General features: G+C 72.4%; 58 protein-coding genes, 1 tRNA gene and 1 riboswitch (1 of these 60 cut by a window edge). Of the genes, 26 read left to right on the top strand and 33 right to left on the bottom strand.

The window, feature by feature from the left end; all coding sequences use genetic code 11:
- On the top strand, positions 1-187 hold the 3' portion of the coding sequence (locus tag ACWDVW_RS18770; RefSeq protein WP_449950349.1) for an IclR family transcriptional regulator. The gene continues 731 nt to the left of window position 1, outside the view; 187 of the gene's 918 nt are visible here — the last part of the coding sequence; its start codon lies beyond the left edge, outside the window; the stop codon is at positions 185-187.
- On the opposite strand, the gene ACWDVW_RS18765 is transcribed toward ACWDVW_RS18770, so the two are convergent.
- Positions 118-738, bottom strand: coding sequence for a cysteine hydrolase family protein (locus ACWDVW_RS18765; protein ID WP_449950346.1), 621 nt, complete (start codon positions 736-738; stop codon positions 118-120). The genes ACWDVW_RS18770 and ACWDVW_RS18765 overlap by 70 nt on opposite strands.
- A 173-nt stretch (positions 739-911) precedes the next feature.
- Here ACWDVW_RS18765 and ACWDVW_RS18760 point away from each other — a divergent pair, with 173 nt between their 5' ends.
- The 11 genes from ACWDVW_RS18760 to ACWDVW_RS18710 all read left to right on the top strand — a co-directional run bounded on the left by ACWDVW_RS18760 (position 912) and on the right by ACWDVW_RS18710 (position 14,148).
- On the top strand, positions 912-1,703 hold the full coding sequence (locus ACWDVW_RS18760) for an ABC transporter ATP-binding protein (protein WP_176094142.1): 792 nt from the start codon (positions 912-914) through the stop codon (positions 1,701-1,703).
- Between the two features lie 22 nt (positions 1,704-1,725).
- Positions 1,726-2,598 (top strand): ABC transporter permease, encoded by an 873-nt coding sequence (locus ACWDVW_RS18755; protein WP_131052286.1) that lies wholly within the window; start codon positions 1,726-1,728, stop codon positions 2,596-2,598.
- Positions 2,599-2,722: 124 nt separating this feature from the next.
- Positions 2,723-3,796 carry an ABC transporter substrate-binding protein gene (locus tag ACWDVW_RS18750; protein ID WP_176094144.1) on the top strand — a complete coding sequence of 358 codons (1,074 nt, stop codon included), beginning with the start codon at positions 2,723-2,725 and terminating at the stop codon, positions 3,794-3,796.
- Entirely contained in the window at positions 3,793-5,523 is a 1,731-nt protein-coding gene (locus ACWDVW_RS18745; RefSeq protein WP_449950340.1) for a thiamine pyrophosphate-dependent enzyme, read from the top strand. Before ACWDVW_RS18750 ends, ACWDVW_RS18745 begins: the two co-directional genes overlap by 4 nt.
- A complete protein-coding gene (locus ACWDVW_RS18740) occupies positions 5,516-6,940 on the top strand; it encodes an aldehyde dehydrogenase family protein (RefSeq protein WP_449950337.1) in 1,425 nt (474 codons plus the stop codon). The genes ACWDVW_RS18745 and ACWDVW_RS18740 overlap by 8 nt, the downstream gene beginning before the upstream one ends.
- Positions 6,927-8,171, top strand: coding sequence for an MFS transporter (locus ACWDVW_RS18735; RefSeq protein ID WP_449950334.1), 1,245 nt, complete (start codon positions 6,927-6,929; stop codon positions 8,169-8,171). Before ACWDVW_RS18740 ends, ACWDVW_RS18735 begins: the two co-directional genes overlap by 14 nt.
- Positions 8,172-8,251: 80 nt before the next feature.
- Entirely contained in the window at positions 8,252-9,463 is a 1,212-nt protein-coding gene (locus ACWDVW_RS18730) for a CaiB/BaiF CoA transferase family protein (protein ID WP_449950332.1), read from the top strand.
- 38 nt (positions 9,464-9,501) lie between these two features.
- Entirely contained in the window at positions 9,502-10,353 is an 852-nt protein-coding gene (locus tag ACWDVW_RS18725; protein ID WP_449950446.1) for a cyclase family protein, read from the top strand.
- Positions 10,346-11,770 (top strand): MmgE/PrpD family protein, encoded by a 1,425-nt coding sequence (locus ACWDVW_RS18720; protein ID WP_449950329.1) that lies wholly within the window; start codon positions 10,346-10,348, stop codon positions 11,768-11,770. The genes ACWDVW_RS18725 and ACWDVW_RS18720 overlap by 8 nt, the downstream gene beginning before the upstream one ends.
- Before the next feature lie 42 nt (positions 11,771-11,812).
- Positions 11,813-13,276: a dihydroorotase gene (locus ACWDVW_RS18715; protein ID WP_449950326.1), complete on the top strand. Its 1,464-nt coding sequence runs from the start codon at positions 11,813-11,815 to the stop codon at positions 13,274-13,276.
- Entirely contained in the window at positions 13,273-14,148 is an 876-nt protein-coding gene (locus ACWDVW_RS18710) for an HpcH/HpaI aldolase/citrate lyase family protein (RefSeq protein WP_449950323.1), read from the top strand. Before ACWDVW_RS18715 ends, ACWDVW_RS18710 begins: the two co-directional genes overlap by 4 nt.
- A gap of 48 nt (positions 14,149-14,196) precedes the next feature.
- On the opposite strand, the gene ACWDVW_RS18705 is transcribed toward ACWDVW_RS18710, so the two are convergent.
- The gene (locus ACWDVW_RS18705) at positions 14,197-15,132 is read right to left on the bottom strand and encodes an ADP-ribosylglycohydrolase family protein (RefSeq protein ID WP_449950320.1); all 936 of its coding nucleotides are present in this window, start codon (positions 15,130-15,132) and stop codon (positions 14,197-14,199) included.
- 38 nt (positions 15,133-15,170) lie between these two features.
- A complete protein-coding gene (locus tag ACWDVW_RS18700; RefSeq protein ID WP_449950443.1) occupies positions 15,171-15,815 on the bottom strand; it encodes a formylglycine-generating enzyme family protein in 645 nt (214 codons plus the stop codon).
- Positions 15,816-16,330: 515 nt separating this feature from the next.
- Between ACWDVW_RS18700 and ACWDVW_RS18695 the strand changes: the two genes are divergently transcribed.
- On the top strand, positions 16,331-17,329 hold the full coding sequence (locus tag ACWDVW_RS18695) for a tyrosine-type recombinase/integrase (RefSeq protein WP_449950317.1): 999 nt from the start codon (positions 16,331-16,333) through the stop codon (positions 17,327-17,329).
- Between the two features lie 9 nt (positions 17,330-17,338).
- Here ACWDVW_RS18695 and ACWDVW_RS18690 read toward each other — a convergent pair whose 3' ends face one another.
- Positions 17,339-17,905, bottom strand: coding sequence for a TetR/AcrR family transcriptional regulator (locus ACWDVW_RS18690; RefSeq protein ID WP_449950315.1), 567 nt, complete (start codon positions 17,903-17,905; stop codon positions 17,339-17,341).
- A 55-nt stretch (positions 17,906-17,960) separates the two neighbouring features.
- Between ACWDVW_RS18690 and ACWDVW_RS18685 the strand changes: the two genes are divergently transcribed.
- From ACWDVW_RS18685 to ACWDVW_RS18675, 3 genes are all read left to right on the top strand, one after another.
- A complete protein-coding gene (locus ACWDVW_RS18685; protein WP_449950312.1) occupies positions 17,961-19,022 on the top strand; it encodes an FAD-dependent monooxygenase in 1,062 nt (353 codons plus the stop codon).
- 682 nt (positions 19,023-19,704) lie between these two features.
- Complete coding sequence (locus tag ACWDVW_RS18680; protein WP_449950310.1) at positions 19,705-20,769, top strand: ComEC/Rec2 family competence protein; 1,065 nt, start codon at positions 19,705-19,707, stop codon at positions 20,767-20,769.
- Between the two features lie 36 nt (positions 20,770-20,805).
- On the top strand, positions 20,806-21,543 hold the full coding sequence (locus ACWDVW_RS18675) for a hypothetical protein (RefSeq protein ID WP_449950307.1): 738 nt from the start codon (positions 20,806-20,808) through the stop codon (positions 21,541-21,543).
- 813 nt (positions 21,544-22,356) lie between these two features.
- On the opposite strand, the gene ACWDVW_RS18670 is transcribed toward ACWDVW_RS18675, so the two are convergent.
- On the bottom strand, positions 22,357-23,136 hold the full coding sequence (locus tag ACWDVW_RS18670; protein ID WP_449950304.1) for an endonuclease/exonuclease/phosphatase family protein: 780 nt from the start codon (positions 23,134-23,136) through the stop codon (positions 22,357-22,359).
- Positions 23,137-23,311: 175 nt separating this feature from the next.
- Between ACWDVW_RS18670 and ACWDVW_RS18665 the strand changes: the two genes are divergently transcribed.
- Genes ACWDVW_RS18665 through ACWDVW_RS18650 form a run of 4 tightly spaced genes read left to right on the top strand, consistent with a single transcriptional unit; the run spans position 23,312 to position 25,511 of the window.
- On the top strand, positions 23,312-24,091 hold the full coding sequence (locus ACWDVW_RS18665; protein ID WP_396746036.1) for a sulfite exporter TauE/SafE family protein: 780 nt from the start codon (positions 23,312-23,314) through the stop codon (positions 24,089-24,091).
- A gap of 33 nt (positions 24,092-24,124) precedes the next feature.
- Positions 24,125-24,781 (top strand): GNAT family N-acetyltransferase, encoded by a 657-nt coding sequence (locus ACWDVW_RS18660; RefSeq protein WP_449950301.1) that lies wholly within the window; start codon positions 24,125-24,127, stop codon positions 24,779-24,781.
- A complete protein-coding gene (locus ACWDVW_RS18655; protein WP_449950299.1) occupies positions 24,778-24,891 on the top strand; it encodes a GNAT family N-acetyltransferase in 114 nt (37 codons plus the stop codon). The genes ACWDVW_RS18660 and ACWDVW_RS18655 overlap by 4 nt, the downstream gene beginning before the upstream one ends.
- A gap of 35 nt (positions 24,892-24,926) precedes the next feature.
- A complete protein-coding gene (locus ACWDVW_RS18650; protein ID WP_449950441.1) occupies positions 24,927-25,511 on the top strand; it encodes a GNAT family N-acetyltransferase in 585 nt (194 codons plus the stop codon).
- On the opposite strand, the gene def is transcribed toward ACWDVW_RS18650, so the two are convergent.
- Together def and ACWDVW_RS18640 are read right to left on the bottom strand one after the other, a co-directional pair.
- Positions 25,494-26,000 (bottom strand): peptide deformylase, encoded by a 507-nt coding sequence (def, locus tag ACWDVW_RS18645; protein ID WP_449950296.1) that lies wholly within the window; start codon positions 25,998-26,000, stop codon positions 25,494-25,496. The genes ACWDVW_RS18650 and def overlap by 18 nt on opposite strands.
- Positions 26,001-26,010: 10 nt before the next feature.
- Entirely contained in the window at positions 26,011-27,279 is a 1,269-nt protein-coding gene (locus tag ACWDVW_RS18640; protein ID WP_449950293.1) for a chorismate-binding protein, read from the bottom strand.
- A 96-nt stretch (positions 27,280-27,375) separates the two neighbouring features.
- Here ACWDVW_RS18640 and ACWDVW_RS18635 point away from each other — a divergent pair, with 96 nt between their 5' ends.
- Entirely contained in the window at positions 27,376-27,576 is a 201-nt protein-coding gene (locus tag ACWDVW_RS18635; protein ID WP_131057861.1) for a DUF5999 family protein, read from the top strand.
- A gap of 121 nt (positions 27,577-27,697) precedes the next feature.
- Here the strand turns inward: ACWDVW_RS18635 and gcvP are convergent, their stop codons facing one another.
- The gene (gene gcvP, locus ACWDVW_RS18630; protein ID WP_449950290.1) at positions 27,698-30,517 is read right to left on the bottom strand and encodes an aminomethyl-transferring glycine dehydrogenase; all 2,820 of its coding nucleotides are present in this window, start codon (positions 30,515-30,517) and stop codon (positions 27,698-27,700) included.
- 77 nt (positions 30,518-30,594) lie between these two features.
- A riboswitch (glycine riboswitch) is annotated at positions 30,595-30,693 on the bottom strand.
- A gap of 62 nt (positions 30,694-30,755) precedes the next feature.
- Positions 30,756-31,622: an NAD-dependent protein deacetylase gene (locus ACWDVW_RS18625; protein ID WP_449950439.1), complete on the bottom strand. Its 867-nt coding sequence runs from the start codon at positions 31,620-31,622 to the stop codon at positions 30,756-30,758.
- Between the two features lie 72 nt (positions 31,623-31,694).
- Here ACWDVW_RS18625 and ACWDVW_RS18620 point away from each other — a divergent pair, with 72 nt between their 5' ends.
- Positions 31,695-32,354, top strand: coding sequence for an SDR family oxidoreductase (locus ACWDVW_RS18620; protein WP_449950287.1), 660 nt, complete (start codon positions 31,695-31,697; stop codon positions 32,352-32,354).
- Positions 32,355-32,403: 49 nt separating this feature from the next.
- Here the strand turns inward: ACWDVW_RS18620 and ACWDVW_RS18615 are convergent, their stop codons facing one another.
- The 15 genes from ACWDVW_RS18615 to ACWDVW_RS18545 all read right to left on the bottom strand — a co-directional run bounded on the left by ACWDVW_RS18615 (position 32,404) and on the right by ACWDVW_RS18545 (position 44,142).
- Complete coding sequence (locus ACWDVW_RS18615; RefSeq protein ID WP_449950284.1) at positions 32,404-33,123, bottom strand: DivIVA domain-containing protein; 720 nt, start codon at positions 33,121-33,123, stop codon at positions 32,404-32,406.
- Positions 33,120-34,298, bottom strand: coding sequence for a globin domain-containing protein (locus ACWDVW_RS18610; protein WP_449950282.1), 1,179 nt, complete (start codon positions 34,296-34,298; stop codon positions 33,120-33,122). Before ACWDVW_RS18610 ends, ACWDVW_RS18615 begins: the two co-directional genes overlap by 4 nt.
- Before the next feature lie 3 nt (positions 34,299-34,301).
- On the bottom strand, positions 34,302-34,700 hold the full coding sequence (locus ACWDVW_RS18605; protein WP_449950279.1) for a group I truncated hemoglobin: 399 nt from the start codon (positions 34,698-34,700) through the stop codon (positions 34,302-34,304).
- Between the two features lie 424 nt (positions 34,701-35,124).
- Positions 35,125-35,721 carry a MerR family transcriptional regulator gene (locus tag ACWDVW_RS18600; RefSeq protein WP_396746066.1) on the bottom strand — a complete coding sequence of 199 codons (597 nt, stop codon included), beginning with the start codon at positions 35,719-35,721 and terminating at the stop codon, positions 35,125-35,127.
- Positions 35,722-35,929: 208 nt separating this feature from the next.
- Entirely contained in the window at positions 35,930-36,394 is a 465-nt protein-coding gene (locus ACWDVW_RS18595) for a bifunctional nuclease family protein (protein ID WP_131299495.1), read from the bottom strand.
- Between the two features lie 172 nt (positions 36,395-36,566).
- Positions 36,567-37,268: a transcriptional regulator FtsR gene (gene ftsR / locus ACWDVW_RS18590; protein ID WP_449950276.1), complete on the bottom strand. Its 702-nt coding sequence runs from the start codon at positions 37,266-37,268 to the stop codon at positions 36,567-36,569.
- Between the two features lie 50 nt (positions 37,269-37,318).
- Positions 37,319-37,771 carry an oxoglutarate dehydrogenase inhibitor Odhl gene (gene odhI, locus ACWDVW_RS18585; RefSeq protein WP_093402417.1) on the bottom strand — a complete coding sequence of 151 codons (453 nt, stop codon included), beginning with the start codon at positions 37,769-37,771 and terminating at the stop codon, positions 37,319-37,321.
- Positions 37,772-37,990: 219 nt separating this feature from the next.
- Positions 37,991-38,371, bottom strand: coding sequence for a glycine cleavage system protein GcvH (gene gcvH, locus ACWDVW_RS18580; protein WP_449950272.1), 381 nt, complete (start codon positions 38,369-38,371; stop codon positions 37,991-37,993).
- Between the two features lie 58 nt (positions 38,372-38,429).
- On the bottom strand, positions 38,430-39,407 hold the full coding sequence (locus ACWDVW_RS18575; RefSeq protein WP_449950269.1) for a DUF881 domain-containing protein: 978 nt from the start codon (positions 39,405-39,407) through the stop codon (positions 38,430-38,432).
- A 9-nt stretch (positions 39,408-39,416) separates the two neighbouring features.
- The gene (locus ACWDVW_RS18570; RefSeq protein WP_396746078.1) at positions 39,417-39,749 is read right to left on the bottom strand and encodes a small basic family protein; all 333 of its coding nucleotides are present in this window, start codon (positions 39,747-39,749) and stop codon (positions 39,417-39,419) included.
- Complete coding sequence (locus tag ACWDVW_RS18565; protein ID WP_396746081.1) at positions 39,746-40,645, bottom strand: DUF881 domain-containing protein; 900 nt, start codon at positions 40,643-40,645, stop codon at positions 39,746-39,748. The genes ACWDVW_RS18570 and ACWDVW_RS18565 overlap by 4 nt, the downstream gene beginning before the upstream one ends.
- 76 nt (positions 40,646-40,721) lie before the next feature.
- Positions 40,722-41,357: a CDP-alcohol phosphatidyltransferase family protein gene (locus ACWDVW_RS18560; RefSeq protein WP_449950264.1), complete on the bottom strand. Its 636-nt coding sequence runs from the start codon at positions 41,355-41,357 to the stop codon at positions 40,722-40,724.
- A 297-nt stretch (positions 41,358-41,654) separates the two neighbouring features.
- Complete coding sequence (locus tag ACWDVW_RS18555) at positions 41,655-42,110, bottom strand: MarR family winged helix-turn-helix transcriptional regulator (RefSeq protein WP_350694383.1); 456 nt, start codon at positions 42,108-42,110, stop codon at positions 41,655-41,657.
- 44 nt (positions 42,111-42,154) lie between these two features.
- Entirely contained in the window at positions 42,155-43,333 is a 1,179-nt protein-coding gene (locus tag ACWDVW_RS18550; RefSeq protein ID WP_449950260.1) for a PP2C family protein-serine/threonine phosphatase, read from the bottom strand.
- A 62-nt stretch (positions 43,334-43,395) separates the two neighbouring features.
- Positions 43,396-44,142 (bottom strand): SAM-dependent methyltransferase, encoded by a 747-nt coding sequence (locus ACWDVW_RS18545; RefSeq protein ID WP_449950257.1) that lies wholly within the window; start codon positions 44,140-44,142, stop codon positions 43,396-43,398.
- A gap of 129 nt (positions 44,143-44,271) precedes the next feature.
- Here ACWDVW_RS18545 and ACWDVW_RS18540 point away from each other — a divergent pair, with 129 nt between their 5' ends.
- From ACWDVW_RS18540 to ACWDVW_RS18530, 3 genes are read left to right on the top strand one after another with little or no spacing between them, the layout of a single operon-like run.
- Entirely contained in the window at positions 44,272-45,174 is a 903-nt protein-coding gene (locus ACWDVW_RS18540; protein ID WP_449950254.1) for a universal stress protein, read from the top strand.
- A gap of 40 nt (positions 45,175-45,214) precedes the next feature.
- Positions 45,215-45,430: a phosphatidylethanolamine-binding protein gene (locus ACWDVW_RS18535; RefSeq protein WP_396746097.1), complete on the top strand. Its 216-nt coding sequence runs from the start codon at positions 45,215-45,217 to the stop codon at positions 45,428-45,430.
- A complete protein-coding gene (locus ACWDVW_RS18530; RefSeq protein WP_449950251.1) occupies positions 45,427-45,897 on the top strand; it encodes a hypothetical protein in 471 nt (156 codons plus the stop codon). The genes ACWDVW_RS18535 and ACWDVW_RS18530 overlap by 4 nt, the downstream gene beginning before the upstream one ends.
- 27 nt (positions 45,898-45,924) lie before the next feature.
- Here ACWDVW_RS18530 and ACWDVW_RS18525 read toward each other — a convergent pair whose 3' ends face one another.
- Positions 45,925-46,128 (bottom strand): hypothetical protein, encoded by a 204-nt coding sequence (locus ACWDVW_RS18525; RefSeq protein ID WP_449950248.1) that lies wholly within the window; start codon positions 46,126-46,128, stop codon positions 45,925-45,927.
- A 106-nt stretch (positions 46,129-46,234) separates the two neighbouring features.
- On the opposite strand from ACWDVW_RS18525, the gene ACWDVW_RS18520 reads away from it, so the two are divergent.
- Positions 46,235-46,882: a hypothetical protein gene (locus ACWDVW_RS18520; RefSeq protein ID WP_350694397.1), complete on the top strand. Its 648-nt coding sequence runs from the start codon at positions 46,235-46,237 to the stop codon at positions 46,880-46,882.
- A 9-nt stretch (positions 46,883-46,891) separates the two neighbouring features.
- On the opposite strand, the gene ACWDVW_RS18515 is transcribed toward ACWDVW_RS18520, so the two are convergent.
- The 8 genes from ACWDVW_RS18515 to fdh all read right to left on the bottom strand — a co-directional run bounded on the left by ACWDVW_RS18515 (position 46,892) and on the right by fdh (position 56,087).
- The gene (locus tag ACWDVW_RS18515; RefSeq protein WP_162854401.1) at positions 46,892-47,068 is read right to left on the bottom strand and encodes a hypothetical protein; all 177 of its coding nucleotides are present in this window, start codon (positions 47,066-47,068) and stop codon (positions 46,892-46,894) included.
- Positions 47,069-47,137: 69 nt separating this feature from the next.
- The gene (locus ACWDVW_RS18510) at positions 47,138-47,335 is read right to left on the bottom strand and encodes a hypothetical protein (RefSeq protein ID WP_013733930.1); all 198 of its coding nucleotides are present in this window, start codon (positions 47,333-47,335) and stop codon (positions 47,138-47,140) included.
- 4 nt (positions 47,336-47,339) lie between these two features.
- Positions 47,340-49,142, bottom strand: a complete 1,803-nt coding sequence (gene selB, locus ACWDVW_RS18505; RefSeq protein ID WP_449950242.1) for a selenocysteine-specific translation elongation factor — start codon at positions 49,140-49,142, stop codon at positions 47,340-47,342.
- Positions 49,143-49,144: 2 nt separating this feature from the next.
- On the bottom strand, positions 49,145-50,449 hold the full coding sequence (gene selA / locus ACWDVW_RS18500; RefSeq protein WP_449950239.1) for an L-seryl-tRNA(Sec) selenium transferase: 1,305 nt from the start codon (positions 50,447-50,449) through the stop codon (positions 49,145-49,147).
- A 20-nt stretch (positions 50,450-50,469) separates the two neighbouring features.
- Positions 50,470-50,565 (bottom strand) — tRNA-Sec (locus ACWDVW_RS18495).
- A 43-nt stretch (positions 50,566-50,608) separates the two neighbouring features.
- Positions 50,609-51,709: an NrfD/PsrC family molybdoenzyme membrane anchor subunit gene (gene nrfD, locus ACWDVW_RS18490; RefSeq protein ID WP_449950237.1), complete on the bottom strand. Its 1,101-nt coding sequence runs from the start codon at positions 51,707-51,709 to the stop codon at positions 50,609-50,611.
- Positions 51,706-52,797: a 4Fe-4S dicluster domain-containing protein gene (locus ACWDVW_RS18485; protein WP_449950234.1), complete on the bottom strand. Its 1,092-nt coding sequence runs from the start codon at positions 52,795-52,797 to the stop codon at positions 51,706-51,708. Before ACWDVW_RS18485 ends, nrfD begins: the two co-directional genes overlap by 4 nt.
- Positions 52,797-56,087, bottom strand: coding sequence for a formate dehydrogenase (gene fdh, locus ACWDVW_RS18480; protein ID WP_449950435.1), 3,291 nt, complete (start codon positions 56,085-56,087; stop codon positions 52,797-52,799). Before fdh ends, ACWDVW_RS18485 begins: the two co-directional genes overlap by 1 nt.
- Between the last annotated feature and the right edge of the window lie 413 nt (positions 56,088-56,500).

The following is a 56,500-nucleotide window of genomic DNA, read 5'->3' as shown; positions in this document are numbered from 1 at the left end:
CGGCGACCTGGTGGCCGACGCGGCCCGCCAGGTCAGCGCCGAGCTGGGCTACCAGCCCGCCCCGGAGCAGGTCGAGGCGGCTGCGGCCGCGCCGGCGAAGCGTCGCAGTCCCCGTCGTCAGGTGGCGCGTGCCTCGGCCGACCAGGTCGACAGCAGCTCGGCCGAGGTCGTGGTCTCGCAGAAATAGAAGCCGAGGTTGCGGATCGCCGGCTCGGCCAGGTCCGGGCGGGTCCAGCCGACCATGTCCGTCGGCAGGGTGACGGCCAGGTCGGCCATGTACGCCTCGCGCACGGTCGAGTCGACGCAGACGTTGGCCGCCGTGCCGACCACCACCACGTGGTCGCGTTCGTGTGCCCGCAGCAGGTTGTGCAGGGGCGTGCCGACGAAGGCGCTGTAGCGCGTCTTCTCCAGGTGGCAGTCGTCGGGCGCGGGGCGTAGCCCGTCGGCGAGTTCGGCGCCCCAGGAGCCGGCCGCGCAGACGCTGAGCGGGCTGCGTCCCATCGCCTCGGCGCGCGCCCGACGGGCCGGCGACACGAGCTGGTCGTGGGCGGCCTGGCGGACCCAGACGACGAGGCAGCCGGCGGCCCGCGCCGGGTCCAGGAATCCCGGCAGTCGGCGGGCCAGGTCGGCGTTGACACCGACGTCGGCGCCGAGCGTCGCCATGGCTCCTGCGGGCGAGCAGAAGTCGTTCTGCATGTCGATGACCAGCACCGCGGTCCGCTGCGGGGGGCACTTCATGAGGTTTTCTCCCAAATCAGGGGATTGATCCGGATCGATGATGCCGAGTCGGGTCCTACAGGCCATTGACCTTGCCGCCGAACATAGCTTACGTTCGCACCAACAGAACGGCGTACTGCACAAGCGAACAATCTCGCGATCAAACGCGGGCCGGTCGGTGACAGGGGTAGCCCATGAGTGCGATCAAAGTGGAGGGCGTCAGCAAGGTCTTCGCCGGCGCCGGCGGGCAGTCGATGCTCGCCCTGAGCGACGTCTCGCTCGACATCGCCGACGGTGAGTTCGTCGTGTTGCTCGGGCCGTCCGGGTGCGGCAAGACCACCCTGCTGCGCATCATCGGTCAGTTGGAGAGCCCGACCGTCGGCCGGGTGAGCCTCGACCACGGCACGCGGTCCGACGGCGACCGCCCCCTGGGCTTCGTCTTCCAGGAGGCCACCCTGATGCCCTGGCGGACCGCCGCCGCCAACGTGGCCCTGCCGCTGGAGATGGCCGGCGTCGGCCGCCGGGAACGCACCGCGCGGGTCCGCGAGATGCTCGAACTCGTCGGCCTACCGGAGGCGGAGGGGAAGCACCCGCACCAGTTGTCGGGCGGCATGCGCCAGCGGGTCTCCATCGCCCGCGCGTTGGCACACGACCCGCAGGTGCTGCTGATGGACGAACCGTTCGGCGCGCTCGACGCCCAGACCCGCGACATGATGAACTCCGAGCTGCAGCGCATCTGGCTGGAGAACCGCAAGACGGTCGTCTTCGTGACGCACTCCGTCTCCGAGGCGGTGTTCCTCGCCGACCGCATCGTGATGCTGGGGACCAAGCCCGGCCACATCCACTCCATCACCGAGGTGACGCTGCCCCGGCCGCGCACCATCGACATGACCGAGACCGCCGAGTTCCGCCATCTCGCCGCCGAGCTGCGTCGACAGATCGGCGCGGTGCAGGACCCCGACAACCGATCCGCCGTCTCGGCCTGACCGCATACCGAGGTGCCGCACAGTGACTGCCACTAAAGAGCGCCAGCCGGCGCCGACACCCTCCGCCGAAGAGTTGCTGAAGCCACCACCGCCGACCTGGAAAGAGCGGCTGCGCAACAACCGGTGGCTGTCCTTCTACACCAGCCCCCTGCTGATCGCGCTGTTCCTCGTGGCGTGGAAGATCTACGTCGAGGTCACCGACCTGTCCCGGTTCGTGCTGCCGCCGCCGGAGGCGGTGTTCAAGGCGTTCAGTGAGCAGATCGTCGACCCGTTCGTCTGGCGGACCCACATCTGGACGACCTTCTACGAGGTCATGATGGGTCTGGCGCTGGCGATCGTGCTGGGCGTCGGGCTCGGCCTGATGATCGGCAAGTCGCCGCTGTTCGACCGGATCGTCCGGCCGTTCATCGTCGCCACCCAGGTCGTGCCGAAGGTCGCGCTGGTGCCGCTGTTCATCCTCTGGCTCGGCTTCGGCCCCTCGTCCAAGGTGGTCATCGCCGCGCTGCTGGCCTTCTTCCCGCTGCTGATCAACACCTCGTTCGGTGTCCGCTCGGTGCCGGGCTCCATGCACGACCTGATGACGACGCTCAAGGCGTCGCGGTGGACACGGTTCTGGAAGGCCGACCTGCCCTACACGATGCCCTTCATCCTGGCCGGCATGGAGCTGGCGGTCGTCCAGGCGACCATCGGCGCGATCGTCGGCGAGTACCTCGGCGGTGACAAGGGCCTCGGCCGGTACGCGGTCAACCTGCAGAACAACCTCCAGGTCGACAAGCTGTTCGGCGCGATCCTGATCATGGCCCTGTTCGGCTTCACCCTCTACAGCATCGTCACCGGCGCCCGCCGGCTGCTGATCCCCTGGCACGAGTCCGTGCAGCCGCGCCGCCGCCCCTGACCGACGGCCCGGCTCTCACCTGACACACCACACGACCCGGTCGGCGCCGCGACGCGGCACTGGCGGACCTCTCCTTGCCCGAATCCGTCACCCATCCGTACCTTCCTCGCCCCGGGAGTCCTCCGTGACACATAACCCCTCCTTCGGCGCGCCGGTCTCCCGGCGCTCGCTCCTGCGGTTCGGCGCCTCCGCCGGGCTGCTGCTGCCCACCGCCGGCGGCATGACCCTGATGCTCAGCGGCTGCGGCGGCGACGACAACCAGGTCAACGCCGACGGCAGCCTGAACGGCTCGTACATGACCGCCTCCGGCCTGACGTTGAGCTTCGTGGAGACGATGGTCGCCAAGGAGCGCGGCTACTTCGCCGAGCACGGCCTCAACCTGGACATCAAGGGCGGGCAGGGCACCGCCACCGCCATCCAGGCCGTCCTCGGCGGCTCGGCCGACATGACCCGCGCCAACGGCATCAACGCGATCATCGCGGTGGCCAACGAGGACGCGCCGTTCGTCAGCATCGCCAGCGTGCGGCAGAAGTCGCAGTTCGAGGTGGTGTCCCTGCCCGACGACCCGATCCGCAGCCCGGCCCAGCTCGCCGGACGCACCTGCGGCATCGTCTCCACCGGCGGCGCCACCGAGAACCTGCTCGACGTCATGCTGATCAACGCGGGCATCGACCCCGGGTCGGTGCAGCGTCCCGTCACCGGCGTCGGCACCGCCGCGTACGAGTTGGCGCGCCGGGGCGAGGTGGACGCCTGGATCTGCGTCAACACCGACCGGGCCACCATCCAGAAGGAGATCGGCGAGGTCGTCTTCTTCAGCACCGACGAGCACGCGCCGATGCCCTCGGACTCGTACAACACCAGCCTCAAGATGGTCGAGTCGGACAGCGACATGCCGGTGCGGTTCCTGGCCGGCGTGCTCAAGGCCATCGACTACGCCAGCAAGGAGGAGAACTGGGAGCAGGTCATCAACGACCTGCGCAAGTACAACCCGGAGGCGGACGCCGCCCAGGCCCGCGCCGAGCTGCCGCTGCTGGTGGAGAGCTGGCAGGCCGCCGGCCCGGAGAACACCCTGCAGATGAACCCGCAGACCTGGCTCACCGGCCAGGAGAGCCTGGTCAAGGCCAAGCTGGTCAACTCCGCCGCGCCGATCGAGAAGCTCATCTACCCGGACTACCTCGCCCGCGCGAGGGAGCTGTGACGGCCGACCCGGCCGCCGTCGGTGGCGCCGCCGCGGTCCTCGCGGCGGCGGCCGCCAGCGGCGTCCGCCGGCTCTGGTTCAACAGCGGCTCCGAGCTGACCTCCTTCCAGGAGGCCGGCGCGCAGGCCCGCCAGAAGGGCGAGCCGAGCCCGGAGATCATCACCTGCCCGCACGAGCACGTCGCGCTGACCGCGGCGATGGGCGAGACCATGGTCTCCCGCGGACCCAGCATGACGGCCGCCCACGCCGACCTCGGTCTGCTGCACCACGGCGGCGCGATCCACAACGCCATGTGGGGCGACCACCCCATCATGATCATGTCGGGGTATCCGCCGACCACCGCGCAGTCGCGCACCTCGCCGGTGTTCTGGAAGCAGCAGCGCTGGGACCAGGGCGCGATCGTGCGCCAGTACGTCAAGTGGGACTACAAGCTCTCCGCCCTCGACGACGCCGCCCTGGTCGTGGCGCGTGGCCTGCAGGTCGCGCTGGCGCCCCGACGCGGACCGGTCTATCTGGCGATGCCGGAGGAGGTGGGACGCCACCCGGTGCCCGTCGGCGACCGGGTGCCCAGCGCCCAGGCGCTCGGCGTGCCGACGCTGGGTCCCGGCGACCCCGGCGTGGTCAGCGAGGTGGCCCGCCGCCTGCGGACCGCCCGCCGGCCGGTGGTGGTCACCGACCGGGTCGGCGAGAACCCCCGCGCGGTGCAGCTGCTCGCCGAGCTGGCCGACACCCTGGGCGTGGAGGTGCGCGCCTCCCGCTACCGGGTCAACCTGCCCGACGACAACCCGTGGCACACCAGCGCGCCGCTGGACCAATTCGACGTCGTCGTCGTGCTGGACCACCCGGTGCCGTGGATGCCCGCGGTGGAACAGCCCGCCCAGGACGCGTGGATCGGCTGGGTGGGACCCGACCCGATCGAGAGCCGGGTCCCGCTGTACGAGTTGCGGGCCGACGCCCGTACCACCGCCGACCCGGCGGCGTTCCTGGCCGCGGTGCTGGGGGAGGTCGCCTCGGGCGAGGTCGACACGGTGCGGCAGCGCCGCGACCGGGCTCCGGGCGTCGGCACGAAGCGGCACACCGCCGGCAGGGGAGCGGCCGGCGGTGTGCCCACCCCCGCGTTGATCGCGGCGGCGTTGGACGCGCACCTGCACCCCGACGACCTGCTCACCTGGGAGGTCTTCGACACCACGGCGGTGCGCCGCACGAAGCCGGGCACCCTGTTCGAGAAGGGCGGCTCCAGCCTCGGCTGGTCGGTGGCCGCGGCGACCGGCGCCAGCATCGCCGCCGGTGGCGCGCACGCCGTCGCGGTCACCGGGGACGGCTCCTACCTGTTCGGCTCGCCGGACTCGTGCCTGTGGTTGCAGCAGCAGCACGACGCCCCGATCGTCACCGTCGTGGTCAACAACGGCGGGTACCGCACCGGCACCACCACGCTGGCCGCGCACTATCCGGACGGTCTGGCCGTCGCCGAGCCCACGGTCCTCGGCGGTCACCTCACCCCGTCGCCGGACTTCGCCGCGCACGCCCGCGCGCAGGGCTGCCACGGCGAGCGGGTGGTGCGCGCGGCCGACCTGGCCGCCGCCCTGGACCGGGCCCGCGCCGCCGTGCAGCGTGACCGGGTGCCGGCGGTGCTGGACGTCTGGGTGCCCGAACACCTCACCGGGTCGATGGACCCGGGTCGCCGGGCGCGTACCCCGGCCGCTGACGAAGGGACCAGTGATGGCTGAGGTCGTCTCCCCGATCGACGCCCGGGTCCTGGCCCGGGTGGCACCCGCCGCACCGGAGGAGGTGCACGCCGCGGTCCGGGCCGCGCGGGCCGCGCAACCGGCCTGGGCCCGCCGCACCGGCAGCGAACGCGGCCGGATCCTGCACGCCGTCGCCGACCTCATCGAGGCCGCCGTCGAGGAACTGGCCGAGATCGAGACCCGCAACACCGGCAAGATCCTCAGCGACACCCGGCGCGAGGTGCGCCGGGCGGCCGGCAGCTTCCGCTACTACGCCGGCTGGGCCGAGCAGGTACGCGGGGAGACCATCCCGGTCGGCGTCGAGTACCACACGTACACGGTGCCGGAGCCGCACGGCGTGGTCGCCGGGGTCATCCCGTGGAACGTGCCGTTCTTCTTCGCTGCCAAGAAGATCGCTCCGGCGTTGGCGTTCGGCAACGCCTGCCTGCTCAAGCCGGCGGAGGAGACCCCGCTGACCGCGCTGCGGCTGGCCGGGTTGCTGGCCGAGGCCGGTGTGCCCGAGGAACTGGTGGCGGTGCTGCCGGGCGGTCGGGAGACCGGCGCGGCGCTGGTGTCGCATCCGGACGTGGACCTGATCGTGTTCACCGGGCACCACGACACCGGCAGGGCGATCGCCCGCGCGGCGGCGGAGCACCTGACCCCGGTCGCCCTGGAACTGGGCGGCAAGTCGCCGCAGGTGGTCTTCGGCGACGCCGACCTGGACCGGGCGGTCGACGCGGTGGTGTTGGGCGTGTTCGCCTCCTGCGGACAGATGTGCATCGCCGGTTCCCGGCTGGTGGTGCACGAGTCCGTCTACGACGAGGTCCTCGACCGGGTCGCGGAGCGGGTACGCGGGCTGCGCGTCGGGGACCCGTTCGACGACGACACCGACCTGGGTCCGCAGATCACCTCGGCGCAGCGGGACAAGACGGCGCAGTTCATCGCCGAGACCCGTGCCGCCGGGCGGCTGGTGGCGCAGGCCGCCCTGCCCGACGACGAGCGGCTGCGCGACGGTTTCTACGTGCCGCCGACGGTCTTCGACCGGTTGGACGCGCAGGCGCGGCTGCTGCGCGAGGAGGTCTTCGGCCCGGTCCTGGCGGTGTCGTCGTTCCGCGACGACGCCGAGGCGCTGCGGCTGGCCGACGACACCGACTTCGGGCTCGCCGCCGGGGTGTGGACCGCCGACATCGCCCGGGCGCACCGGTTCGCCGGGCAGGTCCGCGCCGGCACGGTGTGGATCAACACGTACCGGGTGCTGTCGGACCTGGTGCCCTTCGGCGGGGTGGGCCTGTCCGGGTACGGGCGGGAGAACGGCACCGAGGCGGCGCGGCTGTACCTGCGGCCGAAGTCGGTGTGGACCTCGCTGACGGCCGGCACACCGCAGGGGTACGGCCTGGGTGGCGCGGGTGCCGCAGGCTGACCGCCCGCCCGACGCGTCGGCCGAGGAGGTCGGTCGCGGCGCGCTCGCGTTGCTACGGGACCGCCGCTTCGGCCCGTACTTCTTCGGGTCGCTGGCGTCCAACACCGGCACTTGGTTCCAGAACGTCGCGGCGATCCTGACCATCTTCGCGTTGACCCGCTCCGCCTTCATGGTGGGGCTGGTCACCGCGTTGCAGTTCGCGATGCAGCTGATCCTCGCGCCGGTGATCGGGGCGGTGGCCGACCGGGTCGACCGGCGGCTGCTGATCATCGTCGGGCAGACGTTGGGCGGGACCGCCGCCGCGGTGCTGGCGGTGCTGGCGTTCCTGGACGCCCTCAACGCCCCGCTGCTGCTGACGTTCGTGGGACTGTCCGGGGTGGGGCAGGCGGTGACCGGGCCGGCGGCCCAGGCGCTGGTGCCCAACATCGTCGGACGCGCCGACGTCCCGCAGGCCATCGCGCTGCACTCGCTGACCTTCAACCTGTCCCGGGCGATCGGTCCGGTGGCCGGGGCGGCCACGTACGCGCTGGCCGGGGCCGGTGCCGCGTTCGCCGTCAACGCCGCCAGCTTCCTGGTGTTCGCGCTGGCGCTGACCGGCGTACGGCTGCCCCGGGCGCAACCCGGGACCGGCAAGCGTCGGCTGGGGGTGTTCGACGGCGTCGCCTACGTCCGCCACCGGCCGGAGCTGGTGCGCTGCCTGGTGGCGGTGGCCCTGATCGGGTTGGCGATGGAGCCGATCAACACGCTGTCGCCGCTGTTCGCCGAGGGCTTCGGCGGCGGTGAGCTGATGGTGGGCATCTTCATCACCTGTTTCGGGCTCGGTTCGGCGCTGGTCGCCGGCTGGGTGGGCCGGTTGCGGCGGGTGATGGGCAGTGGCCGTACCGGCGCGGTCGGGGTGGCCGCCCTGGGCGTCGGGATGGCGGTGCTGGCGGTCAGTCCGGGGCCGGTGATGGCCACGGTCGGCATCGCCGTGGGCGGCGCCGGTTACCTGCTGGCGGTCAGCGACGTCAACGCCACCATGCAGCACGGCCTGGCCGACGAGGTACGGGGCCGGGTGATGGCGCTGTGGTCGATGTGTTTCCTGGGCATCCGCCCGGCGGCGGCGATCCTGCACGGCTGGCTCGGCGACGCGTTCTCCGCGCGTACCGGCGCGATCGTGGCGGTGGTGGCCGCCCTCGCCGCCGCGGTGGTCCTGCGCGGTCGACGGGCGCTGCGCGCCGCCAAGGGGTGAGGGCGGTGCGTTGACCCCACACCTGACAACAAACTATTCTGCTGAGCGAAACACCGTTCGCTTGATGCGAACGATATGAAATGGGGGCTCCCGTGCACGACGGACCGCTGACCGGCCTGCGCGTCATCGACGCCTCGACGATCCTGGCCGGACCGCTGTGCTGCCAGATCCTCGGCGACTACGGCGCCGACGTCATCAAGGTCGAACACCCCGTCGCCGGGGACAGCATGCGCGGACACGGCCACGCCAAGGACGGCGTACCGCTGTGGTGGAAGGAGATCTCCCGCAACAAGCGCACGCTCGGCCTCAAGCTGTCCACACCGGAAGGCGCCGACCTGCTGCGCCGCCTCGCCGCCACCGCCGACGTGCTGGTGGAGAACTTCCGACCCGGCACCCTGGAACGGTGGGGGATCGGCCCCGACACCCTCCTGGAGATCAACCCGGCGCTGGTCGTCGTCCGCATCTCCGGCTTCGGCCAACGCGGCCCCTACGCCCACCGGCCCGGCTTCGGCACCCTCGCCGAGGCGATGAGCGGCTTCGCCCACCTCACCGGCGACGAGAACGGCCCGCCCACCCTGCCGGCGTTCGGCCTGGCCGACAGCATCTGCGGCATCGCCGCCTCCTCGGCCACCATGGTCGCGCTCTGGGCCCGCCAGAACAACGGCGGCAAGGGCCAGGTCGTCGACCTCAGCCTGCTCGAACCGATCATGATGGCCGTCGGTCCCGGACCCACCGTCTACGACCAACTCGGCATCATCGGCCAACGCCACGGCAACCGCTCCACCAACAACGCGCCCCGCAACACCTACCGCACCCGCGACGGCTCCTGGGTGGCCATCTCCACCAGCGCCCAGACCATCGCCGAACGGGTCCTGCGCCTCGTCGGACACCCCGAGGTCATCGACGAACCGTGGTTCGCCTCCGGACGCCAACGCGCCGAACACGCCGACCTGCTCGACTCCTACGTCGGCGGATGGATCGCCGACCGCACCCGCGACGAGGTCATGCGGGCCTTCGACGAGGCCGGCGCCGCCGTCGCACCCGTCTACGACGCCCGCGACATCGTCACCGACGACCACGTCCGCGCCGCCGAGATGGTCGTCGACGTCCCCGACCCCGACTTCGGTCAGGTCCTGATGCACAACGTCCTGTGGCGGATGTCCGAGACCCCCGGCCGGATCCGCTTCACCGGCCGACCCCTCGGCGCCGACACCGACGATCTCCTCGTCAACGAACTCGGCTGCACCCCCGACATCGTCGCCGACCTGCGCGACCGGGAGATCGTGGCCTGACGGCCGCCACCACGAAGGTAAGGAATGCCGTGACCACCATGAGCACCACCACCAGCCCGGCGAGCGGAACGCAGACGCTGCTGGCCGCCGTGGCCACCGGAACCCGGGTCTACGACCTGGGCCGCCGCCTGACCATCGGCATGCCCCAGTCACCGAACCACCCGCCGTTCTGGCACGCCCTGCCGCGCCGGCACGGCGACGCGGTCCGCGTCGACGGCGGCTCCGCCGCCAACGACATCATCACCATGGGCACCCACGTCGGCACCCACATCGACGCCTTCTCCCACGTCTCCCAGGACGGCCGGCTGTACGACGGCGCCGACGCCGCCGACGCCGGACGCGGCGGACGCTTCGCCGACCTGGGCGCCCACACCATCGCCCCGATGGTGCGCCGCGGTGTGCTGCTCGACGTGCCCGCCGCGCTGGGCACCCCCGACGGCTGCGAACCCGGCTACGAGATCACCCCACAGGACCTGACCCGCACCGCCGAACAGCAGGGCACCCCGGTACGCCCCGGCGACGTGGTGCTGATCCGCAGCGGCTGGGGCCGACACTTCGACGACGCCGACCGCACCCGCTTCGTCGGCCACGACAGCGGCGTACCCGGCGTCGGCGAGACCGGCGCCACCTGGCTCGCCGACCAGGGCGTGCACGCCGCCGGTGCGGACACCATCGCCTTCGAATGCCTGCGCCCCGGCGCCGGCCACAGCGTCCTGCCCGCACACCGGGTGCTGCTGGTCGAACGCGGCGTCTACATCATCGAGACCATGGCACTGGACGAACTGGCCGCCGCCCGGGTACACGAGTTCCTGTTCGTGCTCTCACCGCTGGCCATCTTCGGCGCCACCGGCTCGCCGGTGCGTCCGCTGGCGGTGGTCGTCGATGCCTGAGCAGACCCTCGCCCGGCAGCTCGCCGCGTTCGCCGCCCACGCCCGCACCGCACCCCTGCCCGAACCGGTCGTCACCAGCGTGCGCCAACGGGTCCTGGACATCCTCGGCCTCTGCGTCGCCGCCCACCGGCTACCGACCAGCCACGCCGCCCTCGACCACGTCGCCGACCAGGGCGGACGTCCCCAGGCGTACGTCGTCGGCCTACCCGACGCGGTACCCGCCGCACAGGCCGCCTTCGGCAACGGCGTCCTGGCCCACTCCCTGGACTACGACGACACCCACCTGCCGTCGGTACTGCACCCCAGCGCCGCCGTGGTACCGGCCGCCCTGGCCGCCGCCCAGGCCGCCGGTGCCGACGGCACCGCCCTCACCACCGCCGTCGCCGTCGGCATCGAGGTCACCGTCCGCCTCGGCATGGCCGGCTACGACCCGGCGCTGAACAACTCGGTGTTCTTCGAACACGGCCAGCACGCCACCTCCATCTGCGGGGCGATGGGCGCCGCCGTGGCCGCCGGCATGCTCGTCGGCCTCGACGAGGACGGCCTGCTGGACGTACTCGGCGTGACCGCCTCGATGGCCGCCGGAGTGATCGAGGCCAACCGCACCGGCGGCACCGTCAAACGGCTGCACTGCGGCTGGGCCGCACACAGCGCCGTCACCGCCGCCGACCTGGTCCGACGCGGCTTCACCGGACCACCCACCGTGCTGGAGGGCCGGTTCGGCTTCTTCACCGCCTTCCTGCGCGGCGAAGCCGACCACGACCAGGTCACCGACGGCCTCGGCGAACGCTGGGCGGTGCCGGACATCTTCTTCAAGCCCTACCCGGCCAACCACTTCACCCACGCCGCCATCGACGCCGGCCTGGCCCTGCGCGCCCAGAACGTACCGGTCGACCGCATCGACCACATCGAACTACGGGTACCCGCCGCCGTCATCCGCACCATCGGCCAGCCCATCGACACCAAACGCACCCCGGACACCGGCTACCAGGCCCAGTTCAGCGGCCCGTACGCGGTCGTCGCCGGCCTGCTCGGCGGCGGCGGACTCGGCCTCGGCCTCGGCGACTTCACCGACGAGTTGGCCCGCGACCCGGCCCGCCGCGCGTTGATGTCCCGCGTCGACGTGGTCGCCGACGACAAATGCACCAAGATCTTCCCCTACCAGTTCCCGGCCATCGTGACCGTCCGCACCGACGACGGCCGGACCTGGCGCGAAGAGGTCCTCACCAACCGGGGCGGCTCACAACGACCACTGTCCGACGCGGAACTGGCCATGAAGTTCCACGACAACGTCGCCGGTCGCCTCGACCCCGACACCGCCGAGCAGGTGGTGGCCGCCGTCGCCGACCTCGCCGACGTCACCGACGTGGCCGACCTGCTGCGCCCACTGACCCGGCTGCGCACCGTCACCGACTGACCCGCCCGCGACCCGTCGCCCGCCGACCATCAGGAGCACAACATGCAACCCTTCGATCTCGTAGTGCGCAACGTCCGCGTGGTGCGACACGACCAGGCGCAGCCGGCGGCGCTGGACATCGGCGTACGCGACGGCCGGGTCGCCCACCTCGCCCCGAGCATCGACGCCGAGGCGACCACCGTCGTCGACGGCGGCGGCAAGCTCGCCTTCCCCGGCGTCGTCGACGCCCACCAGCACTGGGGCATCTACCACCCACTGGCCGAGGACACCGGCACCGAGAGCCGCGCCTGCGCCCAGGGCGGCGTCACCTCCGCCATCAACTACATCCGCACCGGCCAGTACTACCTCAACCGAGGCGGACCGTACGGCGAGTTCTTCCCCGAGGTCCGCGCCGCCACCGACCACCGCTCCTGGGTCGACTACGCCTTCCACGTGGCACCGATGACCGCCGAACACATCGACGAGATTCCCGACCTCGTCCGCGAACACGGCATCACCTCGTTCAAGATCTTCATGTTCTACGGCGGCCACGGCCTGCACGGACGCTCCGCCGACCAGAGCTCGTTCCTGATGATCCCGCCCGACGCCCGCTACGACTACGCGCACTTCGAGTTCGTCATGCGCGGCGTGCAGGCCGCCCGCGAACAGTTCCCCGAACTCGCCGACGAGATCTCCCTGTCGCTGCACTGCGAGACCGCCGAGATCATGTCCGCGTACACCCGGATGGTCGAACAGGAAGGCACCCTCACCGGCCTGGCCGCCTACAGCGCCTCCCGCCCACCGCACTCCGAGGGCCTCGCGGTCAGCATCGCCGCCTACCTCGCCCACGAGACCGGCCTGCCCACCATCAACCTGCTGCACCTCTCCTCGGCCAAGGCCGTCGACGCGGCGATCCGCATGGCACAGGCGTTCCCACACGTCGACTTCCGCCGCGAAGTCACCATCGGTCACCTGCTGGCCGACATCGACACCGCCTACGGCCTCGGCGGCAAGGTCAACCCGCCGCTGCGTCCCCGCGAAGACGTCGAGGCGCTCTGGGCGCACCTGCTCGACGGCCAACTCGACTGGGTCGTCAGCGACCACGCCTGCTGCCGCGCCGAAGTCAAGTTCGGCGAACCCGACGACGACATCTTCGTCGCCAAGTCCGGCTTCGGCGGCGCCGAATACCTCCTGCCCGGCCTGATCAGCGAAGGCACCAAACGCGGCCTGTCCTACGCCCGCGTCGCCGAACTGACCTCGTGGGCACCGGCCCGCCGCTTCGGCCTGGCCACCAAGGGCGCCATCGCCGAGGGCCTGGACGCCGACTTCTGCCTGGTCGACGCCGACCACACCTGGACCGTCCGCGCCGACGAGTCGCTCTCCGCACAGGAGTACACGCCCTTCGAGGGCATGGAACTGACCGCCCGCGTCACCGACACGTTCCTGCGCGGCGAGCAGATCCTGCGCGACGGCACCGTGGTCGGGCAGCCACGCGGCCGATACCTGTCCCGCCCGACCCGCCCGTGACCGCCGTCGGCACGTCCCCGCCCATCGCCCGCAGCTACCTGTACGTGCCGGGAGACCAGCCGGACAAACTGGCCCGCGCCGCCACCCGCGGCGCCGACGCCTGCATCCTCGACCTGGAGGACGCCGTCGCACCCGCGCACAAGAGCGCCGCCCGCGACACCGTCGCGACCTTCCTCGCCGACACGCCCGCCGGCCCCCAATGGTGGGTACGCGTCAACGCCGACACACCCGCCGCCGACATCACCGCGATCGCCGGGCCACGCCTCACCGGCGTGGTGGTGCCCAAAGCCGACGTCGACCTGCTCGCCGAGGTCGACCGACTGCTCGGCGACGCCGAACACACCCACCGCCTGCCGACCGGCTCCCTGGTGATCTTCGCCCTCCTGGAGACCGCCGGGGGAGTATGGCGGGCCGACGCGGTGGCCGCCGCCCGCCGAGTGGTCCGGCTCGGCCTCGGCGAAGCGGACCTGGCCGCCGAACTGCGCCTGCAACCAGGCCCCGACAAAGCCGAACTGTGGCCGATGCGCTCCCGCGTCGTGCTGGCCGGCGCCACCGCCGGCCTCGCCCCACCGGTCGGCCCCACCGAGACGGCCCTGCGCGACCCGGACCGCCTCGAACAGACCAGCCGGCTCCTGCTGCGGCAGGGCTTCCGAGGCCGCACCGCCATCCACCCCGCACAGGTGCCGGTGGTCAACCAGGTCTTCACACCGACCGACGAGGAAGTGGCCGCCGCCCGCGACATCGTCGACCGGCTGGCCGCCGCCGAACGCGACGGCTCCGGCGTGACCGTCACCGCCGACGGCCGGCTCATCGACGCGGCCGTGGCGCGCAGCGCCCACGAGATCCTCGACCGCGTCACCGCAGGCGGATAACCGGCCCCGGGGTGCGTGACACCCCGGGGGCCGAACCCCGCCATCACCTCACCGCACCGACTCCCGCAACGCCACCAGACCCGACGCCAACCGCCACACCACACCCGCGTCCGGCACCGCCACCAACCCACTCCACGGCAACTCCGCCCGCACCGCCTCCGCCGACGACCCACCACCCAACAGGCCACCCACCAACGCCGCCACCGTGTCCGTGTCCCCACCACAGCGCACCGCCGTCACCAACCCGTCCCGCACCGAACCCGCGCCCCGCACACAGTGCAGCACCGCCGCCACCGTCTCCGCCGCGTCCAGACCGACACCCGACGACGGGGGAGACCACTTACCCGCCACCACCGCACCCACCAACCCGGCCAACCGCGGCGCGTCCCCACACACCGGACGCGCCACCTCCACCAACTCCACCGCCCGCGCCACCACCACCGCCACCGGCGCGCCCGCCACCGACCACGACGCACACCCCGCCATCACCACCGCCGCCGCCAACGCCTCGGGCGCCCGGTGCGTCGCCCGCGTCAACTCCACCGTCCGCGCCACCAGCAGATCCACCCGCTCCGGAGGCACCGACCAGCCCACCGGCAACGCCCGCATCGGCGCGCCGTTCGTGCCACCCTCCCGATCGTCGGGCACCGCCCCGGTGGCCCGGAACGCCGCCAACGCCGCCCGCGTCGACGGACCCGCACCCGGCACCGGAGGATCCTGCGCCGCCACCCGCGACAGGAACGTCACCGCGTCCACGGCACCGTCCACCAGACACCGCGCCACCAGCAGCGTCAACGCCGTGTCGTCCGACGTGGCCCCGGCCGCCCACCGGTCACTGGCCCGAGGCGTCTCGATCACCTCGTCGGCGTCCTCCGTCGGCGGACGCCCCTCGTACGGCACCCCCAACGCGTCCCCACAGGCGTACGCGGTCAACGCCCCCGCCACCCGCCGCACCGTCACCGACTCATCCACGACACTCGACACACCCGCAGCCTAGGCGGCCGAACGAGGGGAGTGGTCGACTACTCTGCGTGACCGGACCGGGCGAGGCGAAAACCCACGTCGTCGATCGCGTAGCTCGGATGACTGCGCCGCCGCACCGACGCCCGGCAACTCCACTGCTCGTCGAACCAGCCGCCGCCACGCAACACCCGGTAGGTGCCGTACACCTCGGGGTCGTAGACGTCCCAGCACCAGTCCCAGACGTTGCCCAGCATGTCGTACAGGCCCCAGGCGTTGGGCCGCTTACCGCCCACGTCGTGCAGCCGCTCACCGGAGTTGCCGCGATACCAGGCGATCTCGTCCAGCGGCCCGTAGCGCGGACCCTCGGTGCCGGCCCGGCAGGCGTGCTCCCACTCGGCCTCGGTGGGCAGCCGGTACCCGTCGGCACCGGTGTCCCACTCGACGTCCTCACCGTCGATCCGGTACGCCGGCCGCAGCCCGTCGGCCTCGGACCGGGCGTTACAGAACCGCACCGTGTCCCACCAGGACACCGTCTCCATCGGACGACGGCGCTCGTCGGCCGCACAGGGGACACCGACGACCGAGGCGTACCGGGCCCGCGTCACCGGATGCGCGGCGAGCCGGTACGGCCCGACGTCGACCGGCCAACTGCGCTGCGTACGCCGATCCGACAACACCACGCGTCCCGCCGGAACGTTCACCATCACGCTGTCGGAGTCCACGAGGAGCAGATGCTACCGATCCGCCGCCACCGCCGAGCCCTCCCGGCTGGTCAGCCGATGTTCGATAATTGACATTATGTAAAGCTGAGGTTCCGACGCACTCCCCGAGAGGGGTACCGCCGACCGCGCCCGGCAACCGGCGGCCCGGGATGTAAGGAAGGGTCCCCTGCTATGCACCAGGCGTTAGCAAGGGACCCTTCCTTACATCCCGCCGCGCCCCGGCGCGGGTGCGTAAGGCTTCGTCGACGATCACCCAGCCGACGGTGCACGCCAACCGGACGCGCCGATCGCTCGTAGCCGGCGCCGACCGGCGCGTCAAGGCGGCCCCCGCCCCTACCGCGCGCCCCACGTCGCCGCCACCTGGAGACCTCTCGGCCCGGACAGACCGAGGACCGGCATCACGGCCCCCTCCCCAACGCTGGGTACGGCTCGCGCCGCGAACCATCCCCGCTCCCCTGGATCGGCCGCGAACCCGAAAATCATGCATAATATCCCTTATGCATGACAAAAGGGATGAAAGGGTCCAGGTGTTGATCGAGGAGTTCCTGACCTCGCGGGCGACGCGCAAGCCCTCCCCCCACACGCAGGCGGCGTACCGGCGGGACCTGATCGCGGTGGCCGCGCTCGCGGCGGAGCTGGCGACCCCTCCCCTCCCCCTCGACGCCCTGTCGATCGAGGTGCTCTCCCCCAGGCTGATGCGGGCGGCGTTCGCCCGCTTCGCCGCCGAGCGGGCCGCCGCCTCGGTCGGGCGCGCCTGGTCCACCTGGAACGGCTTCTTCTCGTTCCTGGTGGCCGAGCAGGTGGTGGCGGGCAATCCGATGCCGGCGGTGGGACGTCCCCGGGCGCCGCTGCCGGTGCCGAAGCCGCTGCGGGGTGAGGACACTCCCGAGCAGCTGCTCGCGGCGGCGGCGCAGGCGCAGGGGCGGCAGCGGGATCCGTGGCCGGAGCGGGACGTGGCGGTGTTGGCGCTGGCGTTGTGTGCCGGGTTGCGGTTGTCGGAGTTGTTGGCATTGCGGGTCGGTTCGCTGGCGGGTCGGCCGGGTGAGCGCCGGTTGGAGGTGGCCGGCAAGGGTGGGCGGCCTCGGGTGTTGCCGGTGGAGCCGGATCTGGACGCGTTGCTGGCGGACTATCTGGACAGCCGGGTGCGGCGGTTCGGTTCGCGTTCGGTGCGGCCGGCCTCGCCGTTGCTGGTGGATCGGCAGGGTGAGGCGTTGCGGCGGGGTGGTCTGCAGTATCTGGTGGAGTCCTGTTACCGGCGTGCGGGGATCGGTGACCGGGTGCCGCGTGGGGCACGGTTGCACGCGTTGCGGCACACGTTCGCGACGCGGTTGGCCGAGGACGGCGCTGGTGCGGCGGAGATCATGCGGTTGTTGGGGCATGCGTCGTTGGCGTCGTCGCAGACGTACATCGAGGTGACGTCGGGGCAGCAGCGGGAGGCGGCGCGGGTGAATCGCACGTACCGGGCGTTGGTGGGGTTGGTGCGGCCGTCGTCGTGAGGTGGGGTCTCAGGCGGGGTGGGCGTCGAGGACGGCCGGGAGGACGGCGGTGATGGCGGTGGTGGGGTCGAAGTCGGGGTCGGGGTTGGCGAGTTGGTTGTTGAGGAGGCCGTCGACGAGGGCGAGCAGGAGTCGCAGGGCGGTGGTGGGGTGTCGGGCGCCGAGTGCGGCGAGCAGGGGTGTGGCCCAGGCGGCGAGGTCGTGTTGGCGTTGGGCGATCTGGTGTTGCAGGGCGGGGTGGTGGGCGGCTTCGGCGAAGATCGCGAGTCGGGCGAGGGTGAGGGCGCGGTGGGTGGTGGTGAGGTCGTGGACGAGGGTGCCGAGGGCGGTGGCGAAGGTGTCGGGGTCGATGCGGTCGAGGGTGCCGGCGAGGTGGTTCCAGCCGGTGGTTTCGAGGTCGAGGATGCGGGTGAGGACGCCGGCGATGAGGGCTTCGCGGGTGCGGTAGCGGTTGGAGGTGGAGCCGGTGGGGAGTTCGGCCTGGTCGTCGACGGCGCGGTGGGTGAGGTGGCGGGGGCCGCGGGTGCCGAGGACGGCGATGGCGGCGTCGAGGAGGCGTTGTTGGCGGGCGTCCACGTGGCCGAGACTACAGCAGTAGTGCTGGCAACTACATCTGTAGTACGGTCGGGTGATGCGTGGATCAGCGGCCGTCATCGGAGGCGGCGTGGGTGGGCTGGCGGTGGCGGTGGGACTGCTGCGCGCCGGGTGGTCGGTGACGGTGTTCGAGCGGGCGGCGGGGCTGCCCGAGACGGGTACCGGGTTGGGGATCTGGCCGTCGGCGTTGCGGGCGTTGGATCGGCTCGGTGTGGGTGCGTCCGCGAGGCAACGGGGGCGGGCGCAGCCGGACGGGGCGATGCGTCGCCCGGACGGGACGGTGATCGCCCGGTTGGACGTGGGGCGGATCCGTCGGCGGCACGGTGAGGGGGTGCTGCTGCTGTCCCGGCCGGCGTTGCTGGGTCTGTTGGCGGAGGCGTTGCCGGCGGGCACGGTGCGTTTCGGTGCGCCGGTGGCGGGTCCGGCGGAGTTGGGTGACGGGTACGACGTGGTGGTGGGCGCGGACGGGATCCGCAGCGCGACCCGGGCGGCGATGTTCGGTGACCGGTTCCCGTTGCGGTACTCGGGGGTGACGGCGTGGCGTGGCACGGTGCCGTTGGAGGTGGCCTCCGGTGGGGAGACGTGGGGTCGGGGGCGCAAGTTCGGGGTGACGCCGCAGGGTCCCGGGGTGGCGAACTGGTATGCGGCGGTGGCCGCGCCGGAGGGTTTCCGGCCGCCGGAGGGTGATCTGGCGGCGTTGCGGCGGTGGTTCGGTGACTGGCACGACCCGGTGCCGGCGGTGCTGGATCGCGTCGACGCGGCCGGGGTGCTGCAGCACGACGTGCACTACCTGCCGCCGGTGCCGTCGTACGTGCGGGCGCGGTGGGTGTTGCTGGGCGACGCGGCGCACGCGATGACGCCGGACCTGGGGCAGGGCGCCTGCCAGGCGTTGATCGACGCGGTGGCGTTGTCGGAGGCGTTGGCGGCGGAGGCGGACGTGTCGTCGGCGTTGGCCCGGTACGACCGGGAGCGGCGGGCGCCGACGCAGCGGATGGCGGCGATGGCGGTGCGGGCGGGCCGGTTGGCGCAGGTGCGGCGGTTCACCGGGGTGCGGGATGTGGCGTTGCGGTTGGCGTTGGCGTTCGGTCCCCCGGGCTGACGGTGGTGGTGGCGTCGGGTGTGCAAGGCTGCCGGTGACGCGACTGGCGGCACCGGGGATGGGATCGACCATCGGGAAGCATGCTCCCCACGATTCGCCGAGCCGCCGCTGAAGCGGCTGGAGGACATCACCCGCACGGCTGGAGAAGACCGGCACGGTCACCGCCGACATTTTCGAGCATCTGAAAGCGATCATCGGTGCGCTCACCGACGGCGTGGGCCCGACCGCCAGGACATCCGGATGTTCGTGGAGGCCGCCGAGCTGCTTACCAGTGCCAGTTTCAGCACCTCGGCAAGTCATCTCGCCTACGCCGCGGAAACCCTGCCGAAGGCGGGTGCGCACTATGCAGAGCGCTAGTCAGCGGATCATCCAGTCCATGTAGGAGGCACGCTGCCGATGCGGGCGACGGCGGACGGGCGGCAGGCCATGCGAGCTTGGGCAGAAGTCGACCGGGCAGATCAGCGCGTGATCGCGGTCAGGCTGACGGCCTCGGTCCACGCCGACGGCGCCGGGCATCTCTGCTGGCGGCAAAGATGACACCGCGTAACCGGCGGCCATTACTAACGATCCGGACACCTGCCGGGATACGGCGCACGGCCGGCGACAAAAGTTACTAGCGGTGACTGCATGATCGGCGTACCCTTCCTCCCGTTAGATCACCTGTTCGAGCAACACACGCCAGATGGGGACGGCCGTGTACGAAGTTGATTTCCTCCCGGTGGAGAATGAGAACCAGGACGGTGGCAAGAGCGGGGATGCCATCACGATCCGGTTCACCGTCGAGGCCACGGGACGCCACGCCGTCGTAGTCATCGACGGGGGTCGCGGCTACACCAGCGAAGCCCTGGCTGCCCACGTGGAGAAGTACTACCAGACCCGCCAGGTCGACCTGATGATCTCCACGCACCCCGACGCCGATCACCTGGACGGCCTGACCGGGGCGATCGACCTGCTCGACGTGCGGCAGCTGATGATCCACCAGCCCGGTGAGCATCGCCAGGACATCGCCGACTTCTCCAACCTCGAGTCGCTGGAGAAGCTGCTTGCGACGGCCCGGGCGAACGGGGTGTCGTTGTTCGAACCGTTCACCGGCACCTCCCGGTTCGACGGTCAGCTGACCGTCCTGGGGCCGACCGAGTCGTACTACGAGACGCTGCTGGACCAGCAACTGCGGGAGGCTCGGTCCGCGGCGTTGTCGATGGCCGCCCGCGAGCTCGTGCGGCAGAAAGGGGTCAACCTGCTCGAGTGCTCGAGCAGGTATCTGCCGGCCGAGACGCTCAGCGACGACGGGGAAACCAGCCCGCGCAACAACTCTTCTGTGATCACGCTGCTGACCGTCGACGGCGAGCGGATGCTGTTCACCGGCGACGCTGGCATCCCCGCTCTGGAAGCGGCCTCCGACCGATACGAGGCGCTGTATGGGTCGTTCCAGGCCCAGCCGCTGCGGTTTCTTCAGGCCCCGCACCACGGCAGCCGCCGCAACCTCGGCCCGACTATCCTTGACCGGCTGATCGGATCACCGTCGACACCGCACTTCGGTACCCGTACGGCGATGATCAGTTCGGCGAAGGCGGCCCCGAAGCACCCGTCGCCGAAGGTCGTCAACGCGCTGATCCGTCGTGGCTGCACCGTCGTGGCCACCGAAGGCGGCACCATCTGCCATCACAGCCTGGACGCTCCGCCGCGCGCGGGCTGGTACCCGGTTACCCCGCTGTCGGCGCTGGTGGAAACCGGCGATGACGACTGACCGGCACGGGATGCCCGGCCGAGTCCGGGGGCGGGCGTGACCCTGCTGCAACTGGTCGCCGACCGGTACAACCGCACGGCCCGGTTCCTGCCCGCCGTGCTGGTAGTGGTTCCGCTGATCGTCCTGGCGGTCACCGCGATCCCGGTTGCGGTGGGGATCGCCGGTAAGGTAGTCGCAGCCGCGACGTTCTGCCTGCCGGTCCTGGTATCGCAGGCGGTCCGCGACCGCGGCTCGCGCGCCGAGCCTGACCTGTTCAGGGCGTGGGGCGGGCGTCCCTCCGAGCTGCTGCTGCGCTGGCGGGATGCTCCGGCACCGGCGGTGGTGGCCCGCCGTCATCGACTGGTGTCCACCCACCTCGGTATCGAGTTGCCCGACGCCGCCGCGGAACAGGCCGGTCCGGCGGAGGCCGACGCGCTCTACGCGGTCGCCACCGCAGCGCTGCGGGAACGCACCCGTGACCGGGCTCGGTTCCCGCTGGTCTACGAGGAGGTCATCGGCTACGGGCTGCGGCGCAACGGGTCCGCCTGCCGGATTCCGGGAGTCGCGGTTTGCGGGCTGGCGGTTGTGGGCACCCTCGCTCTGGCCTACTGGACGATTGTTCCGCTGGGCTGGAAGCAGCAGGCTGCACTAATCTCCTTCGACTTTGTGTGGGCGGCGGTCTGGCTCTCCTGGTTCACGACGGGCTCGGTGCGCCGCGCCGCCGAGAAGTACGCCGAGCAGCTGTTCGTGTCACTGGAGACGCTCGGGACCGCGCCCGCGCCCGACGAACCCTGACCGCTGCGGCAGCCTAACCACGGATGGTCGCGAGCGAGCGTCCGGCAGCGGGTAGGTCCTGGGCGTCATCGGGTTTCGGCCTTTCGACGCTGCTGAAAGCGCCCCGACCGGTGTGTCCAGTGTCATTATGGGCAAACCGCGCCCGGATCCGCCAGTTGGCCCGTCGTCCAGGGCTGGCGTCGGCCAGTGCGTTGAGCCCGCACTCGCTGCGACACACCGCGATCACCGAGATCCTCGACGCCACCGGCACTGAGAGGTCGTCCTGGAGGGAACTGTTCCGAACGTCGCCGAGGGCCGCAGGGAGGCCGAGGGCTTACGAGATCGGCCTCCCGGGTCATCGGTGACTTTGCTGCGCTGTTGACCTGGGACCGTGACACAGCCGGGCAGCAGTTCCTCGCCGAGCTTCTACGGCTGCCCGGCGCGACCGAGTGGTTACCCGAGTCGGACGGCGTCTATCCAGCGGACCTCGGCCGGCAGGTAAACGGGACAACCTTCACCGGCCCAAGCCCGTCGGCCTGCCGCAGCGGGTGGAACTCCGCCCACTGGGTGCTCGTCGCGCAACGTCTGCTCGACGACGGTGCGCCCGAGCGGCGATCGCCTGGGCGTGGAGTGCACACCGGGAGCCAAGGAATTCATGGATCTTGAACGGCAGCTCACCGCTGGACGGCTGAAAGACGTCGATCTGAGGGCTCTGCTCCTCGGCCCGTCAACGGGATGACCCAAGGTTCTACCTGGGAATAGGTGGCGGCGGGGGTGCCGTGGATCGTGCAGCCGGAGCATGTGCGGGCGGGTGCGGTGGTGGTCGGCGGTGGCCTAGCCGAGGTCGACCAGTAGGGGCCGGTGGTCGGAGATGGTGGCCAGTGGGGTCTGCACGGCGGTGACCGGTGGTAGCCGGTGCAGGTCCTGCCGGTCGGCGAGGATGTGGTCGAGTTGGACGCGGGGTTGCCCGGCGGGGTAGGTGGGTCGGCGGCCCAGGGGTTGCCAGCGGGATACCAGGCGGGCGGCCCAGGTGGGCAGGTTGAGGTCGCCGAGCAGGATGCGCGGGGCGGGCAGGGTGCGGAGGGCGCGGACGGCCTGGCGGAGTTGGCGGATGTTCCAGCCGGGCACGAAGGACAGGTGGGTGGCGGCGACGGTGAGGGGTCCGTGCGGGGTGTCCAGGACGGCGGCGAGGACGACGCGGGGTTCGTCGTGCAGGAGGATGAGGCCGCCGCCGGGGCCGGGTACGTAGACCGGGGACCGTAGTGGTGCCGGGCGTAGGCGGGTGATGCGCCAGGCGGTGACCCGGTGGCGGGAGACGAGGCCGACGCCGTAGCAGGGTTCGCCGTGGCCGTCGTCGTCGTGGCGCAGGGGGCGGAACGCTTCGCCGGGGGTGCCGACGACGGCGGCGGCGAAGCGGTGTTCGGTGGCGCCGAGGGCCTTGGCGGCGATGGCGGTGAGGTCGTGGTTGCCGCTGCGGGACTGGTCGCGGTCGACTTCCTGCAGGGCGAGCACGTCGGCGTCGAGGGCGGTGACGGCGGCGGTGAGGCGGGCCGGGTCGACCAGGCCGTCGGTCAGGGACCGGCCGTGCAGCAGGTTGAACGTGGCCAGGCGCACGGTGTCACCTTATCGACGCCGTGGCACAGTTGCCCGATGCTGCGGGTGTTGTTCTGTTCGATGCTGGTGTTCGTGGCGGTGGGCGCGGTCGGGGTGTGGCTGCGGAGGCGTCGGGGCCGGTGAGGCTGGCCACAGGCGGCGGCGTCGGGTGCCTCGGGGTGGAAAGAATGCCGCCGTGGATCTGGACCCGTCGACTGTCGCGCTGCTGCTGACCGCTGCCGCCCTGGCCGGTTGGGTGGATGCGGTGGTGGGTGGCGGCGGGTTGTTGTTGCTGCCGGCGTTGTTGGTGGCGGCGCCGGGGATGCCGCCGGCGACGGCGTTGGGCACGAACAAGTTGGCGGCGATCGCGGGGACGTCGGCGGCGGCGGTGACGTACGCGCGGCGTACGCGTATCGACTGGGCGGTGGCGGGGCCGGCGGCGGGTCTGGCGGTGCTCTGCGCGGGGGTGGGTGCGGCGTTGGCGGGTGCGGTGCCGCCGTCGGCGTACCGGCCGGTGGTGTTGGTGGTGTTGCTGTCGGTGGCGCTGTTCGTGGTGGTGCGGCCGAGGTTGGGGGTGTCGTCGTTTCCGGGGCGGCGTACCCGGGGGCGGGTCGTGGTGGCGGTGCTGGTGGCGGGGGTGGGTATCGCCCTGTACGACGGGTTGATCGGTCCGGGTACCGGCACGTTCCTGGTGGTGGCGTTCACCGCGCTGGTGGGGGCGGATTTTCTGCACGGGTCGGCGATGGCGAAGGTGGTGAACGCGGGGACGAACGCGGGGGCGTTGGCGGTGTTCGCGGTGACGGGGCACGTGTGGTGGCTGTTGGGTGCGGCGATGGCGGTGTGCAACATCGTCGGGGCGATGGTGGGGGCGCGGATGGCGTTGCGGCGGGGTGCGGGGTTCGTGCGGGGGGTGTTGTTGCTGGTGGTGGTGGCGTTGGTGGCGAAGTTGGGCTACGACCAGTGGTTGGCGGGGTGAGCGGCGCGACGCGGCGCGTGTGATCATCGGCGGGTGTCGGTGCGCGCGGAACACGACCGGGCCGTCCTGGCGGGTCTGTTGGGGCGGGATCCTCGGCTGCACGCGTACGAGTTGGGTGATCTGGACGATTTCTTCTGGCCGTACACGTCGTGGTTTCGGCGTGGGGACGCGGTGGTGTTGCTGTATCACGGGGCGGTGTCGCCGACGCTGGTGGCGTTGACGCGGCCGGCCGGGGTGGCGGCGTTGCTGGGTGAGGTGGTGCCGGTGTTGCCGGCCCGGTTGGAGGCGCACCTGTCCCCCGGTGTCGAGGTGGCGTTGGCGGGGGCGTTCGAGGTGACGTCGTCGGGGACGCATCTGAAGATGGCGTGGACGGATCCTTCACGCGCGGTGGGGGTGTCGCCGGCGGGGGTGGTGTTGGGGCGGGCGGATCTGCCTCGGTTGCGGGAGCTGTACGCGGTCGCGTATCCGGGGAACTGGTTCGACGCGCGGATGGTGGACACCGGCCGGTACGTGGGGATCAGTGACGGTGACCTGTTGGTGGCCGTGGCGGGGGTGCACGTCTTCTCCCCCACGTATCGGGTGGCGGCGGTGGGGAACGTGACGACCCGGCCGGGGTGGCGGGGTCGGGGGTTGGCGGCGGCGGTGGTGACGCGGCTGTGTGAGTGTTACGGGCCGACGTGGACCATGTGACGTTGAACGTGAAGGCCGACAACGGGGCGGCGGTGCGGTTGTACGAGCGGTTGGGCTTCACCCGGGTGGCCGAGTACGGGGAGTTCCGGCTGCGCGCCGGTGGCCGCTGATTGTCGGTGGCGGTGGCGGCCCGGTGGCCGCGATGATGACGCGCGTGTCCCAGGTGGTTCTGCGTACCGCGCGGTTGGTGTTGGCGCCGTTGGCGGAGGTGCATCTGCCGCACGAGGTGGCGTTGGACGCCGACGCGGAGGTGATGCGGTTCCTGGCGCCGGTGAGGTCGGCGGCGGAGGTGGCGCGGTTGCACCGGGAGCGGGTGGCGGTGGCGCGGCGGGCGCCGGGGTTGGGGTTCTGGGCCGGGTCGATCGACGGTGAGTTCGTCGGCTGGTGGTTGTTGGAGCCGCCCGCGCGGGCCGACCAGGGGCCGGTGGTGGGGCAGGCCGAGTTGGGGTACCGGTTGGCGCGCCGGTTCTGGCGGCGGGGGCTGGCGTCGGAGGGGGCCCGGGAGCTGATCCGGCACGGTTTCGCCGACCTGGGGTTGTCGCGGATCTTCGCCGAGACGATGGCGGTCAACGTGGCGTCGCGGGCGACGATGGCGGCGGTGGGGATGCGGTATGTGCGCACGTTCCACCTGCCGTGGACGGATCCGTTGCCGGGGGCGCAGGCCGGTGAGGTGGAGTACGCGTTGACCCGGGACGAGTGGGCGGCGGGCGGGTCAGGCGCGGCGGGGTGAGTCGAAGCGGCCGGCGCGGATCTCCCGCAGGGCGCGGCGGCGGACGTCGCCGCGCAGCGTGTCGACGTAGAGGCGGCCGGCGAGGTGGTCGGTCTCGTGTTGCAGGGCGCGGGCGAGGAAGCCGCTGCCGGCGATGGTGAGGGGTTCGCCGTGCTGGTCGTAGCCGTGTGCGGTGGCGTGCAGGGCGCGGGGGGTCGGGAAGTACAGGCCGGGGATGGACAGGCAGCCCTCGTCGTCGTCCTGTAGGTCGTCGGACAGTTCGAGGGTGGGGTTGACCATGTGGCCGCGGTGGCCGTCGGCGTCGTAGACGAACACCTGGGCGTTGACGCCGATCTGGGGTGCGGCGACGCCGGCGCGGCCGGGTGCGCCGAGCAGGGTGTCCATCAGGTCGGTGACCAGGGCGCGTAGGTCGGCGTCGAAGCTGGTGACGGGTTCGCTGGGGGTGCGCAGCACCGGGTCGCCGATGATTCGGATGTCCCGCATGGTCATGTCGGCAAGGTTATCGGTCGGTGGGGCCGGCGGTGGGGCGGCCGGGTGGGGTCGGGTCGAGGGTGGCGCGGACCGGGGCGGTCTTGGCGGCGGCTTCGGCGACCTCGGCGTGCGGGTCGCTGTCCCAGGTGATGCCGCCGCCGGCCCACACGTGCACGGCGTGGCGGTCGGTGGCGGCGGTGCGGATGGTCAGGCCGAGGTCGAGGTGGTCGGGGCCGATCCAGCCGAGGGCGCCCATGCCGGCGCCGCGGCCGACGGGTTCGAGGGCGGCGATGTGGTGCAGGGCGGCGAGTTTGGGGGCGCCGGTGACGGAGCCGCCGGGGCAGACGGCGCGCAGCAGGTCGGCCAGGCCGAGGCCGTCGGCGACGTCGGCGCGGACGGTGGACTCGGCCTGCCACAGGTCGCACCAGCGGCGTACGGCGAACAGGTCGTCGACGCGGACGCTGCCGGTGCGGGCGACGCGGGCCAGGTCGTTGCGTTCCAGGTCGACGATCATGATGTGTTCGGCGCGTTCCTTGGCGGAGGTGAGCAGGTCGGCGCGGCCGGCGGCGGTGGCGGGTCGGGTGCCTTTGATGGGGCGGGTGGTGAGGGTGCCGGCGCGGACCTCGACGAGGGTTTCGGGGCTGGCGCAGCCGATGGCCCAGCCGTCGCCGGTCAGGACGCCGCCGTAGCGGGCGCCGGGGAGCCGACCGAGGCGGGCCAGGGCGGGGCGGGGGTCGCCTCGGTAGGGGGCGGCGGCGTGGCCGACGACGTTGACCTGGTAGACGTCGCCGTGGCCGATGGCGGTGCGGACGGCGCGGACGGCGTCGGCGTGTGCGGTGGGGGTCCAGCTCTCGGTCCACGGGCCGCGCCACCATGTTCCGGCCGGGGTGCCGGTGGTGGGGGTGTCGGTGTGGCCGTAGACGACGACGGCGACCTCGGGCAGGTCGGCGGGGTTGGCGGCGCCGGGGTTGCCGCCGGCGAGCAGGGCGCCGGCGGCGGCGGAGACGTACAGGGCGGCGCCGCAGACGCGGTCGTCGTGGTGGTGGGGGCGGGTGGGGCGGGCCAGGTCGTGCCGGGCCAGGTCGTGGGCGGCGAGGAAGTCCTCGACGGCGGTGGCGGGGTCGCCGCCGTCGGTGGGGCGCCACTGCCAGCGGGCGAGTTCGACGCGGCGGCCTCGGCAGGACGCGGGCGCGGCCGGCGGGTCGTACGGTGACGGATCGACCACCGTACGTGGGAGCGCTTCCACGACGTCTGGTTGGTGGCGGCTCATCCGTTCAGCGGATTTCCCACGGACCACGCACGCTTCTGCTCGATGCGCCATGCGTTTGCTTGGTACTGTGCGTCACTGGTCATGTGAACCATGACACAGTGCCCCCACAGTCCGGAGAACCCGATGTGCCAGCACCAACCCACCTGCCCCTCCGCCGAAGCCACCGACCGGGAAGCCGCCAAGGTCATCGCCTGCTTCCGTGAGCAGGGCTGGAGCCTGCTCTGCAACGGCGTCATCGTTTTCGAGGACACCGGCGAACTGCTGCCCGACGGCAGCAGCATCGCACCGCACCGCGGCCCCGCCCGACACGCCCTCGCCGCCTGACCTGCTCACGATCCGTCACGACTCTTCCCGCGTCGACCCAGGCTAGTCCCCGCTGCGGGGACCGTCACGACCAGGTCGACGCGACGCCGGGGCGGCAGGGACCGCCCCGGCGCGGCTGCCGTCAGCTCTCGTACGCCTGCGGCGACGGACACGAACAGACCAGGTTCCGGTCGCCGTACCCGCCGTCGACCCGACGCACCGGCGGCCAGTACTTCCCCGCCCGGTCCACGCCGCTCGGATAGCCGGCCACCGACCTCGGGTACGGGTGCGGCCACTCGTCGCCGGCCACCATCGCCGCCGTGTGCGGCGCGTTGGCCAGGGGATTGTCCCCGGCCGGCCAGCGTCCGGCGGCCACCTCGTCGATCTCCGCCCGGATGGCGATCATCGCGTCGCAGAACCGGTCCAGCTCGGCCAGGTCCTCGCTCTCGGTCGGCTCCACCATCAGCGTCCCCGCCACCGGGAACGACATCGTCGGCGCGTGGAACCCGTAGTCGATCAACCGCTTGGCCACGTCGTCGACGCTCACGCCGGTCGTCTTCGTCAGCGGCCGCAGGTCCAGGATGCACTCGTGGGCCACCAGGCCCTTGTTGCCCGCGTACAGCACCGGGAAGTGTTCCCGCAGCCGCGCCGCCACGTAGTTGGCCGCCAGCACCGCCACCCCGGTGGCCCGGGCCAGCCCGTCGGCGCCCATCATCCGCAGGTACACCCACGGGATCGGCAGGATGCCCGCCGACCCGTACCGGGCCGCCGAGATCGCCGGCCGCCCGTGCACCGGCGCACCACCGGGGTCACCGGGCAGGAACGGCGCCAGGTGCGCCCGCACCGCCACCGGACCCACGCCGGGACCACCACCGCCGTGCGGGATGCAGAACGTCTTGTGCAGGTTCAGGTGCGACACGTCCGCCCCGAACCGGCCCGGCTTGGCGAACCCGACCAACGCGTTGAGGTTCGCGCCGTCGACGTACACCTGGCCACCGGCGTCGTGCACCTTCGCGCACAGCGACGCGATGCCCGTCTCGTACACGCCGTGCGTCGACGGGTACGTCACCATGATCGCCGCCAGGGCGTCCCGATGCCGGTCGATCTTGGCGTCCAGGTCGACCAGGTCGACGTTGCCGTCGTCGTCGCAGCCGACCACCACCACCCGCATCCCGGCCATCACCGCGCTGGCGGCGTTCGTGCCGTGCGCCGACGACGGGATCAGGCACACGTCCCGGTGCCCCGCACCCCGATCGCGGTGGTACGCGCGAATGGCCAGCAAACCGGCCAACTCCCCCTGCGACCCGGCGTTGGGCTGCACACTGACCGCGTCGTAGCCGGTCACCTCGGCCAGCCACCCCTCCAACTGGCCGATCATCTCCCGGTAGCCGGCGGTCTGCTCCGCCGGGGCGAACGGGTGGATGTGGGCGAACTCCGCCCAGCTCACCGGCTCCATCTCGGTGGTGGCGTTCAGTTTCATCGTGCACGACCCCAGCGGGATCATGCCCCGGTCCAGCGCGTAGTCGAAGTCGGCCAGCCGCCGCAGGTAGCGCAGCATCGCCGTCTCCGAGTGATGCGACCGGAACACCGGGTGGGTGAGGACGTCGTCGGTACGCCGCAGCTCCTGCGGCAGCGCCGCCGTCACCGCGCCGTCGACGCCGTCGACACCGAACGCCGCCCACACCGCCGCCACGTGCCCGCCCGTGGTGGTCTCGTCGCAGGAGATCCCCACCCGGTCGTCGTCGACCAGCCGCAGGTTCACCCCGCGCGCCGCCGCGTCGGCCACCACCTGACCGGCCCGCCCCGGCACCGTCGCCGTCACCGTGTCGAAGAACGGCACGTCGGCCACCTCGACACCACCGGCCCGCAGCCCGGCGGTCAGCCGCACCGCCGCCTCGTGGGTGCGCGTCGCGATGGCCCGCAGCCCGTCCGGTCCGTGGTAGACGGCGTACATGCCGGCCATCACCGCCAGCAGCACCTGCGCGGTGCAGATGTTGCTGGTCGCCTTCTCCCGCCGGATGTGCTGCTCACGGGTCTGCAACGCCAACCGGTACGCCGGGTCGCCGGCGCTGTCGCGGGACACCCCGACCAGCCGGCCGGGCAGCATCCGCTCCAACCCGGCCCGCACCGCCAGGTAGCCGGCGTGCGGCCCACCGAAACCCATCGGCACCCCGAAGCGCTGGGTGGTGCCGGCGGCGATGTCCGCGCCGATGTGCCCCGGCGCCCGCAGCAGCGTCAACGCCAGCAGGTCCGCCGCCACCGTCACCAACGCGCCGACCTCGTGCGCCGCCGCCACCAGCGCCGCCTGGTCACGGACCGCCCCGGACGCGCCCGGGTACTGCAGGTGCAGGCCGAAGAACTCCGCCGGCAACTCCTGCACGGTCAGGTCCAGCACCCGCACCTCGATGCCGAGCGGCTCGGCCCGACCGGCGATCACCGCGATGGTCTGCGGCAGGGCGTCGGCGTCGACCACGTACACCGGGCTGCTGCTCTTCGACGCCCGCCGCGCCAACGTCATCGCCTCGGCCGCGGCGGTGCCCTCGTCGAGCATCGACGCGTTCGCCGTCGCCAGGCCGGTCAGGTCCGACACCATGGTCTGGAAGTTCAGCAGCGCCTCCAACCGGCCCTGGCTGATCTCCGGCTGGTACGGCGTGTACGCCGTGTACCAGGCCGGGTTCTCCAGCACGTTACGGCGGATCACCGCCGGGGTGTACGTGCCGTGGTAGCCCAGACCGATCATCGACACGGCGACGGTGTTGCGGTCGGCGAGGGCCCGCAACTCGGTCAGGGTCTCGTGCTCACCGGTGGGCTCCGGAAGGTCCAGACGACCGTGCCAGCGGATCACCTCGGGGATCGCCGCGTCCATCAGCTCGTCGATCGAGGCGTACCCGACCGTCGCCAACATGCGGCGTTCGTCATCGGGGCCGGGGCCGATGTGACGGTCGGCGAACTCTGTGGTCATGAGGGGCGCTCCTGCGGGGGCGGGGTCGACAGGTCGGCCCTCCCCCTCTGTCACACCCCACGGGCGCTCCACAGTGCCTGACCCACGCGGTCCTTTTGCCTGAGAGGTTCCGGGGAGGATTTGCCCCTTCGGCGCCGCCCCGGCTGCCGCCAGGCGGTCTCTCCCACGCGGGTGCTACCGGCACGATCAACGCTACCAGCGTCCCCGCCGGCCCACACCGAACCCCCGGGCCTCCTGCTCAGGACGCGACGGACACCACGCCGTCCGCCCCGGCCGGGCAGAGCCGGTCGGCCACCGCCGGCAACAGGCGCCCCAGCGGAGCGTCGACGCACAACCGCGCGTACCCGTCACCGCGCGTCGACCCCTGGTTGACGATCACCACCGGTACGTCCTGCCGGGCCGCCGCCGACACGAACCGCCGCCCCGACATCACCGTCAGCGACGACCCGAGCACCAACAGCAGCCGCGCCTGCCGCACCATCGTGAAACACCGCGCCACCCGGGGCGCCGGAACCGTCTCGCCGAAGAACACCACGTCCGGTTTGAGCATCCCGCCGCAGGTCCCGCAGTCCACGACCCGGAACCCGGCCACCTGCGCGTCGTCGAGATCCACGTCACCGTCCGGGTTGATCGCGGCGACCCGCGCGTCGAAACCCGGATTGGCCCGCCGCAGCCGACCGTCCAGGTCCTCCCGGGTCGTCCGCGCCCCGCAGCCCAGACACACCACCGCGTCGAGGCGGCCGTGCAACTCCACCACCCCGGCGCTGCCGGCGGCCGTGTGCAGCCCGTCCACGTTCTGCGTGATGACCCCCGCCACCACACCGGCCCGCTGCAACCGGGCCACCGCCCGATGCCCGTCGTTCGGTGCCGCCTGCGCGATCCACCGCCACCCCAGGTGGCTACGCGCCCAGTAGCGACGACGGGCCCCCGCGTCACCGGTGAACGTCTGGTACGTCATCGGGGTGTGCCGACGCGCCACCCCACTGGGCCCCCGATAGTCGGGAATACCCGACTCGGTGGACAGGCCGGCGCCGCTGAGCACCACCACCGCGCCACCGGCCGCCAGCCCCGCCACCTGCTCGATCACGTCCTCCACCCGTACCATGCTGCCCCACCCGGCGGCCCGTCGGCGAGCCGGCGGCGGCACGACCACACCCGGGGCGGATAGATTCGGCACATGCGTGTCGTCATCGCCGGAGGCCACGGCAAGATCGCCCGACTGCTGCACCGCGACCTCGCCGCCCGGGGCGACGTCCCGGTGGGCCTGGTCCGCAACCCCGACCACGCCGCCGCGCTGCGCGCCGACGGCGCCGTGCCCGTCCTGGCCGACCTGGAACACGTCACCGCAGGCGACCTCGCCGCACACCTCACCGACGCCGACGCGGTCGTCTTCGCCGCCGGCGCCGGACCGGGCAGCGGCACCGCCCGCAAGGACACCGTCGACCGGGCCGCCGCCGCGCTGCTCGCCGACGCCGCCCGCACCGCCGGGGTACGCCGCTACCTGCTGGTCTCCTCCATGGGCGTGGACCGCGACCCGCCCCCGGGCACCGACGAGGTGTTCGTCGCCTACCTGCGGGCCAAGAAGGCCGCCGAGGACGACCTGACCCGCCGGGACCTCGACTGGACCGTGCTGCGGCCCGGCCGCCTCACCGACGACCCGCCCACCGGCCACGTCACCCTCGACCGGCAGGCGCCCCGGGGCCCGATCAGCCGCGCCGACGTGGCCGCCGTCCTCGTCGCCCTGCTCGACGCCCCCGCCACCGCCGGACTGACCCTGGAGACCGTCGCCGGTCCCACCCCCGTCACCGCCGCGGTGAGCGCCCACACCGGCGGCTGAGGCCCCTGCCGGATCCGCCCGGACTCCGCCTCGACGCGACGATCAGGCGTCAGGGCTGCTGGTGGCGAGGCAACGACCGGTCCGCTGACGCGGTCACCTCCGCCGAGGCGCCGATGCGCTCCATCGTGCGGGCCAACTGGGCGCGGCCGTCGTCGAGGTGCCGCGCCGCCGCCTGCATGTGCGAGATCATCATCTCGCCGTAGATCCGCAACGCCTCCCGCGCGGCCACCCCGTCGTCGAACGTCGGCCCCGCCGACGCGCGATAGTCCTGCACCGCCCGTTCCGCCTGCTGCCGGGCCTCCTCCACCGCCGCCCGCACATAGCTCTCGTACTGGGTGCGGGCGTACTCGGCGACCCGCCGCGCGTAGTCGTGCGCCTGCGCGATGATCTGCTCGGCCTCCCGCTGCGCCGCCGACAGCAGGTTCACCTCCTTGGCCGCCGGCGCCTGCGGCGACGGACCCGAACTCGGCATCACCCCGTGCCGGTGCAGCTCCAGCTGGCCGGTGAGCATCTCGTTCTCCGCCCGCAGGTCCGCCACCCGCGTGGTGAGCCGATCCACCTCGTCGGCCACCTGCATCCGGAACCGGTCCACCGCACCCTGGTCGTAGCCGCGCCGGGTGAACGACGCCGACCCGAACTCCCACCGCCGCACCCGGTCGGCGGTCAACCGCACCTGCACACCCCCGGCCACCGGGGTGCCGTCGTACCGGCCGATCGGGGCCGTACCCACCGAACCGGCCCGCCACTGGTCACTGCGGGGCTCACTCACCGGGCACCTCCGGAATCGTCAGGGGCGGACGGACTCTGCATCGCCGTACGCCACGCGGGGCCGTACCACTGCGCACCCGGACCCTCGTGGTGCACCTGCCCGGGATGGAAACCGGCGCGGGTCAACGCCGACACCGCGTACGCCACCGCGTCGTCGGACCCGCACACGTACACGTGGCGGGACCGCCAGTCGCCGTCGGCCAGCGCCCGATCCACCGGATGCACGAACTCCCCCGGCCGGTCCAGGTCCACCCCCACCACCTGGGTCACCCGCAACCACGGATACGAGGCGGCCAACTTGTCCACCAGGTCACCGTCATAGAACTCGGTCCGCGACCGCGCCCCCACGTACAGGTCGACCTGCCGGCCCGCCCCCTCCACCGACACCTGCTCCACCAACGCCTTCAACGGCGCCCAGCCGGTCCCCCCGGCCAGCAGCAGCAGATCCGCCGCCCCGGCCGCCCGCAACGTCAACGCCTCGCCCACCGCCGACGCCAGGTGCACCTGGTCACCCACCGCGCACCCGTACACCAGCCGCGACGACACCGCGCCACCCGGCGCCGCCCGCACATGCAACTCCAGGGTGCCGTCCTGACGGGGCGCGTTCGCCGGCGAGTAGTACCGCCACGCCCGCACCGCCGGATGCGACACCCCGATCGACTGGCCCGCCGTGAACGGCAGCAGATACTGCGGACGCAGCGTCACCACCGCCACGTCGAAGCCGCGCCGCTCATGGCCGACGATCTCGGCCACCCACCACGGTGGATTCACCGCCTCGGCGGCCTGCGCCGCCTCGACCATCACCTTCGCCACCAACGCGTACGCCGCCGCCCAGTCCTGCGCCAGCTCCTCGGTCCACTGGTCACCGAGGAAGTGCCGCAGCGTCGCCAGCAACGCCTCACCCACCGCCGGATAGTGCTCCGCCCGCACCGCGAACTTGCGGTGGTCGGCGCCCAGGTCCTGTAGGAAACCCACCAGCCGGTCCACCTGGTCCACCTGGGACACGATGTGACCCAGCGCGGTCACCAACCGGTCCCGCTGCCCCGCCATGTTCGTCGGGAACATCTGCCGGGTCTCGGGATGGGTCAGGAACAACGTCGAGTAGAAGTACAGCGGAACCTGGTCGCCGTGCCCGGTGACCAGCGCCCAGCTCCGCTTGAGACCAGAGACGTCCACGGCTCAGGCGTCCGCCCGGTCGCCGCCGGCCACCACCTGGTCCTGCACCTGCGCCAGCACCGCCTGCACGTCGACGATGACGTCGTCGGGCACCCCCAACTGCGTCAACGTCGCCGTCAGGTGCTCGCCCACCCGGACGTAGTGCGCCACCGGGATGTCCAACGGCCGGTGCGCGGTGGCCAGGTCCCGGCCCGCGTACTCGTTCGGGCCACCCAGCACCACGGTCAGCATCGACGCCATGTGCCGACGCTGGGCTGCCATGTCCACCTCGGTGAAGTAGCCGGCCAGCTCCGCGTCGGCCAACACCCGGTCGTAGAACAGCTCGACGGCGGCCCGCACCGCGTCGGCCCCGCCGATCCGCTCGAAGTGCGACACGGGGGTGGTCTCGTCGGTGACCGTCACAGGTCAGTCCTTCCGCCGGGGAGAGAGTGCACAGACGCGCGGCTTTCGGCGCGACGTCCGCCGCAGGCACCCCCGCCGTCGCGGCGTGGTGTCAGGCGGACCGTGTCGGACGATAGCGTGCCGCGCCGCGCCCGTCAGTCCCGAACAGCACACCACCGCCAGCGCGCACACACGCAGCGTGACGGATTCGGGCGGTGAGACTGCGGTGCGTCATCGCACGGTCACTGGCGGCGAACGCGACCGGCGATCGGGTCAAGCCGGGCAAGCGTTCACAGAACGCCCCGCTGAGCAGGACCGACGGGAGCACCCGACGCGCTCACACACCACCGGCCTGCGGTGCGCCCACCGCCCACCCCGAGACACAGCGTGATCGACGAATCGCGCGCAGAAAACTTCACACCCGCACCGGCGGGCGGACGACCTGTCAGCCGGCCCGCCGACGCGCCCGACGCGCCGCCAACTCGTCGCCCACCAGATCCCCGTCCCCGGCGACCTCGGGCTCCGGATCCGCCACGCCCCCCACCGGCTCCGCCGGCAGATGCGACAACGACCCCTGGATCTCCTTGAACGCGCCACCGATCGCGATACCGAACACCCCCTGGCCGCCCTGCAACAGGTCGACCACCTCCTCCGGGGAACGACACTCGTACACCGTCGTCCCATCGGAGATCAACGTGATGCCCGCCAGGTCCCCCACCCCACGCGACCGCAACGCCTCGATCGCCTTACGGATGTTCTGCAACGACACCCCGGCGTCCAGCAGCCGCTTCACGACCTTCAACACCACCAGGTCCCGGAACGAGTACAACCGCTGCGTACCCGAACCCGAAGCGTCCCGCACACTCGGCACCACCAGCGCCGTCCGCGCCCAGTAGTCCAGCTGGCGGTAACTGATCCCCACCGCGTGGCAGGCCGTCACACCCCGGTACCCCACCGCACCGTCACTGTCAGTCGCCGAACCGGGCATCCCACCCGACTCGTCCCACTCCGCAACCGGATCGGAATCTCGCGGCTCGTGCATCCGGACAACCTCCCCGTCAGTGCGGTGACACGTCGCTTCCGGGACGCGCACCCCTCGACACGGCAACCTTATAGCGACCGCCAGGGGTTACCATGGAGAAACCGCCGCGACACGCCGCGCATCGACAGCGACGATCATCACCATCACCGACCGTGACGCCACGATGGTGGTCACGCACATGGCCCGGGCACACGACCCGGGCCACCGATCAACCGGCGAAGTCCTCCGGACGCACCTGCTCCAGGAACTCCCGGAACTTCTCCACCTCGTCCTCCTGCTCGTCGGGAATCACGATCCCCGCCTCACTGAGGACCTCCTCGGCACAACGAATCGGCGCACCGACCCGCAACGCCAACGCGATCGAATCACTCGGCCGCGCCGAGACCCGCACCCCGTCACCGATCAACAGATCGGCGAAGAACACGTTCTCCTTCAGCTCGGTGATCTCCACCGCCCGCAACGGCGCCTTCAACGCCGCCAACACATCCCGCAGAAGATCATGGGTCAACGGCCGGGCCGGCTTGACACCCTGCTGCTCGTAAGCGATCGCCGTCGCCTCGACCGCGCCGATCCAAATCGGCAGATAGCGGTCACCCTCGACCTCCCTGAGCAGGACGATCGGCTGGTTACTGGGCAACTCCACCCGAACCCCGACCACGCTCAGCTCGCGCACCGCCGCCTCCGTGTCGTTGTCACTACGCCGCACCGCGCCCTTCCCTGCACGGTACACGGACCGCGACACGGCCATCTCACGCGCTCCGCGCACCACGCCCGTGCCCAGAAGAGGGGTTACCCCCGCAAGCCTACGCCACTCACCAACCCGCCGATCAGCGCGCACACGCACCTCACCGACCCAACGTCGACCGCAACCCCACCCGCACCAACGCCGCATGCAACTGCTGCGACAACGCCACCAACTCCCGCGCCGTCTCCGCCGCCCGCGCCCGCGCCGCCGGATCACTCTGCCGCGCCAACGGCGCCACCAACTGCGCGAACAGACCCACCTCCCGATCCGCCGCCGTCCGGTAACCCCGCAGATGCCGAGGCTGGAACCCGTACTCCGCCAAACCGGCCACCGCCTTCGCGATGATCAACGCATCCCCGTCGTACCACCCCGGCGGATCCGACACCACCAACCCGAGCCGCTCCAACTCCGCCAACGTCGACTCGTCCAGCCCACTGCGCGCCACCAACTGCGTACGATCCAGCCGCACCTGACCCGACTCGACCGACGACGCGGCGCCACGCCCCGGCACCTCACCGTCCGGCCCCACCGCCACCAACGCCGGCCGCGACCGCTCCGGTGCCGCACCATCGGCATCCCACTGCGCCAACTGCTCACGGATCACCCGCAACGGCAGATACTGATCCCGCTGCGCGGTCAACACGAACCGCAGCCGAGACACGTCGTCCCAGCTGTACTTCCGATAACCAGCCGTCGTGCGCTGCGGCTCCACCAGACCCTCGGCCTCGAGGAACCGCAGCTTCGAAATCGTCACGTCAGGAAAATCCACCCGCAACTGGGCCAGCACCTCGCCGATACTCATCAACGGCTGGGCACGACCCACCCCGGACGGCGGAGAAGCCGCAGGCTCGTTCACCCCCGGCCGGCCTCCCCCTCCGGGCGCGGACCGGCGATGAACACGACCCGGAACTTGCCGATCTGCACCTCGTCACCATTGCTCAACGTGGCCGCCTCGACCCGCTCCCGATTCACGTACGTGCCGTTCAAACTGCCCACGTCCCGCACCGTGAACGTCCCACCGTCCCGGTGGAACTCCGCGTGCCGACGCGACACCGTCACGTCATCGAGGAAGATGTCACTGTCCGGATGCCGCCCACTGGTTGTCACGTCGTGATCCAGCAGGAACCGCGCACCCGCGTTCGGACCCCGACGAACCACCAGCAGCGCCATCCCCGGCGGCAGCGAACCGGACATCCGGCTCGGCACCACATCGGTGTCCGGCCCCTCCAGCGCTTCCTCGAGCGAACCCAGATTGAGCGTCGACGTGACGTCGAGCGGGGGGAACTCGTCGCCTGGGCGAGTCATGGGGACCACCTCACGGATCTGTTTCGGTCGGCGTCGGGGAGACGGCGGGTCTGGCCGCCGGGCTACACACCACCCGGCGGCTGGCTCTCCGTGCCCGGAAAGGCTGTCCGCGACGCACAACTAATTGGGTTCTCGGTCGACTGGGCGAGCCTAGCCAGCGCCGAAAAACAGGGCAACCGGACGCGCGGCACACACCACGACCGCCGCCCGGGAAACCGATCAGCTCTCGGTCAACTCGCGATACGCGTCCGCCGACAGCAGACCCTCCACCGCCACCGGATCCGCCGGAGAGATCTCCACCAACCAACCCGCACCGTACGGATCCGTGTTGATCACCTCAGGCGTGTCGACCAGCGCCTCGTTGCGCGCCGACACCGTACCGCCCACCGGGGCGTAGATCTCCGACACACTCTTGGTCGACTCGATCTCACCCAACGACTCACCAGCCGCCACCACCGCACCGGACTCCGGCAACTGCACATACACGATGTCGCCCAACGCGTCCTGCGCGAAATGAGTGATGCCCACCCGCACGGCACCGCCGTCCACGGTCGTCACCCACTCGTGCTCAGCGGTGTAACGCAGTTCCTCAGGAATCACCAGCAGCGTCCTCATCCATCGGTGGCACCGGCCCGACCGGCGCCGGCCCCACCCGGCCTCACGAGACCGGACGGGCGTGTTCCAGCGTGCTCGGCACGTGCAGCGCCGAAACCTCGGCAACCTCACGATCCTCAACGATCACGTTACCGCCGTCGCGCGCCACCACCGCCACCACCCCGCCAGGAATGTTGAGGGCCGTACGCATCGTCGACGGATCCCCGATCACCGTGATCGTGAACGGACCCGTCAACCGACGCCCGTCCACGATCAACGACCCGTTCTCCCCGTCCAGGAAATACGTCGACGCCACGATCCGCACCGACGCGCGGTCACCACCGGAGATCTGCATCGCCTCCGCACCGGCACCCCGCAACTCCTGCACCGCGTCCAACACCCCACTCGCCGAGATCGGCTTCGACGGCCCCGCCTGGAAGCGCACCGCCAACCCCGGACCCCGCGCCGGCAACGTACCCGCCAGGATGCCCAACTCGTCCGCCCGCCGGGTCGCCTCCTCCAACGCCGCCTGACGCCCCTGCTCACCCGAGCGCAACTGACGCTGGCTCTCCTCCAACGTCGTGATGTCCTGCCGCAGACGCATCTCCCGCGCCTCCAGGTCGTACAGGATCCGGACCAGGTCCTCCTGCCGCGCCGCCGCCAACGACGAGTCCGTCGACGTCGTCTTCAACTGCACCGCCAGCGTGAACCCCAGCAACACCAGCAGCACACCGATCATCACCGCCGCCGAACTGAACCGCCGCAACGGACCAGCCGTACCCGCCGCAGCCGCACCGCCCGCCGCCTCGTCCCGATCGACGGCCTCGTCACGCTCGTCGGAATCCCGCTCGGCAGGCTCGACAGGCACAGCCGGCGACTCGCCGTCACCCGGCTCCGGCCGCCCCTGCGGCGACAACGGACTCAACTCGTCGGGATCCGGCGCGTCCGGACGCGGATCCGGCTCCCCCGCCGGGCCACCCGGCCGGGCCGGACCCGCCGGCTGCGGCCACCCCGTACCCGTCTCGGTGTGCTCGTCAGTCACGACACCAACCTACGCCCGGAACAGGTGCCGACGGATCGCCGCCACATTGCCGAAGATACGAACCCCCAACACGACCACCACACCGGTGGACAACTGACCACCCACGCCCAACTGGTCACCCAGATACACGATCAACGCCGCCACCAGCACGTTCGAGATGAACGACACCACGAACTGCTTGTCGTCGAAGATCCGGTCCAACTTGGCCCGCACACCACCGAACACCGCGTCCAACGCCGCCACCACCGCGATCGGCAGATACGGCTGCAACGCCGACGGCACCGTCGGATCCAGCCACAACCCGAGCACCACACCGGCCAGCAGAGCCAGCACCGCGATCATCGACCACCTCCGGAAGGGCTGGGTGACGTACCCGAGTCGGACGACTCGTCACCGCCCGACGGCGACACACTCGGACTCACCGCGGGCTCCGCGTAGCGTAGCCGCGGCTCCGGCGCCGCCGGCAACGTGAGCCGGTCCGCGTCCCGCACCTCGAACGACAACCCGTTCGCCTGCGACACCCGACGCATCGTCAACGCACTCCGACTGCCCTCATACGCCTTGCGCATCGACCCCGGACCGATCGCCGACACCTCGTACGGCCCGGTCACCGGCCGGAAGTCCACCAGGATCGCCTCCCCCGCCGACCGGATCGTCGACGTCGCCGTCAACCGCTGCCCGTTGATCGCGATCGCCTCCGCCCCGGCACCCCACAGATCGTTGGCCACCCCCTGCAGGTCGCTGTAGAGCACCCTCGACGGACCCACCTTCGCCCCGCCCAACGACTCCCCACCGTCCGGCCCGTCGGCCAACCGCACCACCACACCGTCACCGCGTACCCGACCCAGGCCGGCCCGCGCCTCCAGGTCCCGCAGCCGCGCCGCCTGCGAACCACCCAGCGCCGCCTCCCGCTGCCGGGTCACCTCCTCGCGCAACTGGTCGGCGCGCACGGACAGGTTGTCCGTCTCACCCTGCCGCTGCTTGATCTGCCCGACCAACCCCGACCGCGCCTGCGCGCGCCCCGGCTCCTCCGCCATCGTCTGCCGGTACGCCACCGCGCACAGGAAACCCAGCAGCAGCACGACCACCAGCGTGATCGGCCCCACCGACCACCCCGGACGCGCCGGCTTCCCGGTCTTCGCCCGGCGGGCCGCCGCGTCGGCGTACCCCGGATCCAGCGGGTTCTGGAACAGCTCGGTGAGGAAGTCCGGGGTGAACCCCCGGTTGCGCTCGCTCATGCCGAAGCTCCGCTACGCGCCGCGCCGGCATGAGGCTCCACCGCGCCGCGCCAGATGACTCGCTCGCTGCGCTCGCTCATGCCGTCTCTCCTCGACCGACCGCCCGGACCAGCTGGCGCGCTTGGAACACGTACAGCGCCCCGGCCACCCAGTAGAGCACCAGACCCCACCAGGCCGCCGCCCAGCCCACCGCACCGGCCACCGCCGACGCGGCCGGCACCGCGTGCGCCAGCAGCAGCATCGGGAAGGCCGCCAGCAGCAGGAACGTCGCGGTCTTGCCGACGTAGTGCACCGGCGGCGGACCGTAGCCGTAGCGGCGCAACACCACCAGCGAACCGGCCAGCAGCAGTTCCCGGGCCAGCAGCGCCGCGGTGAACTGCCACGGCACCACCTCGCGCACGGTGAACGCCACCAGCGTGGCGAGGATGTAGAGCCGGTCGGCGAGCGGGTCGAGCAGCTCGCCGAGGCGACTGACCTGACGCAGTCGGCGGGCGATCCACCCGTCCACCCAGTCGCTGGTGCCGCCGACCGCCAGCACCACGATCGCGGCCACGTCGGCGCGGGCCACCAGGAAGAGGTACAGGAAGACCGGGACGCCCAGCAGACGGACGAAGCTGATCAGGTTCGGCAGGGTGAGGACCCGGTCGGTGGACCGTCCCGCGTCAGCCTCGGGGGCCTGCGGTTGCTCTGCCCGAGCCGGTCGACGCGCCACCGAACCTCCTCCGCGGCACGCGACCCCACCTCGGCCTCTGGGTCCGCCATGGAACGCCGTGCGCGCTGTCGGGCCGGCTGGTGCCGGCACCCCCCTGCGATCCCCGATCCGGGATCTGCCCTGGCCCGCCGCCCACCGTCGATGATCACCGGTCGGTCGGATGCGCTGCCACTATAGCGGGCTGTCCTGCCGCCTCGACCCGCTCGGCTCGCGCCTGTCGGTGATGTTCGTCCGGCGGCGGTGTGAGCACCGTCACCACCCCTAAGGCATCCTAGGATAATAGGTGGAAAGGGGGCGTCAGGCGCTGCGGGCCGAGGAGTCCGGCGGCTCCGCGGTCGCCGCCTGACCGAAGGCCTTGAGGGCCCGCAGCAGGTCCTGCTGCACCCGCGCCGGCATCCGCTCCAGGACCGCCCGCACGGCGTCGTGGCGGCGCGACCGCACCTCCCCCAGCAGGACCTCCGCCGCGGCGGTGGGCGTCAGGCGGACCTCACGCCGGTCCCGGGGGTCGGCCTCCCGACGCACCAGGCCGATCGCCTCCAACCGGTCACAGAGCCGACTGGCCGAGGAGGGTACGACGTCCAGCAGCTCCGCCAGGCCGTTGATGTTGGTCTCCGGTCGGCTGCTCAGCAGCGACAGCACCCGCAACTGGGTCGGTGACACGGCCATCCGGTGTCGGGTGACGGCGGAGTCGAGGACACCCACCAACGACTCAGCGGCTGCGTCGATCGCCGCGGCGAGATTCGGTCGCTCCACCCGATGTCCCCTGCGATTGTCCCGCTCGTACCACCCGAGGCCCGTCAGTCCTGCGTCCGGCCGTCGGCACCGTGCCAGTCCAGGCAGACCACCACGGCGTCGTCACGCAGGTCGGCGTCCGCGTGGAATGCCTGCAACTCGCGCATCACCGTACCAACCGCCTCCGGCGGCGGCTGCAACCGCGTGGCCCGCATGGACCGCGCCATCGCCCGCTCCCCGTACGTCTCGCGGCCACTGGGATCCGCGCCCCACACCCCGTCGGAGACCACGAACAACCGGTCCCCCGGGTCCAGCGCGAACTCCTGGAGCACGTACCGGGTCTCGGCGAACATGCCCAACGGCAGTTGCTGCTCCAACGGGACCCGGGACACGGTGCCGCCGCGCAGCCGCAACAGGTGCGGCGAACCGGCGTCCACCGCCTGCACCCGGCCGGTGGCGCAGTCGAGTTCAAGCAGGACGGTGGCCACGTGCCGGTGACCCCGATGCTGGTAGTAGACCGTGTCGGAGGCCAGCTCGGCCTGCTCCACCAGGCCGCCACCGGACCGGCGGGCGTTGCGCATCGCGTTCACCGTCACCGCGGTCAGCAGGGCGGCGGTCAACCCGATCCCGTCACCGTTGAGCACGGTGACGGTGAGCCGGGCGTCGTCCAGCGACCAGTCGAAGTGGTCACCGCCCACCGTGTACGCCGGTTCGAGCTGACCGGCCAACTGGAACGAGCCGTGACTGACGCTGCGCCCCGGCAGCAGTTCCCACTGCAACTCGGCGGCCATGCTCAGGCGCTCCTGCCGACGCGCCCGCCGGTAGCGGTCGGTCTCCCGGTCGGCGGCGTGCAGGGCCAGCGCGACCTCACCGGCGATGTCCGCGGCCCGGCGCACCACGCTCTCCGGCGGCTCCTCGGGCATCTCCACCATCAGCACGCCGAGCCGCTCGCCCCACACCGACAGCGGCAGATAGAGCTGGCACCGGTCGTCGGAACCGGCGGCCCGGACCGGCTGTTGACTGCTGAAGCAGCGTTGCAGCGGCCCCTGGAGGGCGTGCGCGGCGGCATCCGGCTGCCGCGGGTCGAGCACCGGCCACAGGCCGCTGATCCGGTAGTCGGCGACGAACACGACGGTGCCCGAGGCCCCCAGGACCGACCGGATGGCCCGGTCGGCGGCCTCGACCACGCGATCGGGCGGAGCCTCGCGCAGGGCGCGCGAAACCCCCGTGGGCCCATCCGGCATGTCGCTCCTCCGAAGATACTTGCTCTGGGGCAAGCATCATACGGAGGCGGTTCCACCCATGGTCACCCGGCCGACCGCACCGCCACCGCGCCGTGGAACGCGTCCGGCACCGCCTCCGGCGGGCCCTGCGGTCGCCAGTCGATCACCGGCACGATCCCGTCCTCGGTCGGCGTCCACCGGCCCAGCAGCGGCCGGAACGCCGCCGGTGCCCGCATCCGGAACGCCGGGCCCATCATGGCCAGCGCCTCCGGATGACCGGCGAGTTCCTCGGTGTCGAAGTCGATCGCCAGGTGGCTGCCGGGCGCGGCAGCCGTGTAGAGCTCGTCGAGGGTCCGGGCGAGCGTCTCGTCGTCGAGGAAGGCGGCGAGCCCGAGGAACACCACCCCCACCGGCCGCCGGCCCCAGCCCGGCACGAACCGGTGCAGCGCCGCCGGGTCGATCGTGCCGACGTCGGTGGCGTCACCGAAGCCGTAACCGGCCCGGTCGCTGCCGGCCAGGATCTGCTGCCCCAGCCGGATCGTCACCGGGTCCACATCGGTGTAGAGCACGGTGGCGTCGGGCGCGGCCTCGTGCACGTTGCCCATCGTCGGCACCCCGGCACCGAAGACCAGGAACCCGTCCACACCGGTGGCGGCGATCGCCCGGACCGCCCGGCCGAGGAAGGCGCGCAACGCCCGGAACACCGGGGCGCAGGGCCCGTACGCCTGCTCGAAGGCGCGGGCCGCCGCCACGTCGACCGGGTAGTGGTGCTCCCCGCCGAGCCAGAAATCGATCATCCGTGCGGTGCTCGGCTGGTCGGGCTCCACCATCGACGACGCTCCCTCCCCGGGCAGTCGCCGTCAGCGTACCGACCCGGTGCCGCTACGCGGTATCGCCCCGCCGGGCCCCCACGGGCCGCGATACTGGCCGCAACGACGACCGGCGGCGGGAAGGTGCTCGTGGACCCGATCAACGGCGCGGCGGTGGTGGTCGGTGTGGACGGCTCCGCGCCGTCCCGCGCCGCGATCCGGCTCGCCGCCACCGAGGCGGCACGACAGGACCTGCCGCTGCGGGTACGGCACGCCTTCATCTGGCCGCTGCTGCGTACCCCGGTCAACGCGGTCACCGACGACCGGCCCGGCACCGGGTTGCGGGAGCAGGCCGAGCAGGTGGTGGCCGACGCGGTCGACGAGGCCGCAGCGGTCGCGCCCGGCCTGCGGGTCACCGGCGAGATCGTCGACGGCGAGGCCGCCGCGGCGTTGCTGGACGCGGCGCCCACCGCCGCGATGATCGTCCTCGGCCATCAGGGCCTGGGCGGGCTCGGCGCCCTGGTGGTGGGCTCGGTGACGGTGAAGGTGGCCGCGTCGGCCGGCTGCCCGGTGCTGGTGACCCGGAGCGCCGAGCCCGCCGATGGACCCGTCGTGGTCGGTGTGGACGGCACCGAGACGTCCCGGTACGCGATCGAGTTCGCGGTCCGCACCGCCGCCCTGCGCGGCGCCTCCGTGGTCGCGATCCACGCCTACCGGCACCCGGTCTCCACCGGCCCCGGCGACATGCAGCCGCTGGTGTACGACGAGTCCGAACTGCGCGCCGACGAGGACCGGCTGCTCGCCGAGTCGCTCGCCGGTCTGGCGCAGCGCTACCCGGAGGTGTCGGTCACCCGCGAGTCGGTACGCGGACGGGCCCCCACCGTGCTCGCCGACGCCTCCCGCCGCGCCCAGCTCCTGGTGGTCGGCGGCGCCGGTCACGGTCCGGTCGGCGGCCTGTTGCGCGGCTCGGTGAGCCAGGCGGCCCTGCGCCACAGCCACTGCCCGGTCGCGGTGGTCCCCGCGCCGGGGGTTGCCGGCGGTCCGGGCGGGTAGACGGGCACGTCCGTCACCGCGACGACCGGAGGAGACAGCGATGCCAGGACCGCGTCCGGGTAGCAACGCCTACGACAAGCAGCGCGCCCGCATCCGCAACGCCATCGACGACTCGGGTCGGCACACCTCGGACCAGAAGGCCGACGAGACCGCCAACCGGATCCTCCAGGAGGATCGGGGACAACGCGGCGTGGCACGGGGTGAGCGCACCTACGGCCCGAAGGGCAACCGCGAACCGGGCGACCCGAAGAAGTGAGGGGCGGGCACCTGGCCGACGGGCTCATCGCCGGGGCGGTGGGCACCCTGGCCCTGAACACGGTGACCTACCTGGACATCGTGGTGCGGGCCCGCGCGGCCAGCCAGACCCCGGAGGAGAGCGCCGGCCGGGTGGCCGACGCGGCCCACCTGCACCTGGGCGCGCCACCGCAGGCCGCCAACCGGCGCTCCGGGCTCGGCGCGCTGATGGGGTACGGCCTCGGTGTGGCCGCCGCCGTCGGTTTCGCCGTCCTGACCCGGGGCCGGCGGCAGCCGATGCTCCGCGCCGCCGCACTGCTCGGCGGCGGGGCGATGACGCTCTCCGACGGGTCGTTGACGGTGCTCGGCGTCACCGATCCGCGGACCTGGCGGCGCGTCGACTGGCTCGCCGACCTCGTGCCGCACCTCGCGTACGGGGTGACGGCCGCAGCCACCTGGAACCGGCTGCGGCCGTCGGGGCACCGGTAGCGCGCACGTCGTACCGGTGCGGGTGGGTCAGCGTCGGTCGCTGTCGTCGTCGGCGACCGGCTGCTCGGTCGGGCCGTACCGGGACACCTGTCCCCGTGGCACGGGACGGCCGCTGTCACCGGACGAGGAGCCCCGGTGGGCCGGATGACCGGAGGCCTGCGGCGCCTTGTTGTACTGGCTGGTGCCGCCGCGCTCGTTGCGGCGGAACTCTTCCTGCTGCGGGTTCGTCACGGTGCTCTCCCTTCCCTCGCCGACGGCATACCCGCCGCCGACCGCCGCATTCCGCGTCTCGGCCGGGAGCAGGGCTAGTCCGGGCCACAACGGGTACTCCCGCGAGATGGGCGATCACCGCGAGATGGCACAGGCCCTGCTCACCCGCCGCACGTACGCCGAGGAGGCGGGGATCACCCTCGCCGACCGGCCCGCGCCGCTGTACCAACTGCTGGTGCTCGTCACGTTGCTGAGCACCCGGATCCGGGCCGGTGTGGCGGTGGCGGCGGCCCGGGAGCTGTTCGCCGCCGGTTACCGCACCCCGCAGGCGATGGAGGCGGCCCACTGGCAGCAGCGCGTCGACGCGCTCGGACGCGGCCACTACCGCCGCTACGACGAGCGGACCGCCACGATGCTCGGCACCGGTGCCCGACTGTGTCTGGACCGGTGGCACGGCGACCTGCGTCGGCTGCACCGGGAGGCGGGCGGCGACCGGACCGCGCTGCGCCGGCTGCTCACCGAGTTCCCCGGCATCGGGCCCACCGGGGCGGACATCTTCCTGCGCGAGGTGCAGAGCGTCTGGCCGGAGCTGCGCCCGTACGCCGACCGGCGGGCGGTCGCCGGAGCCAAGCGGCTCGGGTTGCCGGCCGCCCCGGACCGGCTGGCCGGGTTGGTCGACGACGACGACTTCGGCCGGTTCGCCTCGGCGCTGGTGCGGGTGGCGCTCGGAGAGGAGTCGGCGGGGCAGCTCAACCGGCGTGTCGCGGCCCGCTGACCGGCGTCGTCACGCGTCGCCGGGTTTGGTCAGGTGCCACACCAGCAGGGCGGCGAGCAGGGCCAGCACCACCAGCCCCCCGGAGATCCCGCTGCCCTCGGTCTCCGACCGGCCGGTGGTGCCGAAGTAGATCACCGCGAGGCCGGCCAACACCGCGACGACCTTGCGGATACCTCGGTCCTTCATCCGTTGCACGATAGGGTCGACCACCCCCGAAATGCCGGTCTTAGCCCACCCTGTCCCCCGACTGGGCGATCAGTCGGTCTCCAGGTCGTCTAGCGAGATCTTGTGGCTCATCAGCCAACGGGCCAGCGCCGACATCCCGAACAGCCACAGCGGCGCCGACTCGGTGGTGCCGTTGGTGGCGAAGATGGCGAACCTCAGGTCCGGCGCCCGGTACGCCTCGATCCGCCAGCGGTGCTGCCGGTCCCGCCAGACCGCGGAGGGGTCCATGGCGTCACGGTAGGCGTCCCGGACTCCCCGCGGCCGACGGATCGGCGGAATCCGCGTCGACCACCACCCGGGCGTCGTCGGGCAACCGGCGGGTGCGGCCCTGCCGGTCCAGCAGTTCCAGCAGCGGCACCGCCACCCGGCGGCTGGTGTCCAGCGCCTGCCGGGCGGCGCTGAGCGTGAACGGCTGTGGCAACCCGGCGAGCACCCGCACCGCCTGCTGCGGCGCGCCCGGCAGCAGCAGCACGTTGCCGGTCAGTCGCAGCAGCGCGCCGGCGCGGACCGCCGCGCCGATCTCGCGGACCCCGAGGCCGACGGCGGCCAACCGGTCGGCGTCCGGGGCCCGGAACGGGTACGCCACGAAGTCGTCGCGGACCGACGCCACCGCGCGGGCCACCGGTTCCGGCAGCGGATCCGCCCCGGCCGCGCCGACCCGACCGGCGGACAGCCGCAGCGGCGCCCGCACCAACGCCTCGACCAGGACCCGGTCGGGCAGGTCGAGCTGCCGGCGCAGCACCTCCACCGGGACGCCCGGCTCCAGCGGATGCTCCCGGGCGTAGCGGGCCACCGCGTCGGCGAGCCGCCCGGCCAGCCGCGCCCAGTGGTCCGGATCGGCCAGCCAGTCCCCCGCCACCGGGGCCACGTGCACCGGCACGCCCGCGCGAGCCAGGTCCCCGGCCCGGACCAGGCCGCGTCGCCGCAGTTCACCGGCGAGATCCGGCCGACCGTCCAGGGTGGCCAGCACGGCCGCCCGGGCCACCGCCGCACCCCGGCGACGCAACGGCGGCGGCAGCACGTCCAGCACGGTCACCCCACCGGCGACGTGGTGGCGGCCCGGGTCGCGCAGCAACGCCCGGTCGCCGACGAGCAGCGGCACCGGACGCCCCAACCGCAACCGGAGGGTGTCGCCGCCCAGCGGACGCACCCGCGCCGGCACGGCCGCCGCGCCCACGTGCAGCGTCAGTGTGGCCGGCAACTCGGCCACCGCGTCACCGGCCAGCCGCACGTCGACCAGGTCGGTCGACCGGAACCGGCCCGGGGTGAGCAGCGCGTCGCCGCGCCCGATCCGGTCCCGGGGAACCCCGCGCAGGTTGACCGCCACCCGGGCGACCGGGTCGACGGCGTCGCGGGCCTCACCCAGGCAATGCAGGCCACGCACCCGCACCGTCTCGCCGGTGCCGGCCAGTTCCAGCTCGTCACCGACGCGGAGTCGGCCCGCGCCGAGGGTGCCGGTGACCACCGTGCCGCTGCCGCGCACCGTGAAGGTGCGGTCGACCCAGAGCCGCACCGGGGCCGCGCGGTCGGCGGACGGCACCCGGGCGGCCAGCCGGTCCAGCGCGGCACGCAGCTCGGGCAGGCCGACGCCGGTGACCCCGCTGACCACCACCGCCTCCACCGCGCCCACCGTGGTCGACGCCAGTTCCGCACGGGCCCGCGCCAGCGCCGGCCCCGGGTCGGCCAGGTCCGCGCGGGTCACCACGAGCAGGCCGTGGCGGACACCGAGCGCGTCCAGGGCGGCCAGGTGTTCGGCGGACTGCGGCATCCAGCCCACGTCGGCGGCGACGACCACCGCCACGGCGGGCACCGGACCCACCCCGGCGAGCATGTTCGGCACGAACCGTTCGTGGCCGGGTACGTCCACGAAGGCGACGGTGGCCCCGGAGGGCAACGTGGTCCAGGCGAAGCCCAGGTCGATGGTCATGCCCCGGCGGCGTTCCTCTGCCCACCGGTCCGGTTCCATCCCGGTCAGCGCCCGCACCAGCGTCGACTTGCCGTGGTCGACGTGCCCGGCGGTGGCCACCACCAGCATGGTCAGTCGCCGCCGGGCACAGCCAGCACGGCGGCGCGCACGGTCGCGTCGGCGTGCTCCGGCACACACCGCAGGTCCAGCAGCAGCCGGCCCCGCGCCACCCGGCCGAGCACCGGCGGGTCACCGGTGCGCAGTGGGCCGGCGTAGCGCTCCGGCAGGCTCAACGCCCAGGAGTCCAGCTCCACGCCGGGAGCACCGCCACCGCCCACCACGGCCACCGACGGCACCACGTCGGCCTTGCGGCCCTCGGCGGCCAGGACGTCCCGCAGCCGCTCGGTGCGGGCCCGCACCACCGCCGGGTCGGCGTGCAGCGCGGTCCGGGTGGGGGTGGCCGGATCACCGAGGGTGGCGGCGAGCGCGGCCAGGGTCAGCTTGTCCACCCGCAGCGCCCGGGCCAGCGGAGACCGCCGCAACCGCTCCACCAGCGCGGCCGAGCCCAGCAACAGTCCGGCCTGCGGGCCACCCAGCAACTTGTCGCCGCTGGCGGTGACCAGGTCCGCCCCGGCCCGCAGGGTGCTCGCCGCGTCCGGTTCGTCAGGCAACAGCGGATCGGGTGCGAGCAGACCCGACCCGATGTCCACCACCACCGGTACGCCGAGCCCGGCCAACCGCCGTACCGGCACCGCCGACGTGAAACCGGTGACCCGGAAGTTCGACGGATGCACCTTGAGCACGAAACCGGTCTCGGGACCGATCGCGGCGGCGTAGTCGGCCACCGTGGTGCGGTTGGTGGTGCCGACCTCCCGCAGCCGCGCCCCGGTGCTGGTCAGCAGGTCCGGCAGGCGGAACCCGTCCCCGATCTCCACCAGCTCGCCCCGGCTGACCACGATCTCGGCGTCGGCGGCCAGCGCGGTGGCCGCCAGCACCAGGGCGGCGGCACCGTTGTTGACCACGTGCACCGCCTCGGCCCCCGGCACGGCGGCGGCGAGCGCGTCGACGGCGTCGCGACCACGCCGGGCGCGCCGGCCGGTGCCCAGGTCCAGTTCGACGTCGGTGTGCCCGGCGGCGGCGACCACGGCGGCCACCGCCGCGTCGGAGAGGGCGGCCCGCCCGAGGTTGGTGTGCAGCAGGACACCGGTGGCGTTGAGCACCGCACGCGGGGCCGCCGACGGCAACGCGGCCAGCGCCTCGACGGGTACCGCCTCCGGGGTGATCTCGCCGCGACGGGCCCGGTCCTGCGCCTGCCGGACGGCGGCCTTCACCCGGTCCCGGCCCAGAGCGGCGGCGGCCGCGACCAGCCGGGGATCGGCCAGCAACGCGTCGGTACGCGGCACCCGGCGTCGCGGGTCGACGCCGCCGTCGCCCATCGCGTCATCTCCTCACCGTGTGGCGGAGACGGACGGGAATCGAACCCGCCTGGCCCGGATCCCGGACCACACCGGTTTTGAAGACCGGGAGGGGCACCAGCCGCCTGAACGCCTCCACCCAGCATTGGATCACAGCACGCGCCCGGCCGTACCGCCGAGTCACTGCTCGGTCGTCGGCGCCTCACCGGCGCGCCGTGCCAGACGCTCCCGCTGCGGCAGCACGGTGTACTTCGGATCCCGGGCCGAGGCCACGCCCGCGTGGAACACCCCGAAGCGGGTCGCCACCGACGCGGCCAGCAACGCCGCGCCGGAGACCGCCGACAGCACCCGGCTACGGGCACCCAGCAGCGCACCGGCCACCCCGGCCACGGTCAACGCCCGGCCGGCCCGCAACAACCGGCCGCCGCGACCGGTGCGGTACGGCTCACCGAGCAACCCCAGCCGGGTCTCCAACCGATGCGCGCCGACCAGCTCCAGACCGGCACCGGCCACCGCCATCCGCCGCGCCGGACCGGCCTGCGCGGGCGGCACCGCCAGCAGCCCCACCCCGGCGCCGCTGGCCAGGGCGCTGCCGGCGAAGACGAACGGCAGGTGCGGGTACGCCTCGTGCCACGACGGCACGGCCGTGTCCGCCAGCAGCACCGCCGTGTACGTGCCCAGGGCCGGGGCGGTCACCGCGGCGGCCAGCCCGGCGGCGTGCCCCACCGGCGGCACCGCCCGACGGACCAGCCCCAGCGGACCCCGCTCGGGCAGCAGCGGCGCCGCCTCGGCGATCGCGGCCAACCCGGCCGCCGGCCCGTACGCGCTCAGGATCCACGTCCCCACCGACATCGGCGACGTCGGTTTCGCCACCCGCAGCATGTGGTGGAACCGCTCCGGCCGACCCAGGTCCTTGACCAGCAGGCCCGCACTGGCGGTGACCGCGACCAGCGCGGCGACCCGACCGACCCGGCGCAGCGCCGGACGGCTGGTCACCTGCCCACCCGCCGCCAGCAGCGACGAGCCGGCTGCCAGCCCGCCGGTGAACAGGTACGCGGCGATCTCCCAGGTCCAGACCGGCGGTTTCAGGATCGGCCGCCCGTAGTAGGAGCGGAACTCCGCCGGGGGCACCGCCAGCTCCTCGCCGCCGCGCCTCCCGCGCCCACCGCCCCGCCGCCCGCCGGTGCCGCCATCGGCCGCCTGGTCGCCGGTCCCGCCACGAGCCGCCTGGTCGCGGAAGCGACGGAACTTGTCACCCACCTCCGGGTCGCGGGGATTCACCGCCGGCCACCGAGGAACGCGCCGACCGCCACCGCCGCCATGGCCAGCGCGGCGGCCCCGGCCCGCTGCCACATCCTCGGCAGGTCCCGGGTGGTGACCTGCGGGTCCGGTGGCAGGCCGTACACCTCTGGTTCGTCGAGCAGCAGGAAGAACGCGCCGTCGCCGCCGACCCCGTCGTCCGGGTCGTGACCGTAGAGCCGCGCCTCCGGCGCCCCCCGCTCGTGCAGCGTGGCGACCCGGGCGGCGGCGCGTTCCCGCAACTCGTGGAGCGGGCCGTACTGGATCGACTCGGTCGGGCACGCCTGCGCGCAGGCCGGCGTCATACCGGCGCCGATCCGGTCGTAGCACAACGTGCACTTCCACACCCGGCCGTCGTCGACCCGCCGGTCGATGACGCCGTACGGGCAGGCCGAGACGCAGTACCCGCAGCCGTTGCAGATGTCCTCCTGCACCACCACCGTGCCGAACTCGGTGCGGAACAGCGAACCGGTCGGGCAGACGTCCAGGCAGGCGGCGTGGGTGCAGTGCTTGCACACGTCCGACATCATCAGCCAGCGGAAGTCCGACCGGCCCTCCGCGCTGCCGGTACGCCCCGGGGGTCCGGCGGCCGGCATCCCCAGGAACTCGGTCATCCGGGCGGCTGCCGCCGGATCACCCGACGGCAGGCCGGGATCGGTGCCGGTCGGGTTGCTCGTGCCGGTCGCGTTGCTCGTGCCGGTCGGACTGCCGGTGCCGGCGGCGGTCGCCGCCGAGGAGGCGCTGACCGGGTCGCCGGTGGGCGTGCCGGCGAAAGGTGCGTCGCGGTGACCGGAGGGACGGGGCTGCTCCACGAAGGCCACGTGCCGCCAGGAGTTCGCGGTCAACGCGCCGGTGTTGTCGTACGACATGCCGAGCAGGTCCAGGCCGGAGGCCGGCACCCCGTTCCACTCCTTGCAGGCCACCTCGCACGCCTTGCAGCCGATGCAGACGCTGGTGTCGGTGAAGAAACCCATCCGTGGGGGCGCGTCGACCCACCCGGACGCCGACGCCGGCTGGTACGCCGGGCTCGGCGACGCGGGCGGGCCCGACCGGTGCTGCGGGTCGACCATCAGTGCTTCCCCTCCTCGTCGCCGGTCCCGGTCGGCGTGGTCGGCACACCGGGAGTGACCGCCGGCGGGGTGCTGCCCGGCACGATGCCGGCCCGGTCACCGTAGTCGCGGACCATCTCCCGCAGGGCCGCTCCGGTGGGACGCCGCCCCGGACGCACGTCACACGTGCCGATCTTGCTCTCCTGGATCAGCACGTTCGGGTCCAGGGTGATGCCGAACAGGTCGTTGGCCGAGTCGCCGGTGACCAGCCCCTCGTACCCGAAGTGGTACGGCAGCCAGAGCTGGTGGATCACCCGCCCGTCCACCCGCAACGGCACGATCCGATCGGTGACCAGCACCTTCGCCTCGATCACCGCACGGGAGGTGACCAGGTGCGCCCAGCCCAGATGGGTCAGCCCGATCAGGCCGGCCAACTCCGGGGACACCTCCACGAACATCTCCGGCTGCAACTCCGCAAGCGGCCGTACGGTGCGGCTCATCCCACCCGCCGTGTGGTGCTCGGTGAGTCGGCTGACCGTGAACACGTACGGGAAGACCTGACTGTGCGGCGCGGGCGGACTGGGGTTCGTCGGGTTGACCGGGTGCGCGTACATCTTGCGGGTCGGGTTGGCCTGCTGCGCGTAGAGCGGGTTGCGCACCGGGGACTCGGCCGGCTCGTAGTGGGTCGGCAACGGTCCGTCCAGCACACCGCTCGGCGCGTACAACCAGCCCTTCCCGTCGGACTGCATGACGAACGGGTCGTCCCCGGCCAGCGCCGCCGGACCGGTGGCACCCTCCGGCGGCCGGTACGACGGCGGTTTCGTCACCTCGAAGTCCGGCACGTCACGCCCGGTCCACCGGCCCGCCTCGGCGTCCCACCACACGTAGCGCTTCCGCTCGCTCCACGGCCGCCCCTGCGGATCCGCCGACGCCCGGTTGTAGAGCAGACGCCGGTTCGCCGGCCACGCCCACCCCCACTCGGCGGCCACCCAGTCCTGCTCGTGACCGGGCCGCCGCCGGGCCGCCTGGTTCACCCCGTCGGCGTACACGCCGGTGTAGATCCAGCAGCCCACCGCGGTCGTACCGTCGTCGCGGGCCTCGGCGAACGCGGACAGCGGGCGGCCGGTGCTGGTGTCGTACCCGTTGATCTCCCGCAGCACCGCCTCGGCGTCCGGCTCCTCGCGCGGGCCGTGCGTGGGGTAGTCCCACGCCAGGTCCAGCAGCGCCCGGTCGCGCGGCAGCGACGAACCGGCCAGCTTCTCCCGCAGCCGACGCCCCAGGTGATAGAAGAACCACAGCTCGGAGCGGGCGTCACCGGGAGGCTCGACCGCCTTCTCCCGCCACTGCACCAGCCGCTGGGTCTGGGTGAACGTGCCCTCCTTCTCCACGTGCGAGGCGGCGGGCAGGAAGAACACCTCGGTGCGGCACTCCTGCGGCACGATCTCACCGGTGGCGACCTCGGGACCACGCTGCCAGAAGGTCGCACTCTCGATCATGAACAGGTCGCGGACCACCAGCCAGTCCAGGTTGGCCATGCCGAGCCGCTGCGCCCGCCCGTGCGCCGACCCGACCGCCGGGTTCTGGCCGAGCAGGAAGTACCCCTTGATCTTGCCCGCGATCATGTCCAGCACCTGCTGGTACGTGCCGTGGTCGCCGGTCAGCCGAGGCAGGTGGCCGTAACAGAAGTCGTTCTCCGGCGTCGCCGCGTCCCCCCAGTACGCCTTGAGCAGACTCGCCGCGTACGCGCGGGCGTTGCCCCAGAACCCCTTCTGCCCCGGATGCCGGATGTCGTCCACCCAGTCGTCGAAGGTCACGTGCTTGGCGTGGTGCGGCATCGGCAGGTAGCCCGGCAGCAGGTTGAACAACGTCGGGATGTCCGTGGACCCCTGGATGCTGGCGTGCCCGCGCAGCGCCAACACCCCACCACCCGGACGACCCACGTTGCCCAGCAGCAACTGGATGATCGCCCCGGTGCGGATGTACTGCACCCCGACGGTGTGCTGGGTCCACCCCACCGAATAGATCAGGCACCCGGTCCGCTCCCGGCCCGAGTTCTCCGTCCAGGCCCGGGCCAACTCCAGGAACCTCTCCCGAGGCAGGCCACACACCCGCTCCACCATCTCCGGCGTGTAGCGGGCGAAGTGCCGCTTGAGGATCTGGTAGACGCAGCGCGGATGTCGCAGCGTCTCGTCCCGGTCGGTCCGACCCGCCACCGGCGCACCGTGCGACTCGTGGCGCAGCCCCGCGGCGGTGTCCCGCTCGTCGGCGGTGCCACCACTGCCCGAGTCGCCCTCGTGGCCCGCGTACTGCCAGCTGTCCTGCACGTAGCTGCCGGTCTCCGGGTCCCACCCGGAGAACAGCCCCTCGGCGTCCTCGGCGTCGACGAAGTCGGCACTGACGATCGTCGCCGCGTTGGTGTACGACAGCACGTACTCGCGGAAGTCCAACTCGTTGGCGAGGATGTGGTTCACCACCGCACCCAGCAGCACGATGTCGGTGCCCGCCCGAATCGGCAGGTACGCGTCGGCGACCGCGCTGGTCCGGGTGAACCGAGGATCGACGTGGAAGACCTTCGCCCCACGCTTCTTCGCCTCCATCACCCACTGGAAGCCCACCGGATGGGCCTCGGCCATGTTCGAGCCCTGGATGACGATGACGTCAGCGTTCGCCACGTCCTGTTGGAAGACCGTCGCACCACCGCGACCGAAACTGGCCCCCAGACCGGGAACCGTGGCGGAGTGTCAAATCCGGGCCTGGTTCTCGATCTGCAACGCGCCCGCCGCGGTGAACAACTTCTTGATGAGGTAGTTCTCCTCGTTGTCCAGCGTCGCCCCACCCAGGCTGGCGAAGCCCAGCGTGCGGTTCAACGGACGGCCCTGCGCGTCGACGTCCTCCCAGGTCTGCGCCCGCGCCGCCAGCACCCGATCCGCGATCATGTCCAGCGCGGTGTCGAGGTCGAGGTCCTCCCACTCGGTCCCGTACGGCCGGCGGTACCGCACCGTCGTCTGCCGCAACGGACTGGTCACCAGGCTCTTGCTGGCCGCACCCTTCGGGCAGAGCCGCCCCCGGGAGATCGGGCTGTCCGGGTCGCCCTCGATCTGCGTCACCCGGCCGTCACGGACGAAGACGCGCTGACCACACCCCACCGCGCAGTACGGGCAGACCGACCTGGCCACCTCGTCGGCGTCCTCGGTGCGGGCGGTGAGCCCGGCGCTGCGGGCGGACTGGGCGGCGGCGCCCCGGCCCAGCGGGTCGGTGCCGGTGAGCTGCCGGTACACCGGCCACCCCAGCAGCACGTCCCGCAGTCCCACGCCCGCCTCCTCGGTCACCGCTCTGTCCTGACCTTAGGCCAGCTCCGGCAGGTAGGCGAGCGGGGCGACAGAACCGGCTCGGAACGGACGTCGCCCCCGACCCGTATCGGGCCGAGGGCGACGGTGGGTGTCGGTGTGCAGGTCGCCTCTCGGCGAGTGGCGCGACGCGGCTCCAGTCGAACGGTATTCCGCGACGGCGATATAGGTGAGGCCCGGGGACACTGGATCACACCGACGCTCGGTACAACCGACCCACGCCCTTGGTTGTTCCCACTCCCTCACCGTTCCAACCTCCCGGGCTTGTGTTGTAAGGAGGGGTCCCCTGCTAACGCCTGGTGTATAGGAAGGGACCCCTCCTAACATCGCACCCCGCACAGCAGACGCCGCCGGCCGGCACCCTGTGTGGGTGCCGG

The organism is Micromonospora sp. NPDC003241 (genome assembly GCF_053589795.1).
This window is presented reverse-complemented; position numbering and strand designations above follow the sequence as displayed.

Bases quoted from the DNA above. Each gene is read 5' to 3' on its own strand.
- ACWDVW_RS18570 (WP_396746078.1), bottom strand. From the start codon at position 39,749: ATGATCGCGGTGCTGGCTCTGCTGGCCGGTGTGGTGCTCGGGTTGTGG.
- selB (WP_449950242.1), bottom strand. From the start codon at position 49,142: ATGCTGGTGGTGGCCACCGCCGGGCACGTCGACCACGGCAAGTCGACG.
- ACWDVW_RS18685 (WP_449950312.1), top strand. From the start codon at position 17,961: ATGCGTGGATCAGCGGCCGTCATCGGAGGCGGCGTGGGTGGGCTGGCG.
- ACWDVW_RS18600 (WP_396746066.1), bottom strand. From the start codon at position 35,721: ATGCACGAGCCGCGAGATTCCGATCCGGTTGCGGAGTGGGACGAGTCG.
- ACWDVW_RS18720 (WP_449950329.1), top strand. From the start codon at position 10,346: ATGCCTGAGCAGACCCTCGCCCGGCAGCTCGCCGCGTTCGCCGCCCAC.
- ACWDVW_RS18680 (WP_449950310.1), top strand. From the start codon at position 19,705: ATGGGGACGGCCGTGTACGAAGTTGATTTCCTCCCGGTGGAGAATGAG.
- ACWDVW_RS18740 (WP_449950337.1), top strand. From the start codon at position 5,516: ATGGCTGAGGTCGTCTCCCCGATCGACGCCCGGGTCCTGGCCCGGGTG.
- ACWDVW_RS18760 (WP_176094142.1), top strand. From the start codon at position 912: ATGAGTGCGATCAAAGTGGAGGGCGTCAGCAAGGTCTTCGCCGGCGCC.
- ACWDVW_RS18515 (WP_162854401.1), bottom strand. From the start codon at position 47,068: ATGAAGGACCGAGGTATCCGCAAGGTCGTCGCGGTGTTGGCCGGCCTC.
- selA (WP_449950239.1), bottom strand. From the start codon at position 50,449: ATGGGCGACGGCGGCGTCGACCCGCGACGCCGGGTGCCGCGTACCGAC.
- ACWDVW_RS18715 (WP_449950326.1), top strand. From the start codon at position 11,813: ATGCAACCCTTCGATCTCGTAGTGCGCAACGTCCGCGTGGTGCGACAC.
- ACWDVW_RS18510 (WP_013733930.1), bottom strand. From the start codon at position 47,335: ATGGACCCCTCCGCGGTCTGGCGGGACCGGCAGCACCGCTGGCGGATC.
- ACWDVW_RS18765 (WP_449950346.1), bottom strand. From the start codon at position 738: ATGAAGTGCCCCCCGCAGCGGACCGCGGTGCTGGTCATCGACATGCAG.
- ACWDVW_RS18650 (WP_449950441.1), top strand. From the start codon at position 24,927: ATGACGCGCGTGTCCCAGGTGGTTCTGCGTACCGCGCGGTTGGTGTTG.
- def (WP_449950296.1), bottom strand. From the start codon at position 26,000: ATGACCATGCGGGACATCCGAATCATCGGCGACCCGGTGCTGCGCACC.
- ACWDVW_RS18725 (WP_449950446.1), top strand. From the start codon at position 9,502: ATGAGCACCACCACCAGCCCGGCGAGCGGAACGCAGACGCTGCTGGCC.
- gcvP (WP_449950290.1), bottom strand. From the start codon at position 30,517: ATGACCACAGAGTTCGCCGACCGTCACATCGGCCCCGGCCCCGATGAC.
- ACWDVW_RS18485 (WP_449950234.1), bottom strand. From the start codon at position 52,797: ATGGTCGACCCGCAGCACCGGTCGGGCCCGCCCGCGTCGCCGAGCCCG.
- ACWDVW_RS18625 (WP_449950439.1), bottom strand. From the start codon at position 31,622: ATGGTACGGGTGGAGGACGTGATCGAGCAGGTGGCGGGGCTGGCGGCC.
- ACWDVW_RS18730 (WP_449950332.1), top strand. From the start codon at position 8,252: ATGGGGGCTCCCGTGCACGACGGACCGCTGACCGGCCTGCGCGTCATC.
- ACWDVW_RS18620 (WP_449950287.1), top strand. From the start codon at position 31,695: ATGCGTGTCGTCATCGCCGGAGGCCACGGCAAGATCGCCCGACTGCTG.
- ACWDVW_RS18695 (WP_449950317.1), top strand. From the start codon at position 16,331: ATGCATGACAAAAGGGATGAAAGGGTCCAGGTGTTGATCGAGGAGTTC.
- ftsR (WP_449950276.1), bottom strand. From the start codon at position 37,268: ATGAGTATCGGCGAGGTGCTGGCCCAGTTGCGGGTGGATTTTCCTGAC.
- ACWDVW_RS18635 (WP_131057861.1), top strand. From the start codon at position 27,376: ATGTGCCAGCACCAACCCACCTGCCCCTCCGCCGAAGCCACCGACCGG.
- ACWDVW_RS18535 (WP_396746097.1), top strand. From the start codon at position 45,215: ATGCCAGGACCGCGTCCGGGTAGCAACGCCTACGACAAGCAGCGCGCC.
- ACWDVW_RS18545 (WP_449950257.1), bottom strand. From the start codon at position 44,142: ATGGTGGAGCCCGACCAGCCGAGCACCGCACGGATGATCGATTTCTGG.
- ACWDVW_RS18700 (WP_449950443.1), bottom strand. From the start codon at position 15,815: ATGGTGAACGTTCCGGCGGGACGCGTGGTGTTGTCGGATCGGCGTACG.
- ACWDVW_RS18550 (WP_449950260.1), bottom strand. From the start codon at position 43,333: ATGCCGGATGGGCCCACGGGGGTTTCGCGCGCCCTGCGCGAGGCTCCG.
- ACWDVW_RS18520 (WP_350694397.1), top strand. From the start codon at position 46,235: ATGGGCGATCACCGCGAGATGGCACAGGCCCTGCTCACCCGCCGCACG.
- odhI (WP_093402417.1), bottom strand. From the start codon at position 37,771: ATGACTCGCCCAGGCGACGAGTTCCCCCCGCTCGACGTCACGTCGACG.
- ACWDVW_RS18565 (WP_396746081.1), bottom strand. From the start codon at position 40,645: ATGAGCGAGCGCAACCGGGGGTTCACCCCGGACTTCCTCACCGAGCTG.